The sequence below is a fragment of the Sorangiineae bacterium MSr11367 genome (genome assembly GCA_037157805.1).
Lineage (GTDB): Bacteria > Myxococcota_A > Polyangia > Polyangiales > Polyangiaceae > Pendulispora > Pendulispora rubella.
This window is the reverse complement of record CP089983.1, coordinates 8,905,930-8,963,600: the sequence shown is the minus strand read 5'-3', so window position 1 is coordinate 8,963,600 and position 57,671 is coordinate 8,905,930. Positions and strand designations below refer to the sequence as shown.

Below are 57,671 nucleotides of genomic sequence, written 5' to 3'. Positions count from 1 at the left end.
GTTACCCACGTGTAGTCGGCAGGGAAGGCTGCGCGGACCTTGCGGCGTGTGTTGTCGGGGTATTGCGCTTCGTCGTCGAGGAGTCCCTGGACCGACAATTTGGTCCCTCCGTGCGCGTGGCATCCGATGCAGTTCGTGGCACCGTTGCGCGCTTCGCGTTCGATGTACGGATTGCTGGCCCAGGTCCGAACGGTGGTCGCCTCGGGGGGAGGGGCCGGCCGGGCGCTGCGGAGCGCGCTCGCGAGGGTCGGAGCGGATTCCGCGTAGCTGCTGCCCGGATCCGGATCGTCCTCGTCGTAGGCGGTGGTGACCACCATCTTGTAGTGCGACCACGGCCCGCCGAGTGCGCGGATCGACTCCGGTCGATCGGCACCGAAGTCGAGATTCGGTTGCTCGGACCAGAACAGGGATATCCACACCCAATCACGGAGTTCTTTGGTGAGGATATGAAGCGCAGTGAGGCGCTTCCTCTCGGGGCGCGGTTGCCCCGACGACGCGGTCAGCGCCCGCATCGTGTAAATCGCATCGGGCCCCGGCGGCGCGATCGCGCGCGGCGCGGGCCACGTTCCGGCGGCCAACATCGATTGGATATCGGTGGCCGATGTGTCGTAGGCCGGGAAGGTCGGCCCGTCGGGCTCCCATCCGGCTTTGATCACCGCGGCATCCACCGGAAATTCGGATGTCATGCAGCGGGTGTGATTTTCGGTAGAAAGGGGCGGTTGCGTCAGCGGCATGGTCTTGCCCACGCAGCCGGCCAGGGTTCGATAATTGCGCAGCACATGGCTCACGAAGGCAGGGCTCATGAGCACCCGCGTGTTTCGCCCCAGCGAGCTGACCCCTTCCGCGTCGCTGAGCTCCGCGCGACGTGCCTTGTACACGTCGCGGTTCCACGTGCTCAGATTCTTCGGCCGTTCTTCGGCGTTCCAACGAAACACCGAATCCACTTCACACTGTCGAAAGTCGCGAACCTGGGCCGGATCTTCCACCTTCATTCCGACCCAGAGTTGATCGAACGCGGCCACCACGTCGTTCTTGCCGTACCACGTTTGAAAGCGCGGAAGGACGGCCGAGACGTCCGGATCGTCCGGATCGAGCTTGGGGGCGGCGATGGGCACGGGGCTCAGCACCTTCTCCACCACCCGCCAAGCGAACTCGCGCCGCGCCTTCATGGACGCCGTAAATTCGCTCGTTCGGGTGGACGCTTCGGGATCGCCCGGATACCGCTCGGCGATTCCAATCAACATCCGATCCTCCGGCGTCACCTCTTGGATCTGCTGGCCGACCTCGTGATCGGTGCTCGTGGCCCCGCACGCCGCGGCGGCGGAGGCCGCGAGTACCGTGCCAAGAACGGAGAACGACCCAAACGAGACGAGATGCCGGAGGGATCGGATCATACCGTCACTCGCCGCGCACGATGCGAGCGGCGAGGTCGCTCGCGAGGATCGATTCCGCGCCGGTGTTCGCGTCGCGCACGAGGAAGTAGAGCCATCCGTCGTTGCGGAAGTGGGGATAGAGCGCCCGAACGTTCGCGGGCATCTTGGTGATCTGGTAATGCGAGCCCGTCTTCAAATCGACGATCACGATGTCCGATGCATTGGCGTTGATGGAAAGATGCGTGTCGCCTTGGGCTGCATAGGAGTGCACGGCGATGAAGCGCTCGTCGAACGAGATCGCTGCCTTGCCGCCGAGCAAGTCGACCGTCGCCACCGCCCGCGTGTGGAATCCGTAATTCGGTGCCTCGGGCGTGGGGCGCACGGTTTCGATGACGCCGACCCGATAGCCAATTTGCTTCGTCCCGTCCGTCAACCGGCTCGCGTAGAGCCCACCGGTGGGGGAGAGCATGAGATCGCCCTCGTTCGGGTGGGCCACAGTCACGCCCGGCTTCGGGTCGTAGCTGCCGGTGCTGCCGAGCACCATCGGCACGAAGGTCGAGTTTGCGCTCGCACCGAACGGAGCTCCGATGTTGCCCGACCCCGGATCATTGGTGTGATCGGTGGGGCTATTGGCCACGACGTACTCCGAGCCGCCTTCCAGCGCTTGGCCGATGCTCTGATAGACGTTCGTCGATACTTTGTTGCAGCCCGCTTCGGCGAAGGTCACCTCGCCGAATTCGTCTTCGGACATTCCAACGAGGATGCTCTGCTTGCACGCCACGATGCCGCCGGTCGGGCCGGCGCCGGCATAGCTGAAACCATCATTGCCAGGGAAGAAGTACGGATCGTACGGCGCGCCGACGGGGATGTCGGGATTGATGAAGCCCTTCTCGACGGCGAACAAATCCATGATGCGGCGGCTGGCGCCGACATAGCGACCGTCGCTCGAGCTGCGCACCCAATACGATGTCTTGTTCGGGAGCTGTCGGACCACCTTGAGGGCTTGGGCCGCCGGGAGGTTGTTGCGCGCGTCGCTGATCGCCTCGTAGCGCGGATCCGAGAAACATCCCGAGCCGTCCTGCGTTCCTTGGCAGGAAAACATGGTGATTCCGGCGTTGATGTTCGCCTTCTTCCAGGACGGGCGCGGACTCCCGCCGTCGCGGGGCACCCCGGCGAGATCGTCGACGTAGTCGCGGAGCTCCTGCTCGTAGGTATCGTTCGGGACGGGGGCCGGCCCGCCGTCCTCGGCGTTCAGGGTCTGTGCGCTGGTCCGTGACGGACCGGGCTCGTCGCCCGACGCGGCGCAGGCCGCGAACAAGGCAACCGCACTGGTGGACATAAGAACTCGAGTCAAAGGATGACGAAGCAAAGTACGCATTGAATTCAACTACCTCGTTAGGAGAAAATGGGGATTGAGGAGCATGGCGGTAAACATCGCCTCCACGCGCGTTTTTCCGGCTGCCTGGGCGTAATCCGGACCGGCGAAGAAGTCCGCGAACGCCGTGTCTTCCTCGGGAAGCTCGTCGTCGACCACCGCGTGGAAGAGCGCGCGCGCCGCTTCTTTCTTCGCCGCAGCGTCCCCTTCGAACGTGCACGCTGCTGCGATTTTCGGCGCCACGTTGCGATGGAGTTTGGCCGCCGAAGCCGGAGCACCCGAGACACCGGGGAACGTGACATCGACGGTTCCTGGCGTATCGCAGACGCCGCCCATGCCTTTGGCAAAGCTGGCGATGACTTGGTGCCAGAGCACGAGCCCGAACGGATTGGGCTCGCCACCCTGGAACTTGCTCTGCGTTCCCGCCGTCACCCATTGCCCGAGGAACGCGCGGAGCTTTCCGACGTCGTCCCCCGCGAGCTTCTCGATGGTGAAGCTCTGTGTCGTGGGCGCTTGCGGATCGAAGAGGCGCGTCTGCAGCGACTTGTTCACCAGCGCCGTCCCGCGAATGTCGCCTACCGGGATACCGGCGGCCGCCTCGGAGGTACCGACGCTTTCATCCGCGCCAGCCCCCCGCTGACACCCTGCTGCCGCCATGCCACTGCAGGCGAGAACCGACAACCATACGAATTTCAGTCCAAGACGAAACATGATCGTGACTCCTCGTTCACTCGATGCTGTTTCGCTCGAGCCACTTGTAGAGAATGGTTTTCTCGCCAGCGTCCATGCCGCCGGGAGGCATCGTCCGCATACCCGGTTCGTCGGGATCGCCGGTGGTGATGTATTGCATGATCCTGCGGAAGCTCTTGTTCTTCGTGAGCTTGTTCCCGTTGGGATCTTCGTGGTCGAAGCCGTAGGTGCCGTCCGCGAGCTGCACCAATCCGGTCAGCTTCACCCGCAGGTGCGCCGCCTGATTGATCTCGGAATGGCAATTGACGCAACGGGTTTGGACGATGTGATTGACTTCGCAGGGAAGCTTCTCCGGTCCCTCGGTGCATTGCCCGCCTACGCAGTCGTAGCATTTGCCGCGCTCGGGGTCGGACGTGGAGAAGGTGCGGCTCGTAATGAGCTTGCGGATGATCGCCTTCACCTTCGCGCTCGAGCCCGTGCCCGGCTTCAAATCGGCCTTCACCTCGGCGAGCCACGAGCCGTCGTAGACCTGATTCGCACCGAGGAAGTACTCGGCCATGCGCCGCACGAGGCACGAACGAACCTCGGGCGCCCGCTTCATGAAGCCCCACATGTCCGAGAGCTTGTTCTCGGTGGGCCTCCAGCTGTCGTGGAGCGTGTTCGGCGCTTTGTTGACGCCGACGATCCAATTCCCGTCTTTGCGCCAATTATCGAGATATCCCTCGTAGGACGCACCGGCGAGCGACGTGTCGTCGTCGAAGAAGTAGGTCGGCTTCCCTTCGTAATTTCGCCCGAGCTTGCCGTTGTAGCGGAAGAGGCCCGCCGTCGGGTCGAGCTTGTAGTGGCAGGCTGCGCACTCGGGTGCCGAGCCGTGTTTCCCTTCGGAATGGCCGCCATCCGACGATGGCACGGCGAGTGGCGTGAGGTCGTCGCAGAAGTACGTCTTCCAGATGTAGGACGCGCGTCGGCGGTTGACGTTCGTCGACGAGTTCTTGGCGACTTCCCAGAAGCCGGACTGGGTGAAAGGCGTCTGGGGCGTGAGCGGTGCGATGCCGGTCACGTTCACCGAGAGGGTTGCGATGTCGCTCACGTTCGTCACCGTGGTAGGTAGCGACGCGGCCTGTGCCATGACCGCCTCGAGCCCATCTTTGAGCGCGTCCAGCTTGGTTACGAGCTGCGCGGCGGTAACCGTCGGGTCTTGGCAATCGCCATCTGCCAGGGGAGCGAACCACGTCTCCCGAACGGCTTGCGAGACGAGGCGATCGAACCCCGCACCGTCGAGATACGGGCTGACCCCGAACGCGTACCGGGCCTCGAACCCAATCGAACTACAGGCCTGGTCCTTCGCGCCCGAGGCCGCGCTCGCGCGCATTTGCGCGACGGCGTCCCGCACGCGCTTGAAGTTCGCCTCGCGCGGATCGATGGAGGGGTCCTCCCCGAACGGAGGAACGGCAGGCCGCATGGGCGAGATGAAAAATGGCTGCGCCGCCGAGTAGATATTGAAATAGTCGCCACCGGTAACCATGGCGCGCGCCCCGCTGATGGCCTGGGGCATGGCGTAGACCGAGGACGAATACACGCTGCGCGCCGGGTCTGCCGGAGAAGGCTCCTTCAGCTGCTCCGCCGGGCGACTCAGGTAATAAAGATTGAACGCGAGCATCGTGTCGCCGAAGCGTGGATCGGCCATGAACCGGTCGAGGATGGCGTCCTCGCTCAGGGCCATGAGCTCGTTCATGTCCTCGTCGGGCCCGATGCCCTCGCCATTGCGAAGGACCTCCGCGGCCTTCTTGATCCACGCCCGCTTGGTGAGCTGGCCCTCGGCGAGCCCTTGCTCCGCGGACGACGTGGTCACCTGTGACTCCGCGTCCGGCTGGCTGCTACAGGCCTGCGCCGAAGCCGCGATGCCGAGACACAAACACAACCCCAAAGACCCGCGCCGCGCGCGGGAAGCGAATAGACCAGTCATGATTTTCGTCCCTCTGGATCAACCGGGAATGGTTTGAATCGGCTTTCGAAGCGACGTGAGGATGGGCGCTTGGTTGCCGCCCACTCGGAACTGCAGCTGTCGGTCGATTGCGAAGATATCCATCACCGTATTGGCTACCGAAGAGAAGTTCAGATAATCCGTGGCTTGGAACGTTGCCGGCAGGTCGCTGCGGGCCTTCATGGTTGCAAAGTCGAACGGTTTGCCCATGACTTTGCGGAGTGCCATGTTGTTCGTCGTCCCCTCGCGGGCGAAGTGGGCGCCGGAGACGTTCAGAATATTTCCGGCGTCGTCGACGTCGGTGCAGTCGCTTTCGCCCAGGATGAGGCCACCGCGGATTCCATTGCCCGCGAGAATGACCGTATTCGACAGCGGGTTGTGATCGGTACCGGTATTTCCCACGTCGCCGCCGAAGAAGGCGGCCGAGACCATGGTTCGGGCGAACTCGGTGTGGATGCACACCGTGGTGACATCGAAGAACGACGGGCTTTGCGGATCGTTGGGGTTGACCCGCGTCGTTTTGAGAAGCTCGAACACCGTGGCGAGATTCTGCGTCACACCCGGCGCGGTCGTGCTGCTTCCCGAACCGAGGCTGCCGCCGATCAACTCCATTTGCGGCCCCGTGGCGCTGTCGGCCCCGTGAACGTCGAGGATGGGGTCCCGATTGTAGACGAGCGTCGCGGCCGATGTGACGCCGGAGCGGAAGTAGTCGAACACGATCGCGAGGCTCGCGAGCACGTCGACCGTCGATGGGTCGGCCGTTCCGGTTGCGCGCTGAAGTGCGGTCGACAGCGAGGGGGCGCTTCGCAGCGCCGCATGAAGCTTCTTCGACCCTTGGGAGAACATGCCCGACCCTTGGGCATTGGCCAGCTGGCGCTCCTGGATATGGCGAATGAGTGCCGAGTTCTCCTCGATCTTCGGTCCGTTGGCGAGGGCGCGACCGATGCCGTTCGCTTCCGTCCCCCGAAATTGGATGCTCTTGCTGAAGTTGGCTCCGGGCGTCGCTCCGTCCGGGAAGAACCCGAAGAGGACCGATTCGATCGGAAATCCCGATTGCTCTCCCACCATCGGCAGGAACGAATCGAAGCCTTCATTCGACTGATTGGTCGTCGCGTACCGTGCGTTTTGCCCGTGCCCGTCGGCGTCTTTGCTCATCAGAACGCCATTCACGACCGAGAAGTCGGGCCAATGCGCCATGAGCGGATTGACCAGCGATGTGCGGAGGGCCTTCGTGCCATTCGAGCCCTCCATCTCGATGCGCGCAGCATCGACCCCGACAGGGATGCTCCGCACGCTGTTCTTGTGGAGATAGTTGGCGTGACGCCCCTTGTCGGTCATGCGCAGCGAGCGCGCGTCGAACAAATAGCTTCCGTCGACGCCACCCGACATGAGGATGTGGAGGAAGAAGTGCCGGGGCGCGGCAGCTTGCGCGATGGCCAATTTCGAGAACGGGAGGGACGCTGCCACGGTGGAGAATGCCCCGAGCTGCAGGAGGCCACGCCGCGTCATTTGGCGCATGGATGTGCCCGCTGGCCCTTTGGAGCCAAAGTTACGCATTTCAGTCCTCTCTAAGTATTAAGTGAATCGAACGAATCAGAATTCCATAGCTATCAGTACAGCCCAATCATGTATCGCCCGCTCTAACAAGCAAGAAGAATCTAGATATCCGAAGACGCCAAAATGAAGTTGCGCAACATTCGTCTGCAGAGATGGTGCTTCCACCGCCCCAATATGAAGACGATCGTCGTTCGGAACTCGCGCAGACTTTCTTCCCTCTGGCTCGCAAAGATATCGCGAATGTCGTTCCGTTTCGGTGTGTGCGGCGGTGCGACTCGCGCCAACGGGCGGGACCGTTGTTCCCGGACGTCCTGCTGGTCGGTGCAAGAGCAGGAATAAACGGGCCCGATGTCCAATTGCGACACGCAACGCAATTGGACGACGTGGGGCTGCTCGCATGGCGCGTCACGAGATAGCCATGGGGCCGACGGCGGTCCCTCCCATCCAAATTTCATTGTGCGGGAGACACGAACACAGAAGTCGGGCAATGGCGATTGTTCCCCCTCGGCAATGGCTCGACCGCCATGGCGCGCACGAACGCCAAGCCGCTCGGCACCGGAGAACAAATGTCATTCGTCGACAAATACTCGCCATACCGTCTCGTCGTGGACCGCGAGCGGGTGGCCTGCGTCTTTGTCGAATTTGTCGAGCCAGAAATGAAATCTGTCCGTCAGGCGAACTTCATAGTCCGTTGTGTCTCTGGCCGGTTGAGGCCGAGCGCGTCGGCGAGCCTCGTGATGATCACGGCGCGGTTATCGCGAACCTTCGACAAAAGGCGCCGGTTGGCAACGGACAGCCGTCCACAAGCCTCGGCGAATGATGCAAGTCAGCAGCACGCGCAGACCTGCACCCCCGCCGAAAGGCACTCCTACTTCAGAGCTGGGAAGGTAACGGACGCACTGCGGGCACTAGGCCCCTCAGTGGATATGGTCTGCACGGTGCCCGTCGCGCCGAGCTTCGCCGCTGCTGCGTTGTAATCGCCATTCGCCGCGGCAAGAGCCGCCTTGCATTCCTCCTTTGTCTTTCCGGTCGCCTTTCGGAGATCGTCGACGAGTTTTGCATCAGCCATGATATGCCTCCTTCGAAATCTGGGATTGCCGGACCGTCATGCGCGACCCCCTCGTGCATAGGCAGCAACGCTATTTAATGTTTAACGCCGAGCAGGTGACCGAGCCCGAGGGTGTGCACGGCTTCGTTGAGGTCCACCCCGCGGGTCGTCGCTACGGACTCGGGCTCCCGGAGCACCACCAGCGCCGCGTTGTAGTCACCGTTGGCGGCGGTGAGAGCTTTCTCGCATTCCTCCGGTGTCTTTCCGGTAGTCTTCTGGAGATCGTCAACGAGCCTTGAATCAGCCATGGTGTGCCTCCTTCAAAACGTGAGAATGCCGCATGTGGAGCTTCCCCTGGTGCAGGCGAAATCATAACTCGCCGCCGAAACCTCCGCGTGAGGCATGGTGCCACGCGTGCGATGGCGAATCGCTGCAAACTGGACAGCAACGGCACGGGCGTGCGCGGGCGCACGTCCAGCCATAGCTGTTACGACACGCTGGCGAACTGACCGGAAAGAGCGGAGAGCGCGGAGAGACGTGGTATGAACCGACCATGGCCACATGGGCGGGTGCCATCGTCGAGACGTGCGGGCAACGCGATTTTGCGTCCATCACCGCGAAATACGGCGTCACCGTGACGGGAGACGTGACACCGCGGCTGCTCATCGAGGGTGACTTGAGGATCACACGCGGCCTCGGTCCTCCGATTTTTGCCGAGGCGCTTTCACGCGATCTTCAGGGGACGGTCATCGCATTTTTCGTCCAGACGGGGGCCAGCGTCGCGCAGATCGAGCATTGGGAGAAGGGTGAGCTCGTACGCAAGTTGGAGCACTGGGAGGCCGAAGACCGGGCAGGCTGGGGCACCCAAACGGGAACGCCGCAGGTTTGGGAGGCCTCGTACTTCTTCGACGATGGAGAGGGCACCGCGGACGACGCAAGGTGGCCGTCGAACTTGCGCGATGAGCTCACGGACGACGAGATGGCGCGCTACGAGCATGCGCGCGCGATGAAAGATGCGTCCAGCATCCTGGACCTGCTCTCCGACGGCTCGCCCCGGTCGATTCGCCGTCTGTGCCTGCACTTCGGCGTCGACCCCGATACGCCTGGCGCCCGTTACACGCCCCCGCCGAGTTGGAGGCTGCGGATTGTCGTGGCCGCCGTGGCGGCTCTTTTCGTGGGCGCGATTCTGGCCGCGGCGCTCTCCCGCTGATCACGCGGCGCGTTGGGCCGCTCTCGAGCCGGCGCGCCGCGGCATTCGATCAGGACCGCAAACGCGAAGAATCCCGCGCGTCGGGGGACGGGCGGGCTGAATCGGGGCTGCACAGAAAGGGGCGCCGGCGTGGGCGGGCGGTTAGCGCTCCTTCACTTCGGCTGGTAGAGCGCCAAGCGGAACTCGAGTCCCCAGACTGCAAGATGGCATAGTTGAGGGGGATGCATCTCGGACGCGTAGGGTTCATGCCCATGTGTAGATGCGGATATCGGTCCAATCGGCCCACGGGGGATTGTTGCGATATCTTCGAGTGGCCGTTTGTGGGTCGGACATCTGAATCAGGGCCACTTTGCGATATCGCGAGTCGCTCGAAGGTTCTGGTATGCGACGAAAGTCATAGAGCGGAATCGCTCGTCATACCATCTATGCCATAAATCTCGATTCGAGCGACGTTGTAGCCGCTCGCACGTGAGCGCGTGCAAACGCTCCAGCAGATCACCCTGAAGGGCGAAGGCGAGGCCGAGGGAGAATGGCGCGCGACGAAAGTCGTGCGCCGCGTAATCGTGAGCGATTGGGCGAGCTGATCAATGAAACGGCTCGGAAGAGAGCAAGCCGTCGACCATCCGACGCATCGTTGGTGCGGCGTAACCGGCGGGCATCAGGCCGGGCGCGGCCACGGCAATGCGGTATGCGCCCTCGATGGCCGAGAGCAGCACCGCCGCGATGGCGCCTGCGTTCTTCGTGGTGCGCCCGCTCTCTTTCAAGCACGTGCGCACCCGATCGCTTGTTCGCTCGAACATCATCGAGAGTGCGCGCTCATAAAGCTTACGTACGTCTGGCTGGCGAATGGCTTCGGCGCCGAACACGACCCAGGAGGCCATGGCCTTTGGATCCGCATCGTGGCCCACGGCGACGTACGCATCGATGAGCGCCATCAGCTGCTCGCGCGGAGCATTGCCAGCTGCCTCGATTCGAGCCGTCGCACGGGCCTCCAGCTGCGCCGCGAGCGTTTGGAACGCCTCCACCAGAATCGCCTCCTTGTTCTCGAAATGGTAGTGCACCAACCCCGGCGCGAGCCTCGCCTCCCGAGCGATCTTCGCGATGGTGGCGCTGGCATAACCTTCGCGCCCCATCACAGTCAGTAAAGCGTCGACGATTTGCGCGCGCCGTTCACGGGTGTTCGGAGGTCTTCCCACGTTCGAGGAATATAGCCGGCCTGCACGAGGGATGCTGTTGTCACGCCGCGGCCCGCCAGGTAGGCGGCGCTTTTGTCCGCGTAAACCCGCGATGCAGGACCGTCAACCCGAGGACGACATTCGGCGCCCCGAGCCTTGACGCAGCAACAGTCCCTTTCTATTGTTTGGTCATGCGACCAATAAATGTCGCCTGCTCGGCGGATGGCATTTTTTGCCTGCTCAACGGTGCGAAATGCCTGTGAACCGCTCGAAACTGAGCAACGGCGACCTCCGAGAGTTCTCAGGGATCGATCACATATCTGCCGTGGCCAACGCGGCGATCTCCGCGGGCATCGGCGCTCTCATTTACTTCTACGTTCCCGCAACGATGGTCCACTACCACTACGTGCTCGGGGTCGTCCTGGCGGCCGTTGCGGCGTCCGCCGCCACCCGCTACAGGCTTCGAATATCCAGCGACGGGATCGAGTGGTCCGTCTTCCTGGCGTGGATTCTGCCGATCGAGCGCCGTCGATACCTGCTGGATGCAAAAATCGACATCTATTGGAGCCTCGAGGCAACCAAGCCGGAGGGTGTTTGTGTCCGTCCGGTTCGGATCGGGGCGGACGAGGAGGAATCGTCCTGCTTCGGACAGTCATTCAGTCAGCCGGCGATCGCATCACTCTACGAGTGCGCCAACGACGCGATCCAGCAGGTACGGAACCTGTTGCCACCAGCCCCCTTCGAGGTGCGTTGCCCGCTGCTCGCGGAGAATGCGACCAAGCTCGATGTGCGTGGCGCAAAGCGCAATTGGCAGGGGCGACTTCTCGAGGCGAAAGTCGTCAGCGATCTCGCGATTGGAAAGCTCCTGCTGCCTTCCGGAACGCTCCTGCTGTTCAATGGTGAGGAATACCTTGACCCGCGACGGCAAGATCTGCTCGTTGCGGCGGTGGCAAAGAGGTCGCTTCGCCTTCCTATCGGGATCTCTGTATCGTCGAATACTCGAATCACATTCACACCTTTGGGAAAAATCAACTCCGTGCACGGCGCACTCGGCGCCATCGTCCTCGACGGCTTTCCAATCGATGGGAACGAGACGATAGGCCTGGATGCGGACGGACGCGTCAGCTCCTTTACCCTGGGGGCCGCCACGCAGTTGGGTGGTTTGACCCTCGTCGCGGGAACTGAATTTTCGACTTGGTCGAAAGTCTTCGACCGAAGAACGACCTGGTGTTGCACGATCAGAGGCGCATTGCCGTTACCGGACCTTGTTCTTGGCCCAGGGGATTCGGTCGTTTTCGACAAAGCCAGCAAGCTGCTCGTTCAGATTTGGCCCAAAGGTGAACGTGTCCTCGGCAGCGAACGGCTTTCGGCTGGGCTGGTCGCGGTTCATGCCGACGGCCGGATCGACAGGAAACGAGCTCGAAAGACAGGCATTCTGCGGTGATGATTCGGGCTGCCGATCAAATGTGGTCACTCTGCTTTTTCGGAGCGCGCGGTCGCCACGAACTCGGCGAACGATGCGACGCGGCCGTGCAGCGGCACCACGCGCTCGATATCGAGATTTCTCGATGCAACGGCATCGAGCAGGCGTGAGGCGAATGGATTGGTGCGGGCCGGCCCTTGGGAAGGGCGCGGTGAATAGTCGTCCACCTCGACGAGCAAGCGTTGAATTTCCGGCGTAACCGGTAGTTCGCAGCTGCCCTCGTCTGCATCATGGCGACTGGGTTGGAGGACTCGCACCGTTGACCGTCGGTGACCCAGGGGCTTGCGGTGCCCCCGCCGAGAGGCAACGGCGTCAAAACTTGGTACCAATCAGAGAGAAAGTCGGCCGACTCGAACTCGACGCTCATCCGTCTTTGGCGCGGCGGAGGCTTTCATCGCGTTCCTTCTGTTTTTCATCCCAGATTTGGCGCAAGTCCGCTTGGTTGCGAATGATCCGTGCGTCGAGCGTAAAGGCCCATCGTTCGCCGGGGTCGGCGGGAACGGCCTGCAAGGCGCCGACGAACGGTCGATGATCGCCCACGGTCACCGTCATTTTGCGCTCGAGCCGTCGCGTACTCGCGGGCCCGGTCGGTTCGGTGAGGAGCAAGTCCAAGTCGACGTCGATGTCGTTGCGGGGGGTGATGGTCGCGGTGACGACGAGCTTCGTTCCAGGAATGCGATCCGTGCCCATCGAGAGGCTGGCCCGATGTCCATCGACCGCCATGATGTGCGGGGTGGAGACGAGGGTGATGCGCGGGTCCTCGAGCCGAGTGGCCAGCGTGCTTCCATCGTCCGGGCCGGGTTGCAAACCGGGGAAATCACGGTTCACGCGGAAGACCGCGATCTCGACGAAGACTTGTTTCTTCTGGTCCTCTCGTGCTACCGACCCGCTGCCCGTCAAAGCCGCGGCTTTCGCAGGTGTCTGCGGTGAATTCGTGCCAGCGCTGCAGGACGCAAGTCCACAGCATGCGAGCAGGATGAGTGCCGAGAGGAAGCGGGTGATGTTCACACCCCGATGAACTGAGGTCATAGCCGATCCTCCAAGCACGGCACGTGCCGTGTGCGAATGGCGCCAATATTTGCGATTCATCGAGAAACGGCTGCACCGCGACCCACTGCGCCTGACAGATTGTCGTCGGGCGATACGCCATTGGTCAACGTGGCATTTTGCGCTTTGTCGAGAAGAGGAAGAGAACCGTCACGACGCCATGGTTGCGTCAGTGGCGGAGAAGTGCCTCGTTCGAATAGCCGCCTTCGCGGCGGTCGCCGTCGACCAACATCCAGTCGAAGAGCTCTCCTTCGTCGAAGGTGACACGCTTTCCGGCTCGTAGGTCGTTCTGGTACGCGCTGTCATTTGCCAGCATGCCCGTGATCTGCCCGTTTTGCACGGCAACGACGGCCACCCACATGAACTCGGAGCCACCGCCTTGCTTGGGGAAACCACGCTTGACGAGGAGCTTCCGCGTCGGTGGGAGCTCGCGGAGGAATCGCTCCCTCACATCGGGCCACTCGCGGACGGCGCGCTCGTGAGCTCGTTTCAATGCATCGTCTCCGGACGATGGAACGACCGGTGCTGGAGCGGGAGGTATCTCCAAGAACTCGTCCAGCATCTGGTAGTACCACTCCCCGAGCTCACCCGTGAACGACGCGGGCGGGCGGATCGTGATCAAGGGCTCCATCGCTCCACGCCCTTTCCCATCGAAGGAGAGTCCGACTCTGGTCTTGCCGCCCGCCGCGCGGCCCCCGCCGAACGCGTCGACCATATCGTGTTGTGTAATCGATATCTCGGAGGGAATGACGATCTCCGCTAACGTATGTCCCGATTCGTGCTGCTGCTTGAAAGCTCCGAACAACACGCGGTGCGCAACGGCGTTCATGACGACGTCGATGGAGTCCAAGTTCGGCGGGACGGAGCGCATCTCGAGGTTCGGTAGTCCAAAACGTTTCATCCCGCACGTGGTCACCCACATGGCGCCATCATCCGAGTCCGACATCGGGCAAACGATATGCTTGGCGATGGCCGCGCGTCCGCCCGCGGGCAGTGGCTCCTCGATGTCTCGAATCGGGAGCAGCCGGGGCCCTTGAGGATCAAGAATGACGCCGTCGAGAGCGGCGGCCAGCCCCTTGGCCATCGCCAACGAGCCAAAGACGCCCAGCGGCGGATACCAGAATGGAGTGTTGCTCTTCACATGACCACCCGATTCGACTTCTTCGTCGAGGCCTACCGCGTCCTTGCCCGCATGGTCAGCGCCGTGCCCAAGGAGAACGTGCAAACCCTCGCGACCTACGCTCCGACGGCTGCCCGGTCCGACCGGGCGGAGGCGGCCACGAAGATCGTTCGAACGTAGGCTCGTCGTCATGGCGACCAATGGACGCCAATCCTGCCCAATGATGGTCCCAATCACGCGGGTTTCTTCGAGGGGTCCACGATCGACGTGATGCGTCAAAATAAGGCTAAGGTAACCGGTGTCAATAACGCTTGCCAATGTACCGATACTTCGTTAGCCATAACAGATGGGGCAGGCTGTCAAATGGCCAACTGTATGACGATCTCACGCTCGTTGACCGGAGAGTAGTTCGATGCAAGACGCCGACGCGATTCGGAATATCGGTGCTCGCGAAAAAACGGGCGCACAAGTGTCTCCCGCCGGAATCGGCCAACAGCTCGGAGCCTTTGCTCTCACCGTTGGGCGTTACCGCTGGACGATCTGTTTCATCCTCTTCCTCGCCGCCACGATCAATTACGTGGACCGGCAGGTCATCGGGGTGCTCAAGCCCGACCTGACGAAGCTCTATGGCTGGAGCGAAAAGGACTATGGCAACATCGTCTTTTGGTTCCAGGTGGCGTACGCCATGGGCATGCTGTCCATGGGCTGGCTCATGGACAAGGTCGGCACGAAGATCGGCTTCGCCATCGCCGCCACGATATGGGGACTCGCCGCCACGGGGCACGTCCTCGCCACGTCGGTGGTCGGCTTCAAGATGGCCCGGTTCGGCCTTGGAATCGGCGAGGCGGGCATGTTTCCCGCCGCGGTGAAGGTGATTGCGCATTGGTTCCCCAAACGAGAGAGGGCCTTTGCCATGGGCCTTTTCAATTCGGGCACCAACGTGGGCGCCATCGTCACCCCATTGATGCTCCCGATGATCGTGCCTGCGTTCGGCATCGGGGCGTCGTTCGTGGTGACGGGTATCTTGGCGCTGCTATGGGCCGGATTGTGGCTGGCCAAATACCATCCGCCCGAGGAGCACCCGAAGATCAGCGAAACGGAAATGGCGTGGATCAAGAGCGATCCTGTGCCGAACTACCCGAAGATTCCGTGGGTGCGCCTGCTGCCGTGGCGACAAACTTGGGCCTTTGCCATTGGCAAATTTCTCATCGACCCGATCTGGTGGCTCTACCTGTTCTGGGTGCCCAGTTTGCTGAATCAGAAGTACGGCCTCACCTTGAACAAGATCGGCCTTCCGCTGGTCACCATCTACCTCATCTCCGACGTCGGTAGCATCTTCGGAGGCTGGCTCTCGTCGACCTTCATTCGTCGCGGATGGACCATCAACCGATCGCGGAAGGTCGCCATGATCCTCTGCGCGTGCCTGGTGCCGCCCATCGTCTTTGCCGCCAATGTGGGGTCGACGTGGACCGCCGTCTTGCTCATCGGCTTGGCCACCGCCGGTCACCAAGGATTTTCGGCCAATCTATTTACGCTTACCTCCGACTTGTTCCCGACCAAGGCTGTCGGATCGGTGGTCGGATTCGGTGGCATGGGCGGAGCGATCGGCGGCATCTTCATTGCGCAATTGGCTGGCACCGTGCTTCAGGCCATGGGGCCCAGTGGCTATTATGTCCTGCTTCTCCTGCCGCCCATGGCGTACACGCTGGCCATTGTCAGCATCCACCTGTTGTCTCCGCGCCTGGAGCCCATTCGGAGCGAGGAATTGCCGTCGGGCAGCTGAATGGGAATCGCAGCCGGCATCGCGTGCGGGCGATGCCGGCTCGGCGCCTTTACGAGGCGTCTCGAAGGACGGCGGCGGCGCGAACCAAATCGGGCGTGTCGAAGCCTTCGGTGAAACGACCGTGCACCGCCGAGAGCAGCGCAAACGCCTCGGCGCGGCGGTCCCGGCGAATCCATAGTTCGGCGAGGGTCGTCGCCGATCGGAGCTCCCAGGCCAGGGCGCGCTGCCGCCGCGCGATCTCGAGCGAGGTTTTCAGGACGGCTTCGGCCTCGGAATCCCGCGCGGCATCGCCCCGCGCGAGAATCCGCGAGGCACGGATGCGGAGCAGCTCGGGGGTGGACCATCCTGCGCGGCCCTCGTCCGCGCGCGCGAGCACGGTTTCGCTTGCGAACGACGCATCCATCGTCGCCATGATTTCCAGAAGGTGCGCCCCCACGTTGGGCTCGGGGAGCGGATTCACCTTTCCCTGCAAGATGGCCTGATAGCTTTCCGCGTAGGTCTGCCACATGACCATCGAGTGCTCGAGAGAGCAGGTGAGAAGCGACGCCGTGTACTCCTCGGCCGTAGCGCGGTCGCCCGTCCAGAACGCAATGGGAATGGCGCCAATGGCGAGGGAAAAGCACAATGGGATGGCTTGACCGAGCGACCGCGATAGCTCGACCGACTCGAGAACACGCTCGCGCGCGTGGTCGGGAAAGCCTTGAAGCCAGAGAACGAGGGCGAGCATCTTCCGCGCCCCGGCTCGCACATCGTGTTGGACCCCGCGATGGCGAACCTTGCACGTCGGACTGCTCGCATGCGCGAGCAAACGCTCCACGTGGCTGCGTGCCGCTGCCTGGTCACCCGAGTAGTGAAACACGAGAGCGGCCATTCTGCGATAGGTGAGCGAGACCCCCGGATCTTCGAGCTTCGAGGCCAGGGTGGCGAATCTCTCCAGTGTCGCGAGAGACTCCCAATAGTCACCGTTGTGCGTGAGGCAAACGTGCAATCCCCAGAGTGCGCGCAGTTGTTCATCGACGAGCCCTGCGCGCTGCGCGGCCTCGAGCGACGCGCGAAAGGCAATGGCCACGGTTTCCATGCGGCCGCTCGTATGAAATGTCGTGTGCCCGAGCACGTCCCATAGGCGAACCGAAATGGCGGGATCGATGAAAACGGTGGCGTTGGTGAGCCTCTCGAACGTGCTCTCCAGGCGTTGCCCATATTCGTCGAGCAGCGAGAGGGAAATCCAAAGCAGCGAAGAATCGGCCATCAGCTTCGCGCTGATCGCCAGATCGCCGGTCTCGGAGGTCGCCCATTGGAGCGCGCCGCGAAGGTCATCGATCAGGTGTCGATGCCGATCGGCCCAAACCTTGGGGTCCGAGCCCTCCCATTCGAGCTCCGCGGCGTGAAGCGCGGAGAGGACGTACTCCGCATGGCGGGTCGCAGCCCCCTCCCATTGACCATCGCCCACGGCCGCCAGCTTTTCGGTGGCAAACGCGCGGGTCGTATCGAGCAATCGATAAAGCGGCACTTCGGCGCCGATGTCGGCGGTGACCAACGATTTGGCAAAGAGATTGGAGAGGTACGTCAGCGCACGCGAGCGCGCCGCTTCTTGGTCTTGCCCAACGGCCATTCCTGCCACGGCGACGGCCCCGTCGGCGGTGAAGGCGCCGCGAAAGACGGAGAGCTTCTGCAGCATGGCGCGCTCCTCGAGCGGCAGCAGGTGGTAGCTCCAGTCCAGGGTGGCCGCGAGCGTCTTGTGACGCGGAAGGGCCGTTCGCCGGCCCTGGACCAGCACGTCGAAGCGGTCGTCCAGGCGGGCGGCGATCTCGCGCAGGCCGAGCTCACCGACCCTGGCCGCCGCAAACTCGATGGCGAGCGGCATCCCATCGAGCCGGCGGCAGATCGCCGCGACGATGGGCGCGTCGGCATCCTGCAGCTCGAACCGGCCGGCGCCTGCCCGCGCCCGCTGAACGAAGAGGTCCACCGCGGGGTACGCGAGCGCGTCGGCCGCGGTCAACCCGTCCGCGTGCGTGGTCGTGGGCGGTGGAGCCAGGGGCCGAAGCCGGTGCGCCCATTCTCCGGTTGCGCGCAGGACTTCGCGGCTGGTGGCGAGGATGCGGAGCTCCGGAAGGTGCGAGAGCAAGGCCTCCGCGAGCCGCGAGACGGATTCCACGACGTGCTCGCACGTGTCCAACACGAGGAGCACTTGCTTTCCACGCAAATGGGAACGCAGGCCGGCGAGGGGATCGCTCGCGAGCACGCCGATACCGAGCGCCGAGGCGATGGTGCTGGCCATGAACTTCGCGTCGGAAAGCGCCGAGAAGTCGACGAAGCAGATTCCATGCGAAAAACGCGGCAGACACCGTTGCGCCACCGCGATGGCCACCGTCGTTTTGCCGATGCCGCCCGGTCCGGTGATGGTGACCAGGCGCTGCTCGGCCAACGAGTCCGCGAGCAGCGTGATCGTTTCACTGCGCCCGACGGTGGTGGCGATCAGTGCGGGCAGGTTGTGGGCGGCACCCTCGTTGAGGGCAGGCTCCGCGCGCGATCGGTCCCATCGCGAGACCGGCATCGTAAAGCGGTAACCTCGCGAGACCGTCTCGATGGCCCGGGGGCCCTCGCCTCGGGCCAGCGCCTTGCGAAGGATGCCGATTTGAACGCGCAGATTCGTCTCATCGACGACGACGTCCGGCCAGACGCGCGCCATGAGTTCGTCGGCGGTCACGACGGTGCCGGCATGCTCGAGCAACACGCCGAGGATGTCGAATGCGCGGGCTCCGAGGCGAACCGGCTCGTCCGCCAAGAGCAAGGTGCGCGGCGTGGGATCGAACCGAAAGGCACCAAATGCGTAGCCGGCGCGGCCCGACTTCCTTTGCTCCGACGCCAAGCTGGTTTCCACCGTCGACCTCACCCCTGGGTTTGGAGTCTACCGGGATGTGCTTCAGGCGCCAATCGTTCTGCGGCTGCGTCCATGCATGCAATGCAGTCGGAATTGTTTACTTAATCGCGGATTGGACAACGGACACGAGCGATGGGGGGCAGGGTTCGCTACATGAAGCCATCTCGACCAGTGTCCCGCGCAGACGCGCCTTCGCGAACAGCCGACCGTTCAGCGATTTCGGAATAGCCATTATGCAGGCGCGCATACGCCGCGGCCCGCTGTACCCTTGCTCCTCGCAGAGGAGCGAATCCCGTGTCGTTCGCGCATCCATATCGTCCAGAGCGGGCTCTCGCGCGCCTCCATCAGGTGATCCAGGGCAAGTACCGCATTCGCCGGCTGCTCGGGATCGGAGGTTCTTCCGCCGTGTATGCGGCCACGCATCGCAACGGGCACGAGGTGGCCATCAAGTTTCTCCTCCCGCACCTCATCGGCGACGCGGACATGTACCAGCTCTTTCGTCGCGAGGCCTACGTGGCGAACCGTGTCGGACATCCCGGCACGGTTCCGGTGCTCGACGACGACGTCGACGAGCACGGGAGTCCTTTTTTGATCATGCCCCTGCTCGAAGGGGAGACCTTGCGCGCCCGATGCAAGCGCGCGGGCAACCTGCCGCTGGCCGAAGCGTGTCTGTTCGTGGCCGACACGTTGGACGTGCTCGCCAGCGCGCACGCCAAAGGCATCGTGCACCGCGATATCAAGCCGGAGAACCTCTTTCTCACGCGCGCGGGTGATGTGCGCGTCATGGACTTCGGCATCGCGCGGCGCGGAGATGCCAACGCGACGTTCACCTTGGCGGGACGCATCGTTGGAACGCCCGCCTTCATGCCGCCCGAGCAAGCCATGGGCGACAAGTCGAACCTCGGTCCGCACAGCGATTGCTGGGCGGTGGGCGCCACGCTCTTTTACTTCTTGTCCGGGGAAACGGTCCACGTGGCCGACACGGCGGGCGCCTCGCTGGTGGCGGCGGCCACGCGGCATGCACGGCCGCTCGCCTCGGTGGCGCGGGACGTACCGTCCGAGGTGCAAAGCGTGGTGGATCGGGCGCTCGCGTTCGAGCCCGCGCGCAGATGGGCTTCGGCGCGTGACATGCGTGACGCGCTCGTCGCGGCGATGGAAACCGTTTCGGGCGAGAGCATCGCGGACACGCGCGCACGGGTGCGCGCCTACGTCGTGGCGGATCTGGCCGGGGCGGAGGACGATCCCCACGACGAGGAAACCCAGCTACCTCGATTGCGTCGCAGCGACGATGCGGAATCCAACTTGGGTGAGCCGGAAGGGCGCATCGTTTACTGCGGTGATGGGGTTGCGGTCGCGCAGTTCGGTGCTCTGTGCATCTCCATTTGGCTCGGTGGATGGCTCGGCGGGAGTTTCACGGTGGAGCAGCCGTTTCTCGCGGACGTCCTGCGCGATCGGACGGTTCGCATCGGATGGCTCTGCGTCTTGGGCGCGAATGTCAAACCGGACGAGGAGTCGCTGCGGCGGGCATCGGCGGATCTCGAGGCATATGGGGACCAGGTCCAGTGCGCCGCCGTCGTCATCCTCGGCGATGGTTTTCAATCCGAAATGAACCGAAGCACGTTTTCGGGCATGGCCGTCATTCTTTCGAATCGCATGCCGGCGGCCACGTTTTCGTCGATACCCGCCGCACTGCAGTGGTTGGCGCGCCATATGGCCCTTGGCTCCGTGGAGAAGGCCGAGCGCTTCATCGACGATGCGAGCCAACAGCTCCAGCGCACCCGCATCTTGGACGCGCGATCCATCGATTTGTCGCTGCCGGGCGGGCGCGTCTTTCACGCCGTCGAAGGCTTTGCCACCGGCCAATTGGGACGGGTGTATATCTCCATTTGGGAGCGCGGCTCGTCGGATATCGTCGTCGATCCTTACATGGGAATCGAAGAGGCGATGCAGCGTGAACCGGACGGCATCGTGCTTCTCTGCATCGTCGGGTCGGGGGTCGAGTCCTCGGAGAGCTCGACCCGCCGGGCGGTGGCCTCGCTGGCCTTGCACGGCGAGGGCATCCGATGCGTGGCCCTCGTTCACGACGGCGAAGGGGCCGCGAGCGATTTCTCGGAGCGAATCAAGTCGGGCGTGTCGCTCATCGTTTCGAACAAACTCCCCATCGAGCGATTTCTCAGCATCTCCGCAGCCATCGCATGGATGACCCAGCAGGTCCCCATCGGGGCCATCGAGGAGACCGTCGAGCGGATCGAGCAACTCCGGCGTGACGTGGCCAGCGCTCGCGCGAGGTGACGTCGCGTTCACCGCCAGCGCGCGTTCGCCTGCTGGGCGAGCGCGCGCTCCTCGGCCGTCGCGTGGTCTCGGTCCCATGCGAGAACGCGCGGGGTCATCAGTCGATGCCAGAGCGGCGGGATCATGGCGACCACGAGCGTGGTGAGGTATCCGCCGATCATCATCGGCGCATTCGGGTAAGGGCGAAGGTCATGGTACGGGACCTCGCCTTGCGCATGGTGATGCGAATGGCGCGTCAGGTTGAACATCGTCCACGAACTGATTCGGCGGTTGGTGTTCCACGAATGGCGTGGCTGCACGGGCGTGCTGGGATCCCGCACGAGGCCGTAGTGCTCCATGTAGTTCACGATCTCGAGCAGCGCCTTACCCCACAAGGCGCATGCGACGAAGTAGGCCGCGGCCACGGCGCCACCCATGCTCCACGCGATGGCGACGAGCACGACGCTCATCGCATGGCCGCGTAAAAAGGCGTTGTGCCACGAAACGTGCGCCAACCCCTTTTTCGAGAGGCGCTCGGTCTCGATGTTCCAGGCGCTTCGGTTGCCTTGGAGGGTCGAGGCCAACACATGGAAGTACACGTTCCGACCGCGCGGCGCCGTCGCCGGATCCTCGAGGGTCGAGACGTAGCGGTGGTGGCCGTACACGTGCTCGATGGCGAAGCTCGTGTCGAAACTGAAGGCGAGCAACCCGCGCCCCACGAGCATCGACAGGGAATCCCACGTGCGGTGCGTGAGCTCGTGCGCCGGGATGGTGCCGACCATGCCGATCATGAGCCCCGTTGCGACGGCCCCGGCAACATGATGCCCCAGGCTCGTCGCCGCACGCGCCGCGAGAACGTCGTAGCCCGTCCAGGCGGAGACCCAGCGCCCGAAGCCCAGAGGATCGCCCGAACACACGCTCCACACCGAAGAGAACACGATGAGCGCGAGCAGCGGGAGTGCCAGCCAGAGCTGCGCGGTCAAAATGCTCGGATGGCGAAACGTCGGCGTCGATGTGTCGTCGCCGCTCACGGCATCGCCCACGAGGTAAAACGCGAGCACGGCGGCGAGACCCGCGCTCACGAGCCAACCGCCGGCGAGCAGCACGGCCACCGCGAACAGCCCGACGGCGTGGAAGAGGAAGTATTTGAGGTAGTGGAATACATCGAGCACGCCCGGGGGTGAGGCGTCGGCGCGCGTGGTGAAGCGATCGAAATGGACGTGCTCCTGCGAAATGCCATTGGCCATGAGCACGGTGACGGCGGCATCGACCATGGCTGGCGGCCCACATAGGTAGGCGTGTGCATTGGGCGGGAGCAGGGCAGGGAGCTCGTCCACCACGCGCCCTCGCTTTCCCGTCCAGCTCGCGTTGGAGGAAGCCTCCGAGAGCACGGGCACGAAGCGGAAGCTGCCCCGCCACGTCGCCTGGAGCGCCTCGATCTGGTCGAGTGCATACAAATCGCGCTCTTCGCGCGCCCCGAACAACAAGGTGACCGGTCGCGTGTCACCCACGGATGCAGCCTGCTGCAACATGGCGAGGATGGGAGGCAGGCCGCTTCCACCGGCGATCAGCACGAGCGGTGCGTCGCCGTCGCGCAGCCAGAAGTCCCCGGCGGGGCCACGGAGCCGCACGGACAGCCCGCGCACATCGTGATCGTGGACGAAGGACGAGAGCTGGCCGCCCGGCACTTTGCGAATGTAGAAACCGACGACGCCGCTGCCGTCCGCCGGGGTCGCGAAGGAATAGGAGCGCACGACGCCCGGCAGCTGCTCGAACGCCAGCTCCGTGAATTGCCCCGCACGGTAATCGAGCGGCTCGTCCAGCTGCACGGCGAGGCGGGTGATGTCGTGGGTCACCGCGTGCCGTGCGACCACGCGCCCTGCCACGGTCCGCCTCGCCGCGTGCTTCGCCAGCTCCACGTCGATCCGCACGTGGGTCTTCGGCACGCTCTGGCAGGCAAGGATGTACCCCTGCGCGAGTTCCTGCGCCGAGAGCAGGTACCCCGTCTCGGTCAGCTCCTTCACCTCGCCTTCGACGAGCCTGCATTTGCAGGTGGCGCAACCCCCGACGCGGCAGCTGTTCGGGAAATCGATCCCGCTCCGAAGCGCCGCCTGGAGGACGGTCTCCTTCGGGCGAAGTGTGATGAGCTGATCGTTGATCCGGGCCGTTTTCGGTGTGGCCGTCGCTCCGCTCGCCATCGTCCCTTCCTCCCTCGACGATGGAAGATAGTTCGGGCCGCAGGTCATTTCTTGACAGCCACGGGTCATTTCTTGACAGTGTCGGGGACCCCCATGGTCCCCAGCCCCGAGCTCGCGCGGTTCTCGATGCCGGTGGCCTACCTCCGTCAGGTCGCTGCGCAAGTCGAAGCACTGGGCCTCGATGTCGGCGTCTGGCTGATGCGCTCGGGCCTCACGGCGGCCGCGCTCGACGATCTCGAGCTCGAGGACCTCCCGTTCGACCTGTTTCGGAGGCTCATCGTCGATGCCATCGCGCTGAGCGAGGAGCCCGCGCTCGGTCTCCTGGTGGGCCAGCGTCTCCAGGTGCAGACCCACGGGGTCCTCGGCTACGCGGCCCAGAGCAGCGGCTCGCTCCGACAAGCCCTCGGACTCTTCGAGTCGTTCACGCGCACGCGGATCTCGCTCGTCGACATCGAGGCCGACGGGCGTCGCGACGAGACGCGCGTGCGACTGGTCGAGCGGCGCGACCTCGGCGATGTGCGGCGCCCCGTGCTGGAAGCCGTGAATATGGCGGCAAAGAACATCCTCGACGCGATCTCCATGGGCACGGCCGCGATTCATCTCGTCTCATTTCCGTTCGAGGCCCCGTCGTACGCGAGCTTCGCCGAACGACTCTTTGGGTGCCGCACCCGCTACGGCGGTGCCTGGGCCGGCTTCACCATCCCGAATCGCGTGCTCGACGTGCCCCTGCGGGCCGCCGATCCACTCGCGTTTCGTGAGGCGGTGCGGACCTGCGAGCGGGAGCTCGAACGCCTCGCGACGACGGAGACCTTCGCGGGCCGCGTTCGACGCGTGCTTCTCGAGCACCAGAACGGATTTCCGTCGCTGGAGGTCACCGCCCGCATTCTTCACGTGACGCCCCGAACGATGCACCGGCGTCTGCTCGACGAAGGCACCAGCTTTCGCGAAATCCTCGAGGATTTACGCCATCAACTCGCCAAAGAGCATATGAAGGCCGGCCGCTTCACACTGCAGGAAATTGCTTACAGACTGGGCTATACCGACTTTGCCAACTTCCGCCGAGCCTTCAAGCGCTGGGAGGGCGTGGCGCCGACGGTCTATTGCACATCACTCCGAACGCGAAAGCGTGGATAACGAGCGCCTCCGTTCGGATCATCGCGTCATCTTGGACCGCCACCCATTCGAGGGATCGCTCATCCAATGAGATGTCCACGAGACTCGAGTGGCCCGGCTTTCCACGAGTTGGGAACTCTCCGTACGATTCGAGATGGCGGAAAGATTCATGCATCGACGAGCACTGTGCTTGGTGTCGTGCGCAACGCTGCTTGCCGCGCTCTCTGGTTGTACGACGAGTGCCGAGGGGCTGGTCACGGAGGAGGAGCAGGAACGTCGTCCGGCCGTGCTCCTCGAGGGCGATCAGGCCGAGGCGAGCCCTCAGAGCGGATACCGCGTTCCTGCCGAGTACGAGCCCGTTCGCGCCGTGCTCATCACGTGGCGAGATTACACCGACATGTTGGGCCCGATCGCCGTCGCGAGCGCGGAGGCAGGGGCGCAAGTGCTGGCGGTGAAAGGGCCGCCCTCGATTCCGGGGGTTCCCGCGCAGCAGTACCAATCGCTCGACTACAACACCAACAGCGCTTGGGTGCGCGACTATGGGCCCGTGGGCATCAACGAGGGGACGCAGTCGCTCAGCATCGTGGACACCCAGTACGGTGTGCGTGCCCGCAACGTTGCGGACGATGCCATTCCGTGCAAGCTCGCCGCGACGCTGCATAGCCCCTGTTACCGCACGAACCTCGTCTTCGACGGCGGCAACTACATGAGCGATGGCCGGGGCAATGTCTTTTTGACCCGAATGATTTACACATGGAATTCGGGCAAGACGCGCGAAGCCGTCGACGAAATGCTCAGGACGTACCTCGGCGCGCGGACGATTCATATTTTCGATTACGCCGCAGGGCCCGACGGCCGGCCCGCCGATCAAACCGGTCACATCGATATGTTTGCCAAGTTGGTTGGCGAGTGCAAGGTCATCGTTGCGGAGACGTCGGACGAGCCATTCCAGTCCGCGACGGAGAAGGCGGCAGATTATTTCCGCGGGCTCGAATGCGGCGCAGGGCGCTATCAAGTCACTCGCGTCAAGGGGTGGGTGAGCCAAGGGACTTGGTATACGTATACGAACTCGCTCATCGTCAATCGTTCCGTCATCGTGCCGTTTTTCAACGACCCCGCGGAAAATGCCGCCGCCCAGCGCGCCTACGAGTCCGCGATGCCGGGCTATCGCGTGGTCGGCGTCAACAGCGAGTCGAGCATCGGCGACGGCGGCGCCGTCCACTGCCTGGCGCGCGAGCTTCCGCGAATCGTGCGGCGCTGACACCGCTCGAATCCGTTCAGGTCCCTTGGATGAGGCGGTCGGCCAAGGTTGGATTGAAGATTCCCGCCGGTGTGCTGGGTGCAATGCCACACTCGCCGTCGGAGTTGCCGGGCACCTTGAGCCAGAGGAGCGCGTCGGCGCCGCCGCCGAATTGCGATACGGCTCCTAGCTTGCGTCCAGGCGGATTGCACCACTCGCCATTGGAGCCGTTGCCATTGCGGCTGGTGTCGACCACGAATGATTTCGTGTAGCCGTATTGGCTGGAGAGAGAGCCATTGACGCTTCCACCGTAAGCGTTCGATTGGCTCGTCGTCTGATAGTTCGATACATTGATGGCGAACCCGCGGATGTTTCCGATTCCCGCCGCATGGAGGCGCGTGGCCATGGTGGGCGCGGCGATCCATGCTGCGTGGCCTGCATCGAGGTAGACGCGGGCGGAGGGCGCCTTGTCGCGAAACATCTCCGTGGCGTAGCGAAGCAAGTCGGTTCGGATCGTTCGTTCCGTGTCGTTCGGCAAGCAATCGAGCTGCGCGAGGGCGTCGGGCTCGAGGACCACCATGGCGGGTCTGTCGCCAACCCCCGCGGCAAAGGTCGCGATCCACGTTCGGTAGGCGCCCACGCTGCCGGCACCGCCGCTCGAATGGCCACCGCAGTCCCGGCCGGGAATATCGTAGGCCACGAGGATGGGCCATTGATTGTGCGATGCCGCGGCGCCAACGTAGCTCGAGACGGCCGCACCGATGTCTCCGCTCCAATTTCCGAACCACCGCGCCATGGGTTTGGTCGAGATGTTCGCACGGATGCTCGCGGCACGGGAATCCGAGCCATGGGCGTCCACCCAGATGGCCGGATTGGAATTTGGATCGACGTAAAACCCCGAGGGAGCCGCCGGCGCCTCCACGGCATTCGGATGCAGGAGGTTCGCCTCCTCGGCGTTCTTCGGTTCGGCGTTTTCGGCGCCCGACCCGCCGCAACCCACGGTCGACAGAAAAATAGAGGCGGCAGCCATCCTTCTCGATTTCATGGTCCGTTCCCTCCGCGGGTTGGGTTGCCGTGTTTCATGGAATACCGAGCATAAGTGGGTGCCATTCCCGCGTAAACTGGTTCTCGAAACGGGTATCGATTTACGCATTGCGCTCCTTCGTTTTGCCCATTTCGAATGAGTAGAGTTGCATAGGAATGCGGCGGAGAAACGGAACGCGGAGGCGCATTTCAGTGATGGGCGAACATTGCTCGCGTAGAGCGAATGGTGCTTGCGTCGATTTCGCGAGACAAACGGACTATCGCTGTGTAAGCCATGACCTACGACTGAGCGCCTGCTCCCGGGTTGCGTCGTTTTGGACGCGCGGGGAAGTTTGGAGGCGAATGGTTCACGGCGTTCCGGGATCCATCGAAGGATCCGCCCACCGCGGACGTCGGTCTTTGACTCGATGATCCAGCAAACAACGGGAGGTTTCCCCGATGCACCATTCGTTGAAGAAATTCGTTCCCATGGGTTTGTGCCTCATTGGTTCGGTGACAATGATGGGTTGCGCAACCGCAACCGACGAATCCAATGCCCCCGAAAGCGAGATCGCGGAAAGCGAGAGCCCCATCATCGGCGGCGCCATCGACCAGGGCGATCCGGGGGTCGTGTTGGTGCGTTTCGGCCGTGGAAGCTATTGCACGGGCGAAGTCGTGTCACCGCACGTCGTGACGACGGCCGCGCACTGCGTGAAAGGTAAGAGCGGTTGGACCGTCGATACGACCTACGACGGCAGGGGCACGCGCCGTACCGTAAAAGAGGCGTACTATCATCCGAGCTATTCGGGAACGCTCGGTAAATACGATGTAGGTGTTCTGATCCTCAACGACGCCCTTTCCGTAACGCCCATTCCGCTGAATCGCCGAGCGTTGCAAAATTCGGATATCGGCAAGAACGTCCGCATCATCGGCTACGGCGACTCGACCCTGGACGGCAATGGCTACGGCAAGCGCCGTCAGGCCACCGTGAAGATCGTTTCGTTCGCAAGCACCTCCGTGACCATCGGCAACGTCCGCACCGACGGCAAAGTTCAATGTTACGGAGACTCCGGCGGGCCTGCGCTTCTCTCGATCGATGGCGTCGAGCGCATCATCGGCTTCGACTCGGGGAACCACTCCGACGTATGCGACCAAGATGACCTCAACACGCGTGCCGACACCACGGTGGGCTTCATCGATCCGTACATCGAGAAGTATCACTGACGTAGTTCTGCGGGCCAGGGACGACTGCACGGGCACGGGCACGGGCACGGGTACGGGCACGGGCACGGTGTACTAATTTTGTAGTGAGGGTGAAGTCTCTCAGACCCAAGCACGTACCGCCGAAAGGTGGTTCGTTCGCCTAAAGGATGCCCGCTGCGGCTCGTAAAGAACGCACAGGGGTCGAGCTCAACCTGTGCGTTGCTTCGTGCGCGCGGCGGGAGGCGAGCTTTTGTCCTTTGGGAGAGATGGCATGGGAAAGACAACGCATTCTAGGGTGGGAACGTGGACGTTGATGTTCGTGGGGCTCGGCGCGCTCGGTGGATGTGCCTCGATTGGAAAAATGCTTGGCGTGGGCCAGCCGGATGCCCTGAAGGGTGACATCCCATTCCGCGTCACCAATCCCCCGACACCGGTCGGCCGGAATTTCGCCAAGCCGGTCAAGTACAGCGTTTGCGGATTCGTGGTCACCACGCCCGACGGGGAGATTCACAACAATTGGTTTGGCGGCATGGCAGCGCCCCCGCCACAACCCGGTGAATCGAAAGACTACAAGATCAAAGCCGGCGTCTATCGAATCCAGGCGCACGCCTGCACCGGGGATCCCAAACATCTGCACGCCGACTCCAAGGGACAGATCGATATCGAGGTCAAACACGCCATGGAAGTCGTCATCGTGGCCCCGACCGGCGAGCCACGGGCCGAGCCAACGGCGGGGTTCGACGTGCGCGTGCTGAAGACGGGCGCGTGGAAAGAGGAACAGACCCTCTATTGCAGCACCGACAAATGGGGCAAAGAGGTTTGCACCGAGTAGGAGCTCGTGGGGGACTCCCCCCGAGCTCCTCGTGGCGCTATCGGCACCCTCTAGCACTGCGGAAGTTGATTGCACCGCTTGAAGCACGCATCGTGATCGCTCGGCGCCCCGTTGGTGCAGCCGTCGAAGCAGCGGTTGCGGTCTTCTTCGCACGCGGTTTTTCGCGCAGGGGGTGTCGTGTGGCCCATCGGTACTTTGCTTTCTTCCTGAAACCATTCATCGGGTAGGGATGATTTGCAGGCACTCGTTGCGAGGGTAAGAAGGAGCACGACCTGTGCTGCGAAATGCGTGCGAGGCCTGGTGCGACTCAATTCGGTTTCGTGGTTCGCGGTCATACCGAGTCCTTACGGGACCACTGCTCGTTCCTTTAATATGGAGAATCGTCATGTCGAATTTGCAAGCTACGCCCGCACAGGGAAGTGTCGGACTCGGTTTTCTGGCGGGACTTTTCGGCGGGTGCCTGGGCGCGGGTCTCGTTTATGCCCTGGCCAAAGGGCCCGATACGAAAAAAGGCGCGCTCTATGGCTTGATCGCCCAGGTGTGCATCGGCTTCATCTTCGGGTTCACCTTTACGTCGAAGCTATTGAAATAGCGGCGGGGCCTTGCCGCGCTATTTCCCCTCGGCGGGGAATCCGATGCGGCGCTGCTGCCAATCGTCCCACAGATCGAAGGCCTTCAGTTCGTCGACCGTTTTCGTCTTCACGAGAATCTGGTCCACTTCGGCTCGGGTTAGCTGGCCAGGTAGTGCGTCGCGCGTGTCGGCAAGCCACCAGGTCAACACGGCCGCGATGGCGGCGTTGCGTTTGGCTTCCTTGGCGTCGACATAGTCGAATACGTCGGAGGACGAATGAAACACGGGCAAGTACGGCTTGTCGTCCTGGATGGCGACCAGATTGGAAACTCCGCTCAGCATGAATGGCAAGCTGTCGGTAATGAAGACACTGTCCACGATATGTGAATCGGCCGTGAATTCGGGAAAGACCGACAGTGCCTTGAGCACCGGTGCGCGCAGTTCGGGGCGGCCGTTCAGCACGAAACCGGAGGTCCGCCCGGAGCCCACGTCGAACGTGATGGAGGCCACGTGCTTGGCCATCTCGGCCTTGTGGCGGGCGACGTAGCCCGAAGAGCCCCACATGAGTTGCTCTTCGCCCGTAAAAAGAACAAAGCGGACGGTGCGCCGGGGGACGAGCTTCAGTTCGTGAAATGCACGCGCCACGTCGAGCACCAACGCGGAATTGACCCCATTGTCTTCCGCGCCGGTGCCGAGCGCCCAGCTGTCGAGATGGGCTCCGAGAATGACGACTTCGTCGGGCGCTCCGGAGCCGCGCACCTCGGCGATGACGTTCTCGGATTCGAAGGCAGGACCAATGTGATTGGTCACTTTGACGCGCAATCGAACTTGCGATCGCTGGAGCAAGCGAGAAAGACGCGCCCCCTGTTCGCGGGATACGAGGACCGCCGCGGGGGTGAGCGGTTTCGAACCGAACCCCATTCGATGCTCGTAGAAAAGCCCGCGCGGTTCGGCGGACTGAATGATCAATCCCGCAACGCGCGCCCGCGTGGCGGCCTCCATGAGCGGGTGCGTACGAACGTACTCGGAAAAGAGGTCTTCCACCGTTTTGGCCTCTTTGGTGCGCAGGAGCAGAAACGCGCCGGCCGCTTTGGGACCGAGCTTCGCCAGTGCCTCCGGCGTCCCGTCCTCAACGTCGAGCAAGGGCGCTTCGACCGACGGCAGCGAGACGGTTCCCGGGGACGCGACCGCCTCGATGGAGAAGCTATCCGGCGCCGTTTCGACCACCTCCGCTCGCTCCGGCAGCCACAAGAAAGGCGCACGGAATTTCTCCGTTCGAACGGTATCGATCCCCATGGCTCGGAACTTTTGCGTCGCCCACTTCACCGCCCGCTCGGCGGCGGGACTTCCCGTGATGCGTCCGCCAATGTTGTCGCACAATTCGCTCAAGTCGCTCATCATCGGCGTCTCGCCGTCGAAGCGCCGTTTGAGCACCACCCGCGGATCGCGTTCATCGACGGGCTGGGCCGACGCGACGACGGGGGCAGATGCCGGTGCACTCTCCCCGACGGCGGCCGTCGCCTCGACAGGGGGTGGCCCTTTGGGCGGCGACGATTGTGCACACGCGCCGAAGATGCTTATCGCCAGGACAGGAACCACGAGATCGACGGGAACGATTCGCATGAGGACCTCACCACGAGGCAGCGACGAAGCTGCGTATTGAACCAACATGCATGGTCCCGCGCGCGCCTTCGTCTACCTCTATCTTGGCAAGATCACCCAATACGATCGTACGGTCGATACGATGCCGTGCTCGTCGGATTGATGCGATTACGCGTTCCGGAATACCAACTTGTCCTTCGACACGGAGGAATCGAATCGAACCGCCAAGACGCCAAGGTCGCCAAGGTTTGAGAGGATCGTGAAGCGGCTGCTCCGCTGTCGCTTGCATCCATCCAACCTTGGCGCTCTTGGCGGTTCGACTCGAGCCCCGACGGAGCATATAGCAAACTCTTCAATGAAATCGCAAAAGTCCTTTGGCATTTCGCGGGGTTGCGTGAAGACCCCCAACGTATGGTTGACGGATGGCGATGCACTACAATATGTTGCGTTCATGTTCGGTGCCCCGAGAGAACCTCGGGGCTGAAAAGGGAACCCGGTGCAACTCCGGGGCTGCCCCGCAGCGGTAAACGAGAACGATCTCCACGACATGCACTGACCCCCGGGTTGGGAAGCCGTGGACAGTAGGGAAGCGGTCACGGCCGCAACGCTCGAAGCCCGAAGACCTGCCGACCGTGCGGTTCCCAAAGGAAAAATGGGTACCGGTTTGACCTGGAAACCTCGAGGGGAGGTCCGAAGGTCCGGATAGACGGTTTGCACCGGCTATTGGGTCCTCGTCTGCCCTCGAGTCGATGAGCGGTCAGGTACCGCTCGCGAACGAGATCGAGGAGGCGACCGATGCTGAGTGAAGCGACCCCGAAGAGCAACGGCCCGGCGCCGTTGCGAGCGAACCGTCCGAGCGCTGCGGCCGAGTACCCGCAGACATCGATGCGCGTGAAAAAGCGCAACGGCGCGAGTGAGCCGGTGGAGATCGACAAGATCGTTCGCGCGGTGAACCGGTCTTGCGCGGGGCTCGTGGAGGTCGACGCGCTTCGCGTGGCCACCAAGACGATCAGCGGACTTTACGACGGGGCCACCACGCGCGAGCTCGATCAGCTCTCGATTCAAACGGCGGCGGGGCTCATCGTCGAGGAGCCGCAATACGCGAAGCTCGCCGGCCGGCTGCTGGCCACGTACATCGAAAAAGAAGTTCGCAACCAGGAGATCCACGCCTTCTCGCAGTCCGTCGCCACCGGACACCGCCTCGGGCTGGTCAACGATCGGCTGCAGGCGTTCGTCGCCGCCAATGCGCGCAAGCTCAATGATGCCATTGCGCCGGAGCGCGATCGCGAGTTCGAGTACTTCGGACTGCGCACGCTCTACGATCGCTACCTCATCAAGCACCCGCAGACGCGGCTGGTGATCGAGACGCCGCAGCAATTTTTTATGCGTATTTCCTGCGCGCTGTCGGAGACGGTGCACGAGGCGCTCGACCTTTACCGACTTCTCTCGACGCTCGAGTACCTCCCCAGCTCGCCCACCCTGTTCAATGCGGGCACCCGTCACGAGCAGCTCTCCAGCTGCTTCCTCCTGGACTCGCCGCAAGATGGGCTCGAGGACATCTACCAGCGCTACACCGACGTGGCGATGCTCTCGAAGTTCTCGGGCGGCATCGGCTTGGCCTACCATCGCGTGCGCTCCCGCGGTTCGCTCATCGCCAGCACCAATGGGCATTCGAACGGCATCGTCCCCTGGCTGAAGACCCTCGATGCCTCGGTGGCGGCCGTGAACCAGGGCGGCAAGCGCAAGGGCGCATGCTGCGTCTACCTCGAGCCGTGGCATGCCGACGTGGAGTCCTTTCTCGAGCTGCGCGACAACACCGGCGATGAGGCCAGCCGCACGCACAACCTGAACCTCGCCAACTGGGTGCCGGATCTCTTCATGCGCCGCGTGGAGGCCGACGGCACGTGGAGCCTCTTCGATCCGAAGTCGGTTCCCGAATTGCCCGATCTCTACGGCGAGGCGTTCGAGCGCCGCTACGAGGAGGCGGAGGCCCGAGGCTTGGCCGCGAAGACCGTCAAGGCGCGCGAGCTCTACGCGCGGATGATGCGCACGCTCGCGCAGACCGGCAATGGCTGGATGACCTTCAAGGACAAGTCCAACCGCGCGTGCAACCAGACCGCGCTGCCGGGGCGGGTCGTGCACCTCTCCAACCTTTGCACCGAGATCCTCGAGGTGACGAGCTCCGGTGAATCGGCCGTTTGCAACCTCGGATCGATCAACCTCGGGCGCCACACCGTGACGGGGCCCGATGGTGCGGTGTCGTTCGATTTCGACAAACTTGCCCAGACCGTGCGGAGTGCCGTCCGGCAGCTCGATCGGGTCATCGACCTCAATTTTTATCCCATTCCGTCGACGCAGGCGTCGAACCTGCGCTGGCGACCGGTGGGGCTCGGCCTCATGGGGCTGCAAGACGTGTTCTTCCAGATGCGCGTGCCCTTCGACGGCCCGGTAGCGCGGGAGCTCTCGCGGCGCATCTCCGAAGAGATCTACTTCCACGCCCTGACGACCTCCGTGGACCTGGCCGAGGAGAAGGGCCGCCACCCGGCCTTCGGCGAGACGCGGGCTGCCCGGAACGAGCTGCAGTTCGAGGCGTGGGGGGTCGTGCCCGAGGACACGCAGCGCTGGGCGGACCTGCGCGCGCGCATCGCCACGCACGGCTTGCGCAATTCGCTCCTCTGCGCGATTGCGCCCACGGCGACCATTGCCTCCATCGCCGGCTGCTACGAGTGCATCGAGCCGCAGGTGTCGAACCTCTTCAAGCGCGAGACGCTCTCCGGCGACTTCCTCCAGGTGAATCGCTACCTGGTCGCCGAGCTGCAGGCGCTCGGCCTTTGGAACGAGCGCACGCGCTCGCGGTTGAAGCTCGCTGAAGGCTCCGTGCAGTCCCTCACGGAGCTGCCCGAGGACGTGCGGGCGATCTACCGCACCGCCTGGGAGATCCCCATGCGCTCGCTCATCGACATGGCGGCCGACCGGGGTGCGTTCATCGATCAGAGCCAGTCGCTCAACCTCTTCATCGAGAACCCGAACATCGGGCAGCTGTCGTCGATGTACTTCTACGCGTGGAAGAAGGGGCTGAAGACCACGTATTACCTGCGCTCGCGGCCGGCGACCCGCATCGCCAAGGCCACGGTGGAGACGGAGCCGGAGCCCTCGGAGAACCACGAAGGCAATCCGCGCGGCCAGGCCGGATGGACCCCGCCGCCGCCGGCGACCCGCAGCGCCGACACGGCCGCCGTCGTGTGCTCGCTCGAGAACCCCGAGTCGTGCGAGGCCTGCCAATGAGCGCCGTCAGCCGCCCCGCGCGCCTGCTCGATCCCGGTCTGTGCCTGACGCTTCGGCCGATGGCGTACCCCCGGTTCTTCGAGATGTACCGGTCGGGCATCAAGAACACGTGGACGGTCGAAGAGGTCGACTTTTCGACGGACACCGCGGACTTGAACAAGAAGATGACCGACGCCGAGCGCCATCTGATCAAGCGCCTCGTCGCGTTCTTCGCCACCGGCGACTCCATCGTGGCGAACAACCTGGTGCTGAATCTGTACAAGCACATCAACGCGCCCGAGGCTCGGATGTACTTGTCGAGGCAGCTCTACGAAGAGGCATTGCACGTTCAGTTCTATCTGACCTTGCTCGACACGTACGTGCCCGATCCGGACGACCGGCACCGCGCCTTCGCCGCGGTGGAGAACATTCCGTCGATTCAGAAGAAGGCCGCATTCTGCATGCGATGGCTCGACTCGATCCAAGGCCTGGATCGGCTCGAGACGCGCGAGCAGCGCAAGCAATTCCTTTTGAATCTGATCTGCTTTGCCGCGTGCATCGAGGGGCTGTTCTTCTTCGGGGCCTTTGCGTACGTGTACTTCCTGCGCTCGCGCGGGTTGCTGCATGGCCTGGCCGCGGGGACGAACTGGGTATTCCGCGACGAGAGCGCGCACATGGCGTTCGCCTTCGAGGTCGTCGAAACGGTTCGCCGTGAAGAGCCCGGGCTCTTCGACGCCGATCTCTCGGCCTCCGTCTACGAGATGCTCGAGGAGGCGATCGTGTGCGAGACGCAGTTCGCCGAAGATCTCCTGGGCGCCGGCGTGGTGGGCATGTCCGTCCGCGACGTGCGGCAATACCTGGAGTTCTGCGCGGACCAGCGCCTCGCCACGCTCGGTCTTGCGCGGCGCTACCAGGCCAAGAACCCATTTTCATTCATGGATCTCCAGGACGTCCAAGAGGTCACGAACTTCTTCGAACGACGCGTGTCGGCTTACCAGGTCGGGGTGAGCGGCGACGTGGTGCTCGACGCGGCCTTTTGAACGGCGGCCGGGCTCCCACGTCCGTTTAGGCCACGGAGTAAGGTGCGAGGTGGCGTTCGTTCTCGTCGACGACGAGCTTTCGGCCGATGGGCGGGAAGGCGCGTTGCGGGCAGGCCGTGCGCTCGCACACTTTGCATCCGGCCCCGATGGGCGTGGGGGCGCTCGGATCGTCGAGGGCGAGTCCCTTGGAGTATACGAGGCGTTCGGCGTGGCGGACGTCGCATCCGAGGGCGATGGCGAAGGTCTTCTCCGGGGCGGCGTATCCGCCGCTTCCGTGTGAGACCGTTCGCGCGATCCAGAGGTACGTACGGCCGTCGGGCATCTGCGCGAGCTGCCGGAGGATGCGGCCCGGCTGCGCGAAGGCCTCGTACACGTTCCATAGCGGGCATGTGCCGCCGACGCGTGAAAAGTGGAAGTTGGTCGCCGACTGGCGCTTGGAAATGTTGCCGGCGCGATCGACGCGAATGAAGAAGAAGGGAACGCCCCGCGCGTTCGCCCGCTGCAGCGTGCTCAATCGGTGGCAGGTGACCTCGAACCCGACCCCGAAACGCTGCCGGAGCAGGTCGATGTCGTAGCGCAGGCTCTCCGCGGCCTCGAGGACGAGACCGTAGGGCATGATCAGCGCACCGGCGAAGTAGTTGCCAAGCCCGATGCGCGCCAGCGAGCGCGCTTCGTCACTCGAGAAGCTGGTCTCGTCGACCAGGCCCTGGATGCTGCCGCCGAACTCGAGAAATGCGAGCTGCGTGGCCATCTGAAAGGCGCGCTGGCCGGGGGAGAGGTGGCCGGCGAGCAGCAGGCGGCGCGTGCGTGGCTCGTACCGGCGTTGCGGGGAAGGGACGTCGGGGGCCTCTTCGATGTGCACGCGGTGGCGCTCGGTGAGGCGCGCGGCGAGTCCCGTGGCGACGTCCCCGATGCGCAGCCTCGCCTCGACGAAGAGCTGTTCGGCTGCGGTATCGAGCTCCTCGACGTGGTTGTGGCGCGCGGCGAAGAAGTCGCGAACCTCTTCGAAGGGCATGCGCGGAAGCGATGACACCACGTGGTGCGCATCGCCGAGTCGGTCCGCCATGGCGTCGGCCCGATCGACGGTCTCCCGGAGCCTTCGGTGCATCGTCACCAGCGCACGGCCGAGCGCGGGCATGCTGCTCGCGAGTTGGCGCAGCTCCGCGGAGGCGATGGACGCTTCGGGAACGGCCGAGGAGAGGGCTTCTCGCATGTCGGCGATGAGCCTCGCCTCCTCTTCCTCGGAGAAGACTTGCACGTCGACGCCGAACACCGCGCTCACCTTCACCAAGACGGGGACGGTGAGGGGGCGCTCGTCGTTCTCGAGTTGGTTGTAGTAGCTCGCCGACAGCCCAATCGCGCGCGCGGCCGCGCTCTGGCTCATTCCACGCTCCTCGCGAAGGCGGCGGAGTCGGACGCCCATGAACGACTTCGACATCCAGAAGGTCTATCGCAAATTTCGCAAATTCGCAAAATACATACGCAAAACTACGCAATTTTTGGCATGCCACTCATGTTCGTGATGCGTATTTTGCAAATATAGGAGCTGCGCAAACCATGAAGACCTCCGGCGAACGCTTTCGAGCTGCGATCCTCGACGAGACAGTCCTGCAAGTGGTTGGCGCCATCAACGCCCTCCACGCGCTCTTGGCCCAGCGTGCGGGCTTCAAGGCCATCTACCTGTCCGGCGGAGGCCTCGCCTCCGGCTCGTTGGGGGTGCCCGATCTGGGCATCTCCACCTTGGACGATCTGCTGATCGACGTGCGGCGGATCACGGACGTCTGCGAGCTTCCTCTTCTCGTCGACGTCGATACGGGCTTCGGCCCCAGCGCGTTCAACGTCGCCCGAACCACCCGCGCCGTCATCAAGGCGGGGGCGGCCGGGATGCACATCGAGGATCAAGTGGGGGCCAAGCGCTGCGGGCACCGCCCCAACAAGGAGATCGTCTCACGCGAGGAGATGGCCGACCGCCTCAAGGCGGCCGTCGATGCACGCACCGACGCGAGCTTCGTCATCATGGCGCGCACGGACGCCCTCGCCGTCGAGGGCGAAGAGAAGGCCATCGAGCGCGCCATCGCGTGCGTGGAGGCGGGCGCGGACATGGTCTTTCCCGAGGCGATGACCCGCCTCGATCTCTACCGCCGCTTCGTCGATGCGGTGAAGGTTCCCGTCCTCGCGAACCTGACCGAGTTCGGCGTGACGCCGCTGTTCACGACGTCCGAGCTCGCGTCGGCCGGCGTGTCCGCGGCGCTGTACCCGCTGTCCGCCTTTCGCGCCATGAACAAGGCCGCCGATCGCGTTTACCGGGCCATCCGCAACGACGGAACGCAGAAGCAGGTCATCGATTCGATGCAAACCCGCGCCGAGCTGTACGAGATCATTGGTTATCCATCGTTCGAGCAGAAGCTCGACACGCTCTTCGGAAAGGGAAAGCGGTCATGAGTGCGGAGCTCAAACCGAAAAAGTCCGTGGCCCTCTCCGGTGTCGAGGCCGGAACCACCGCGCTCTGCACCGTGGGCCATCGCGGCAACGATCTGCACTACCGCGGATACGATATTTTGGATATCGCCAAACATTGTGAGTTCGAAGAGGTTGCGCACCTCTTGATCCACGGCACCCTGCCAAACGGCGCCGAGCTCCATTCCTACAAGACGAAGCTCCACGCACTGCGCGGACTCCCCGCGGCGGTGAAGGCCGCGCTCGAGCAGCTTCCCTCGTCGGCGCATCCGATGGACGTGCTTCGCACCGGCGTTTCGGTGCTCGGTTGCAACGAGCCCGAGAAGGACGATCACAACGCGCCGGGCGCGCGGGACATCGCGGACCGTTTGCTTGCCTCGCTCGGGTCGATCCTCCTCTATTGGCACCACTACGCCCACAACGGCCGCCGCATCGACGTCGAGACGGACGACGACTCCATCGGTGGACACGTTTTGCACCTGCTGCACGGGAAAAAGGCGCCCGTCGAGTGGACGCGTGCCATGCACACGAGCCTCATTCTTTATGCGGAGCACGAATTCAACGCCTCCACGTTCGCCTGCCGGGTCGTCGCGGGGACGGGGTCGGACATGTATTCGGCCATCGGCGGCGGGATTGGTGCGCTGCGAGGGCCGAAGCACGGCGGGGCCAACGAGGTCGCGTTCGAAATCCAGAAGCGGTATGGCTCCGCCGACGAGGCCGAGGCCGACATCCGCCGCAGGGTTGCGAACAAGGAAGTGGTCATCGGCTTCGGCCACCCTGTCTACACGGTGGCCGATCCGCGCAATCAGGTCATCAAAGAGATCGCGCGGGCGCTGTCCAAGGCCGCGCGCTCGATGCGCATGTTCGAAATCGCCGAGCGCGTCGAGTCGGTGATGGCCGAGACGAAGCGGATGTTCCCCAACCTCGATTGGTTCAGCGCGGTGAGCTACCACCAGATGGGCATCCCCACATCGATGTTCACGCCACTCTTCGTGATCGCGCGCACCACGGGCTGGTGCGCGCACGTCGTCGAGCAGCGCCAGGACAACAAGATCATTCGGCCGAGCGCGCGTTACGTGGGCCCGGAGAACCGCGCCTTCGTCGCCATCGAGAACCGCCCCTGACCGAGGAATTCCATGAACCTTCATGCGTCCAGCCACCGACCGCCCTTCGATTCCGTGATGGTCGACATCGTCGACTACGTCTTCCGCGGGGAGGCTCCCAGTGCGCTCGCCTACGAAACGGCGCGGCATTGCCTGCTCGACACGCTGGGCTGCGGCCTCGAGGCGCTCGAGTACCCCGCATGCACCAAGCTGCTCGGCCCCATCGTGCCAGGTGCGGCGGTGGCCGGTGGGGCGAGGGTGCCCGGTACGTCGTTTCAGCTCGATCCCGTGCAGGCGGCCTTCAACCTCGGTGTGATGGTGCGCTGGCTCGACTTCAACGACACGTGGTTGGCGGCGGAATGGGGGCACCCGTCGGACAACCTGGGCGGGATCCTGGCGACCGCGGATTGGCTGTCACGAACGGCCGTAGCGGAGGGTAGGGCGCCGCTCACCATGCGCGATGTTCTCACGGCGATGATTCAGGCCCACGAGATCCAGGGCTGCTTGGCGCTGGAAAACTCGTTCAACCGGGTGGGGCTCGATCATGTCGTGTTGGTGAAGGTCGCGACGACCGCCGTCGTGTCGCGGCTGCTCGGCCTCTCGAAGGAAGAGAGCCTGAATGCCGTGTCGCTGGCTTGGGTCGATGGCCAGAGCCTGCGAACCTACCGCCATGCGCCGAATACGGGCTCGCGCAAATCGTGGGCTGCCGGCGACGCGACCTCGCGCGCTGTGCGGCTCGCGCTCCTCGCGCGCACCGGTGAGATGGGGTACCCGTCGGCCCTGACGGCGAAGACCTGGGGATTCTACGACGTGTCGTTCCGAGGGACGCCATTCGAGTTCCAGCGCCCCTACGGCTCGTACGTCATGGAGAACGTGCTGTTCAAGGTCTCCTTCCCGGCGGAATTTCACGCCCAAACTGCGGTGGAAGCCGCGATGGCCCTTCATGCGGAACTCGTTCGCCTGGGCAAGGGCGCGGCGGACATCGAGCGTGTCTCCGTGCGCACACACGAGGCATGCATCCGGATCATCGACAAAAAGGGCCCGCTCGCGAATCCGGCGGATCGCGATCATTGCCTGCAATACATGGTTGCGCTGCCGCTCCTCTTCGGACGCCTTACGGCCGCCGATTACGAGGATGGTATCGCGGCCGATCCCCGCATCGATGCGTTGCGGGAGAAGATCCGCTGCGTGGAGGATCCCGCGTTCACCCGCGATTACCACGACCCCGACAAGCGATCGATCGCCAACGGGGTCACGGTGACGTTGAAGGACGGGAGCACGCTGCCGGAAGTCGTCGTCGAATACCCCATTGGGCACAAGCGCCGTCGGGCGGAAGGCATCCCGCTGCTCGAGCAGAAGTTCCGGAGAAACCTCGCGCGGCGTTTCGGAGAAGTCCAACAGCGTGAGATTCTCGCGATGTCCCTCGATCCGAAGAAGCTCGAAGCCACTCCGGTCCACGAATACGTGGATGGGTACGTCCAGCCGGTTCAATGAAGTAGGTCGATCGGATCGAAAGCGCCAGTCCAATTACCGTGTATGGAGCACGCTCGACGCCCCCCCAAGCGTGGATTGTGTACATGCAGACTGCGCTTTTGTGGCGGCGACGCACCTCTCGGTAACCCGTATCGAACGCGCCACTCGACGAGACAAGTGCGTCAGTTCTTTTAAATGATTTGCTGTGAGTTCGAGAGAAGATAATACCCGTCTCGCCCGGGGGGGTGGCCGCGATGCGGTCGTAAAGGAATATGGACTTCGATGTGATGGTTTCGCACGGCGAGGCGATGCGGTTTCATCTGCCCGAGATCGTTCGACTGGTTCCGCTCATGCGCCATACCGATTTCGAACGGCTCGAAAAGGCATCGGACGAATGGGCTCGTTCGCGACTGGGGTTCGCGCTGCGGGAGGATGGGGCTATGGCCTTTTTTCTGGCATGCCGCTACGCGATGTGGACGTGTTTGTGCTTTCCCCTGGGCGACGCCCAACGTGTCCGCGACTTGTGCGATGCAAGTCAGTACTTTTTCGTGATCGATGACGATTTCAGCGATGCATCCCGACCCAAGGGCCGGGAGGGCGAGCCAGCGATCTTTTGCGAGTTGATGGCCGTACTCCGCGGCGAGTCCGTGGCAAAGGATCGCGAGTACATCCAAGTATTGCGCGAGGTGTGGTCGCGCCTTCGCACCAGAATGCCGCTGGCGCAACAGACGCGCTACATCGAAGCCGTGCGCGATTTCTTGCGTGGATTCGCCGTCGAGGTCGAGGCTCGCCGAAGTGGAACGTGTTTCAATTACGTCGATTACATGGGGCTTCGCCGCGACAGCGTCTCGGGTAAACCTTATTTTATCCTGGCCGAATATGCGATGGACATCGACCTCAGCGAAGAATTTGCCGCGTATCCGGAATTGGACGCCCTCAATCGAACGGCGCTCGACCAACTCATTTTGGTCAATGACCTCTTTTCGTTTCGCAAGGAATACTTCGCCGGCGATTCGATGAATGCCATTTCCGTGCTCCGTCGCAGCGGAGGGCTCGACTTGCAGGGCGCAGTCTCCGTGGTCTGCGACACGGTCAACGATTTGACGCGCCAATTCGTCCACGACCGCGATCGGCTTCTCTCCAGCGACCTTGGGCGCCGACCGCACGTGCGCGCGTACGCCACCGCGATCGGGCAGATCATGGCGGGAAATCTCCATTGGTCTTTCCTGACGCCAAGGTATCACGGTGCCGGCTACACGTGGAATCACGTCACGACGGGGACCGTGTTGCTCGACCGCGAGCGAACGACCTTCTTGGCATCCTCGAGTGGGGAATGACGGATACCGTGGTTCCCAGGGCTCCGGGCGGGATTCCCGTTTTCGGACATGCCCTCTCGTTGGCTTTGCGGCCGCTGCAGTTCGTACAGTCGCTCCGTGCCCATGGCGACATGGTGAAGGTGGCCTTGGGGCCCATTCCCGTTTGGGTGGTCAACTCCCCAGCGCTCATTCACCGTATTCTCGTCACCGACGCCAGCCATTTCTGCAAAGGGCGTCTCTTCGACAAGGCGCGCGAGGTCGTTGGCAATGGTCTTGCGCTGAGCGATGGCCCCTTTCACCTCGCGCAGCGCCGTCTGGTGCAGCCCGCGTTCCACCGTGAGCGCCTGGCGAGCTACGTGGACATCATGCGTGAGCAAACGATGGCCATGACCGACGGGTGGCGGCCCGGTCGAACCATGGCTATCGACGAGCAATTCAACGAGCTCGCCCTGGCCATCGTCAGCCGTGCCCTGTTTCGTTCGGAGGTAGGTCGCGAGGCCGTCGAACGCGTGCTGCGCGCGTTGCCTGTCGCCACGGAAGGGATGGTGGCCCGCACGTTGCTGCCGGTCGACCTGCTCGAGCGGCTTCCAACGCGCAGAAATCGACGCTTCCAGGAGGCCGTGGTCGAACTTCGCTCCGTCATCGATGGTGTCGTTTCGGCGTACCGTGTCGCGAAGCTGGATCACGATGATGTCTTATCCATGCTTCTCGCGGCGCGCGACGCGCAAACGGGGCAGGCGATGTCGCCCGAGCAGATCCGCGCCGAGGTCATGACCATCATGTTGGCCGGCACGGAGACGGCCGGTTCCACGTTGGGTTGGCTGTTCTACGAGCTGGCCCGGAATCCCTCGATCGGGTCGGCCGTTGGCTCGGAGATCGAGGGTGTTCTCGAGGGACGCCCCATCACCGCGAACGACCTACCGCGCCTCCCGTACACCCGCCGTGTTCTGAACGAGACGCTGCGGTTGCATGCCCCCAATTGGATCCTGATGAGGCGCGTCGCTCACACCGTGGACCTGGGCGGCGTGCGGCTCGCCCCGGGGGCCGAGGTCATGTTTAGCATCTATGCATTGCATCGCGATCCCGCGCTGTACGCCGAGCCGTCGCGATTCGACCCGGATCGGTGGCTGCCGGAGCGGAATGCACCGCGAGATGCTTATATTCCTTTCGGCGGGGGCAATCGCCGATGCATCGGTGACCAATTCGCCTTGATGGAAATAACGACGGCCGTCGCGACCATCGTGGGTCGGTGGAGGTTGCGCTTGAAGCCGGGTTGCCATGTTCGCGAAAGGGCTCTGGCCGCACTTCGCCCGGACAAGTTGCCCATGATCGCCGAACGCCGCGCTTGAGTGGACGGCCTCCCCGTCCTTGATTCTTTTACCTGTGGACCGAATATGGTTCTTCGATTGGCCGAACACGAGTTCAATGAGCTTTTGCAGTACGACGTTGCGCGGGAGGGCTCCGTCGCCGTGCGGCTTCGCGACGGCCTTTGGGAACCTGCGGCGAACTTTCTCTCGCGTCCGAGCAAAGAGTTTCGCGCGCGCCTGGTCGACTTCGGCTGGGAATGGATCGGTGCCCAAGGCCGAGCCCCGGAACCGCTGCGCGCCGCGCTGGAGGCGTTGCACGCGGGGTCGCTTATCATCGACGACATCGAAGACGACGCCCCCGATCGCCGCGGTCAGCCGGCCCTTCATGTCGCCTACGGCGTTCCCATGGCGCTCAATTGTGGCAATTGGCTGTATTTCGCAGCATTGCGCATGCTGCGTCGCCTGCCGTTGGCGGTGGAGGCCGAGATCGACCTGCAGCACCGGTTCCTCGATACGTTGGCCATGTGCCACGCCGGCCAGGCGTTGGATATCTCGGTTCGTCTGAGCGAAATTCCAAAGAACGATATTCTTCCATTGGTGACCACCACCACACGGTGGAAAACCGGCGCGTTGATGGCACTGGCGGCATCCGCGGCCGCCGTCGCCTTGCGCGCGTCGAAGGAAAGGGTCATCGTCCTTCACGACTTCGGATTGGCGTTCGGCACGACGTTGCAGATGCTCGACGATTTGGCGACCCTCACGAAGCGCACCCATCGCGCAACCCGGTACGAAGATCTGCAGCTCGATCGCGTGACGTGGCCGTGGGCGTGGCTGGCCGAGACCGTCGACGCCGAAACCTTCGATGGCTTGAGAGCACGTGCGGCGCGCGTCGCCGCCGGCCAGGACGATCCCGCCGAGTTGGCGGAGACGCTCTCGACGTTGGTCGCCACGACGGGCCGCGCGGCAGCTCGAGAGCGGCTTGCGGCGGAGCGCGAGAAGCTCCGTGCGCTCGGAGAGGGCGCGTCCGCCGTCGTTGCCGCCTTCGAGGTGGAGATCGAACGGCTACTGGCTTGCTACGATTGACGATCCGCTGACGCCACAAAGCGATATCGATGTCCGCGTTGGTTCGAGGCCATACGCTTTGCTGGCAATGTACAACTCGAGTGCAATCCGAGAAAAGGAGGCCACGGGCGGTTGCCACGCTAGAGGCCTGATGCAGTGCACTGAGTCAATGATGCGATGCTAGACTGTGCCCGTGGCGTCGCGCGGGGGCGGTCCTAAAGCTGTGGTCTCGAACGTGAGTACGCCTGGGGTGCCCGGGGAGCCGGAGCATGGGATCATGAGCGATCCCGCGATGCTGCGCACCGAGTCGCTCATGATTCGGACCGATGCGCACCTCCCTCGCAGGGCCACGCCCCCCGCGTTCCTGCAACCGGGCCATGTGGTGGACGGCAGGTACCACGTCGAGAAGCTCTTGGGTATCGGAGGTACCGCTCGGGTCTGGCTCGCGCACGATACGGTCGAAGCGCGGCGGGTCGCCCTCAAGGAAATCGAAGCGCTCCCGAGCTTTCGCCTCGACGGTGTCGAGGAGAGCACGCTCATGGTTCGTCGCGAATTCTTTGCGATGAAGCGGCTGCGGCACCCGTGCACGCCCAAAGTCTACGACTGCGGCGTTCTCCCATCGGGCAATCGCTACATCACCATGGAAAGCTTCGATGGGGTCGACGTCAACGCCCGCGTGCGTGAGCGGCCGTTCCAGTCCAACGAAGCGTTCGACTTGCTGATGCGCATTGCGCAGACATTGGCATTCATCCATGCGCGGCTCTTCGTGCACTGCGATATCAAGGCCGACAACATTCGCCTGCTGCCGACGGGCGACATCAAATTGATGGACTTCGGCCTGATGCACCAACTCGGAACGCCGACCGGGGGACGCCTTTGGGGAACGGCGGCGTACATCGCGCCGGAATGGCTGGTCGGAAGCTCCATCGATGGCCGGGCCGATCTGTATTCGCTCGGGGTGCTCGGGTTCTTCGCGGTGACCGGGCAATACCCCTTTCATGGGATGACGGTGACGGAGATCCTGCGCGCGCACCGGGACCAAGAGCCGCCCGCGCCGTCGTCGATCGTGCCGTCGGTCGATCCACACCTGGAACGCATCGTCTTGCGTTTGCTGTCCAAAGATCCCGCGCAGCGATACCTCACCGCGAACGCCTTGATGGTCGCCCTCGCCGAGTCCAACGGTGCGGTGTCGCTCGAAGAGACGCTGGGCTCCCGCGCCAGCTATCTCCATGTGCCGACGGTCGTCGGGCGCAAGCGCGAATCGGCGCGCTTGGTCGACGCATTGCACGCCGCGGAACGGGGGGATGCGCGCGCCGTGTTCATTGCCGCCCCCGCGGGCACGGGCAAGTCGCGCCTTTTGTCCGAGCTGGAGCTCCACGCCAAGCTTTCGGATTGGACCGTCGCCTTCGGACAATGCCACGCCGAGGGCCTCGCGCCGCTGACCCCGTTGAAGCACGCCCTGCGACTCCTTTTGCCGATCACGCCTGCGGAGATGCTCGAGTGTGTCCGCGAGCCGCTCGCCCCACTGCTCTGCACCGAATACACGAACACCGAGAACTTCGCGCGCGCGCCGACGGAGGCGAAGCTGATCGTGTTCGAAGCGCTTTCCCTATGGCTCACCGAGCTGGCCAAGGTGCGGCGCTTCGTCCTTTCCTTCGAGGACCTGCACTGGGCCGACGATGCCACGATCGAGCACTTGAACGTCATCGTGAATGCACTGCACGGAACGCGCGGCTTCTTGTGTGCAACCTTTCGCTCCGACGAGCTCACGCTCTCGCCGCTCTATCACACAGTTTTTACGGGTGCGGCCGACATCTTGAACCTTGGTCCGCTGTCGCACGGGCACTTGCGCGAGTTGGTTTCGCTGGCCTTGCCCGGCTTCGAGGTGCCCCGCGCGTTCATCGACAATCTGTATGCCACCACCCGCGGCAATGTCTTCTTTGCCACCGAATGCCTGCGCGCATTGGTCGAGCAAGGTGCGCTGAGCCGGCCCAGTGGCCAATGGCATGCCCATGCGGATCTGGGGACCATCGCGTTACCGAGCAGCATCGGGGAAGTGATTCGCCTGCGCCTCTCGACCCTGTCGCAGGACCAACTCGAGTTCCTGCGCCGAACCGCGCCGGCGGGGCGTGTGCTCGATATGACGCTTTTGCGTGCCACGGTGGAGTTGAGCGACGAGAAGCTCTTTCTATCCTTGGAGGAGGCGGTGGAGCGTCAGTTCCTGCAGTACGCGGACGGGACGTACCACTTTACGCACGATACGGTCCACGAGACGATTTACGCCGCCACACCGGCGATCGAACAGCGCACGCACCACGGCCGGATTGCCGAATACCTCGATCGCACCGTGGGAAGCACCCCGGAGGGGGCCCGGGCGGTGGGGTACCATTTCGCGCGTTCGCTCGAGCCCGCGCGATCCATTGCTCCTCTGCTGTTTGCCTCGCAGCATCTTCTGGCCAACAGTGGCATGCTCGAGGGATATCGCATCCTCAAAGAGGCCGAGGTGCTCCTCGAAAAGCACCGCCAATATCCCAATAGGACCGAGCTCCAAGTGGTCACCTTGGGAAAGCTCATCGAATTCAGTTACCTTTGCAACACGCCTGAAACGTTCGTGTTCGCCGCAAAGCTTTTTCGCTACTGGGACAGCATGCTCGATCTCCGTGCCGCGCACGAGCGTGTGCACCAGCTGATGCTCTCGGATCCGAAACAGGTGCTTCGCGAAATTCGAGTCCATGCCAATATGAGCGCAGAGGAAGCTTTTCTCAAGCGCGCCGAATATCGAATCTTGCAATGTCTGGCGCTGGCCGTCATGGGCCGCACGACCGAATTTCAAACGGAGCTCGCGCGGGTCGACGAGGAGAACGCCAAGGACTCGCCCTTCCGCGCGGCGGCGCACATCACCAAAGGCGGGGTGACCGTTCATACCGGACATTTCGTCGGCATCGTCGAGGAAATGACCGAGCACTTGACCGTGCTTCGCACATTTCGCAAAGAGAATACCGGTGCGCAGGCGAGGCTCTATTGGGCCCTGTCGGCGGGCAGCTACATCTTGAATCTCATCCTGGCGCTCATGGGCAGAGAACTCGACCCGCGCGCCACGGCGGACGTGATCGAGATTTCCGATGAATTCGGTATTCCGGAAGGGCGCCTTCACCACCACTTTTCGCTGCTGGTGCGCGCATCGTTCATCGGGGAAGCTTCTCAATTCGAGCAGTACCATGCCAAGATGAGCGACTGGATTCGCCGCCTGGGCAATCCGTCGCTTCCCGAGCGCAACCTCACCATCTACGCGCCCGTATACTACTTGGAGCGGTGCGAAACCGAATCGGCCGCTGCCATCATCGAGCGGGGCGCACAAATCAGCGAAAAGGTCATGCCAGGCGACGACTGGCTCAAACTTTACGTCGCGGTCTACCGCGGTTGTCTCTTGGTGCTCCGCAAAGAGTACGATGCCGCGCGCGCCGCGCTTTCGAAGGCCATTTCGGCGGCGCGTGCACGCGATTTTCGCATGGAGACCTTCGCGCTGGTCTACCTTTCGCGATTGGAGCAGGTGCTGGGGCATGGCGATGCCGCACGCGAAGCCGCCCAGCTTGCGCTGGCCCGCGCCACCGGTCCGGTTCACGCGAATACGTTCGACGAGATCCTGGCTCGGCGGGCGCTCGGTGCCGCGCTTCCCGGTGCAGCTGGCGATCACCAGATCGAGATGACCCGTGAATTGGCCAGTGAATCGGGCAACGTTCTCCAACACGGTATTGCTTTGCTGTTGCTCGCCGAGCGTCGCGCTTCGGGCCATCGCGGGGGAGCGTATGCGCTACTGACCTTGGCTCAGAAGCATCTGAGGGCGGCCGGCGCAACCGCATGGCTCGAGAGAGCATCGCGCCTTCACGACTCGTGGCGTTGACGGGAACCCAGTGGCGGAGCACGCGATGGTTGGATATCCTCGATCCGTGACAGACCAAGAGCTCGAAACGGATTACCTCGTGATCGGCGCGGGCGCGGGGGCGATGGCGTTCACCGACGCATTGCTCGCGCATTCGGATGCGACGGTCACCATCGTCGATCGTCGGCACGCCCCCGGGGGCCATTGGCTGCATGCCTACCCGTTCGTGCGCCTTCACCAGCCGTCCGCATTCTACGGTGTCCATTCGGTGCCGCTCGGCGAAGACGCGCTCGACGTGATGGGGACGAATGCGGGCTATTACGAGCTATCCGGCGCGGACGAGCTGAGGGCCTATTTCGCGCGGGTGATGCAGCGCCACTTTCTTCCCACCGGGCGCGTTCGATACTTCCCCATGAGCGAATACGTCGGGGAGCATCGCTTCGTCTCGAAGCTGACGGGAACGTCGTGGCACGCGCGCGTCCGGAAAAAGCTGGTCGACACCACGTACGTCGAGGGGAGCATTCCCGCGACCAGCCCGCCGCCGTTTGAGGTGGCCGAGGGCGTACGCTGCGTGCCCGCCGGCGAAATCGCCTACCTCGGCGATCGCCCCGAGCGATTCGTCGTCGTCGGTGCCGGCAAGACCGCGCTGGATTCCTGCGTCTGGCTCCTCGAGCAGGGCGTGGATCCTTCCGCGATCCGCTGGATCAAGCCGCGCGATTCGTGGTGGGCCAATCGCCGTTTTCGGCAGCCGCACACGATGCTTCCGGAGTTTTACCGCGGCATCTCGCTCCAGCTCGAGGTCATGGCGCGAGCATCTTCGGTGGAGGAGCTCCTGACGGATCTCGAGGCGGAGGGATACTTCCTTCGCATCGATCCGCAGATCGTTCCGACGATGTGGCGTGGTGCTTCGCTTGGCGAGGCCGAGGTCGGGTTGCTGCGCAAGATCACGGATATCGTCCGCATGGGGCATGTGCGCAGGATCGAGCGCGACGAGATCGTTCTGGACCAAGGGCGTATCAGGACGAGCGCTCAGACGGTGCACATCCACTGCGCCGCCAGGGGGCTGCGGCGCCTGCCGCCCCGTCCGATTTTCGAGCCGGGGCGCGTCACCGTTCAACCCTTTTTACTCGGCTTCGTGTGTTACCAATTCGCCATGCTGGCCGTGGTGGAGGCCACCATCGCCAATGACGAAGAGAAGAACCGCCTTTGTCCGGCCATTTCCTATTGGAATGTCAATCGCGACTATCTGTCGGCGTTCCTCGCGACCTTGACGCACGACCGCGCGCGCAAGGCCTACCCAACGGTCGCCAATTGGGCCAAGTCCACACGACTCAACCCCATGGCGGGCCTCGCGCAATACCGAGAGGATCCGAGAGTGATCGAAGCGGCCGAGCGCATCGCGCGCGTCGATCGAACGGTGGCCGCCAACTTGAAGAGGCTCATCGATTCCGACCAAGGTTGATGGAATCGGGTATACCTGCCGCCGAAATCCGTCCCTCCTGTTAATTGGCTCGAATTGAATGAATTTCATGACGCATTGGCGCGTCTGTGGCAGGTTTTATAGCTGAGCTTCCTTGACGGATTCGGGAGTGCCATATGTTTTCTTTGGAAATAATATCCGCCTTCCAAATATCGAAATCGCACTTCTACGTATCTTACGGGTAGCGGCAAGCGATTGCCTTGCAGAGAGTCCGCAGGGGCCGTCCGCCGTCTTCAATCCGTGGAGGTTACGCGACAATGGCAAAGAAAGTGCTTATTCACGCGCTCGGGGCAGCGTGTACGACGTTGGTGGTCGGCTGCAGCTCCGGGGCCGAAACGATGAATGACGAGGCGCCTTCTTCGGGGACTGCGGCAAGCTTGGCAGCTGGCCCCATCGACCCTGGCGCAAAGGCGAGGAGTCCGGAAACGAATTTGAACGCGTATCCAAAGCTGCCCCGCACGGCGAAACGAAGTGCGGAGGCGAGCGCGGTGGCGCATTCCGATGCTTCGGCCGCGGTCGACGTGGTGAAGGTCGAGACCTTGGCCGATGGCTCCACGAGCTTCACTATTTTCGATCCCGCGCCCGGGGTTGCCCCCGAGGCGCTGGCCGAGTCGCTGCGCCAGAGCAGCGGCAAGGACAGCGTGCGCGTCCTCCGGCACGAGTCGGCTCCCGCGGCGACGTTGGCGCCCAATGATTGCCAGTACGGGCAGGCCCACTCGATCACGTGTCCAATCTCCTATTGGACCAACAATGGCTGGGGGCATCCCCAGGTGGGATTCAACGATCATTCGGGCTCCGGCTGGCCGACGGACAACGCCGTTTACAAGTGGAACCAGGTGCAGGGGCTCGACAGTCTGTACAAGTGGAATGCCTGCCCATCGGGGGGCGGGACCCATTGCGTCAACGTCTACTCGGGCAACTACGGCGACACGGGTTGGGTCGGACTAACCCACTTCGTCTCCGGCCCGGGGGCATTCGCCGATGGGGGCACCAAGGTCGAACTCAACGACTACTACGCTCCCAACACCTTCACGCGAAACTGTGTGGTCACCCACGAACTGGGGCACGCGCTCGGCCTTGGCCACAATGACTGGAGCGGCGACGTCATGTACTACGTCGCCAACCGAAGAGAGGATATCGGCGGCGAGAACCGCGCACTCCTCGAATCGATCCACTCCGTCTATCGCTGACGAATTTTATCTTATCTTATGAAGTTCTTTGGGTGTGGATTCATCCATTTCGATGGATCCGCACCCAACCTCGTTGTGAGCAAAGTCTGCTCATGATGCGCAGCCGCGGCGCAAAATGATGTTGTACGATCGGAGCGACGCCGGCGCTCATCTCGATTGCGTGGGACTGTGCGTGTGATAGGGAGTAGAAATGCGCAACGCTCTAGCAGGGTGGCTTTTTTCTTCGTGCGTGTTCGCGGGCGCCGTCGTCGGCTGCAGTGGCGAGGGCGAGCAACCGACGGCCGTCGAAACGGCCTTGTCGCAGGGGCAAAGCCAGCCAGCCAGCCAGCTGGCGGCCGCTCCGGCGTACGTCGTGCTCGACGTGCCCTACGTCGAGCAGAAACCGGAATTGCCTCGGGGATGTGAAGTCACGTCGCTCGCCATGCTGTTGAACTACCTGGACGTCGACGCCAACAAGATGACGCTGGCGTCCGAGATCGAGAAAGTTCCCTACTGGGTATCGAACGGCGTTCACGGCAATCCTTACGACGGATTCGTCGGGGATATGTACGACAGCAGCAAGGACGGATTCGGCGCGTACCACGGGCCGGTCAAGCGTCTCGCCGACACGTATCTACCGAATCGGATTCGCGACCTTACGGGAAATACCTTCGATTCGCTCCTCACCGATTACGTCGGAAAAGGGCGCCCCGTGTGGGTCATTACCAACGCAAGGTTCGTGAAGCTCGCGGACTCGCAATTCGAGACGTGGCACACGACATCGGGAGACATTCGAATCACCTGGCACGAGCACTCCGTGGTCATCACGGGGTTCGATACCAACTACGTCTACATCAACGATCCGCTCGGCGGCAAAAGCAAGCGTCTGGGCAGGCAGGGATTTCGCGAGGCGTGGGAGCAAATGGGCAAGCAGGCCATCTCGTACGACTCGTCCAATGACTGCTTCGTCCGGAGCGACGGCCGGTTGCATTGCAACAACGTGGGTGGCTCCTCGATGTACGCATCGACGACCAGTTCGAGCAGCGTCGTCGATCACCTTCGCACCACCTACAGCTGGTTCGACTGCTGGGGAACGGGCGAACGGCACGCCGGCGGCAACACGACCTGGTACCACACGCAGGGCGACGACAACGCCAAATGGGGCTGGATTCCGGCCGTCAATCTGAATACCACCTCCGCCTTCGACGCCGATCCGAGCGCGCAAGGCCTTCAACGGTGCCAGCCGTAAGGCGATCGCGAACGCGCGAGAACCCTAAAGCCGGTGGCGGTCATCCCGAGGAGCGTGAAGAACCACGCTCCAAGTGCCACGTAGACGAAGACTCGAGGGATCGCAATCAGGTACGGCGCGTCGATGGCCTGTGCGAGCCGCGTGGTGCATACGGTGTACATGCCGAGCGGGAAGACGGCCCCCCAATAGAGCGGGTCGTACTGGATGGGGAACTTCCGAACGACGTGCCGCCAGAGGCCCAGGATGACGAGCATCGGAATCCACCACGAGGCGGTCGCCCACCAGAAGATCGTGAAGCCTCGGACGAAGGGGAGTACCTGCTCGAGGACGGGCGAGTACGGGGCGGCGGCGACGAGCATCGTGCCCCCGAGGGTCGCGATGGCGGCAGCACCCATGTTGATCCAGTACGGCGGCGCGAGGTCGTTGGGGCTCAGCGTAAAGAACGTGTACTGATAGAAAATGAGCGAGATGATCCAGATGTAGAGCATCGAGCCGCCGAGCCACATCGCGAGCGAGAGCAGGAGCGCCTGCGGCGCGTACGTTAGCCGCGGCGCGAGCTGCGCACCGAGCACACGGACCGAGTGTGACGCGACGACGATGAGGAGCCAGCCGCCGTGGATGCCTTCGGCGAGTGCGGGCTTCTCCGACTTCACCGTGAGGACGGTGATGATGGTGTAGGTGAGCACGACCCACAGCATGATGCCGGCGAACCAAAGCCGGACTGCGATGGAGAAGAGGCCGGCGACGACCAAGGATTGCGAGCCGAGAACGCACGTGGCGGCCACCATGGTAAAGAACCCCACGGAACGGCCGTGGTGGAGGACATCCGCGACGACACGATCGCGATGCCAGACGACGCGCGCGATCGTCAGCGCCCAGAGCGTGACGTAGAAAATGACGTTCAACGGGTAGAGGGCGGCCGCGACGATGCGCAGGCCTAGGAGGTGCGCGGCGATCGATACGATGCCCGTCGCCATGACGAGTGCGAAGTACGCCGGGTGCATCTGCGCGAGGGCGGACGCGGGTTTGGTGTCGGCGCTCATACTGTCCTGGGACACCCCGAATCCGTCCGGGACACCTTCGGCGTGTCGATTGGGGCTGATTTTCGAGTGAGTTCGATGGCACTGAGGGTGCAATCGACCTCGTTCATGAACACGGCTTTTGCGATGGATAGCGTGGGCGACATCTTCGAGGAGCAGGAAGCAGCAACGCCGCTGGCGGATCGCTTCGCGGCGTTGCGCGGGCTCCTGAGCATATCGACGGAGTTGGCCGTCCCGTGGCGTTATTACCAGGAAAAGATGGCCTCCCGGCTCGAATTCATGACGCAGGGACGATGGGGCAATAACGCGACATTCGACGCCGCCCTCGAGGGTGCCATGAAACGATCTGGTCTAATCGGTAGGCCAACACTGATGTTGACGTGTCATCTTGCGGAATACCGATTTTGGCATGGAATACGAATCTTTAACTCGAGGACAGGTCTCTTCTTTTTCGACGAGACCATCGGACAGGGCCTTTTGGGGACCAAGGACAACCTTTCCGGCAGCCCGACCGACCTTCTGCGCTTCTAGGCAAAGAGCTCTGCGATCGTATGGACCGCGTGCTCCGCTTCCGCGTGGTCCGGCTGCGCCGTGTCGTCGGCGAATCCGTAGTAGTCGTCGTCGCCAATGACTTGAAAGACGAGCCCGTCACGCCTTGGTACGAAGGATACACCTCGATACAAAAGACGATAATGAATGTCGGGTTGCGGCGCCGTGCGAGCCACTTGTCCGCGCACGGGCGTCAACGACGGATCGTCGAAGAGTGCGCGAGCGCCATACCCGGTCGCGTGGATGAGGGTCTGCTCGCGAATTTTCGCAAAATCGTTTGGCGTATGAAATTCAGCGATTTCGACCCGGCCGCCCGCCGAACGGAAATCTTGCATGAGCATCTGAGAATACCCATGAATATTGAACATCAGCTGAGCTTTACGTCGTAGATGGTGCGGACCCAAGGTATGGGTGCCCGGAGGGAAATCGACGCCCGCCGGGGTGAGGTCGCTCAGCAATTCGTGCTGCAACTCGGCAAATGCGGGCCTCCCGTCGGCTTCAACGCGCCGGCGTCTCGGCCCCGGATCATCCGAGACGAAATAGCTATCGATGAATTCGACCGGCGTACCAGGGAGTCCCAATGATTTGTGATGGATTCCCCACGATGTGCGTGCCATCTGCTCCCACGATTGCTTGAATTCGGCCGTTGCATGTTCTTCGAAGCAGATTCGCGAATCGGGTGTCCAGAGCCCCGAGGCGAAGGAGGATGGCACGTGCGGCGGCAATTCCTTTGCATAAATCGTGACCTTTGCCCCCGCCCGTTGCAGCAGCAGCGCCGAGGTCAGACCCAACGCGCCGCAGCCCACCACGGCGATTTCCCGCTCGCCGCTCGACATGGCCTTGTCGACGGCGATGGCGCTCGACCCCCACGACAACGACCAGCCGCTGCCGCCGTGCCCATAATTGTGGACCACGGTCTTCTGCCCGATTCGTTCGACGTCGAGCCGTGGGCCCTTGGCGCGAAAGGGACGCGTGCACACGCTGATCTGCGAAATTCGATCGACGCTGGCACGTATCGGCCTGAATCCGATCTCGGCAGGTCGCCGGGCGACGGGGCTCCCGCCGCACCCTGGAAGCGCACCTATGGCCATGACGGCGCCGGCACGTGCCAGCAGCTGACGGCGCCCGAACTTCGTTTGCAAGGATTCACTCATCGATGGTTGAACGCGGTAACGCGCGTACGCCATCGAGCGATTCCACGGAAGTTCGCATCTCGAGATGTGGAGGGGGCAGTCGGGATGATACGTTCGCCGGATGCGTGTGCTCGTCCTCGCCCTTGGCTTCACCTTGGCTAGTGCGTGCGCACGACCACCACAGGCACCCACGACGACCGTTCTCGCCGCAAAGCCTTCTCCTTCGAGAGGTACCCGGGACTCCTACGCAGGGAGCGAGGCCTTGCAGGAGTTGGTGCGGATTCCCTCCGGGACGCGGAACGTGGCGGGGGTGGACGCCGTTCAAGAGCGAATGGCCGCCGACCTGCGCAAGCTCGGATTCTCGGTGCAATTCCAAGCCAATGCGCAAGGCCCGTCGGGCAAGCTCATGGTGGCCACGCGGCGTGGTGACGACGCGCGATACATCACGTTCGTGACCCATGCCGATACGGTTTTCGAAGACGGGAGCTCGTTCGAAGTCACGAGCGATCCGAGCATCGCCAAAGGTCCCGGCGTCATCGATGCCAAGGGTGGAAGCGTCGTCGCGCTGCTCGGCCTCGAGCGATTTCTGCAGAAGAAGAGCAAAGCGCATTATTCGCTTCGGGTGGTTTCTTCCCCAAACGAGGAGACGGGGTCTTCGGGCTTCGTGGAGACCTTTCGCCAATTCGGCCAGGATAGCGTCATGGTTTTGGGCTTCGAGCCTGCACTCGACGACGGGTCGATCATCGAGAGCCGCCGCGGAGATCGCTGGTACCAGATTCGGGTGGAGGGCAAGGAGGCGCACGCCGGCAGGGCCCACGCCGATGGCGTGAACGCTTGCCACGAGCTTTCGGTCAAACTCGATCGCATCCAGCGTTTGACGAATTACGCCCAGGGCGTTACCGCCAGCATCGGGCGCATGGAGGGGGGGCAGGACAAGTTCAACATCGTGTGCGGCTGGGCGTCGGCGAAGGTGGACGTGCGATTCGCTACGCCGGAATCACGGGACGAAGTCCACGAGAAGATCGGCAGTATCCTTCGCGAATCCATCGTCCAGTCGGCATCGGGCCAAGCCGCCGCCACGTCGTTCACGCTCGCCGACGATTGCCCGCCGCTCGCCTCCAATGCTGCTTCGAAACGTTGGATCGAAACCTACTTGGGCGTGCTCGGGACCATCGAAACGACCCCCGCGGGTGCGAGGCGGTCCGATGGCGCGGCCGACGTGAATTACTTTGCGGCCAAGGGCACCGTCGTCCTGGATGGCCTCGGTCCGCGCGGCGGTAAAATGCATACGCGCGACGAATACATCTTTCTCCCGTCGCTCGAGAGCCGTGCGCACGCGTTGAGCGAGTTTCTCTTCAAGGCGGACGCGGCACAGCGCTTCTGAACCCGAGATAGCCTCAAAGCTCGATTTGGTAGCGAGCGGGATCGTTTCCGTGCACCCGGACGACGATGCGTTCCTCGGTGAGGCGCACGACGGCATGGGAGGCGCTGGGCCGCCCCGGGGCGTCGTCGTCGAGGTTTTCGATCAGACTCTGAATGGTGACGTAAGGAATCCCGCGGATGACGTCGAAGTGATTCCGGTGCAGATGCCCGTTGAAGATGGCGCGCACCTTCCGACTCTCCTCGAAGATGCTCCGCAGCTCCGCGCGCTCGGCCACCAGGGCCAGCTCGGGCCGCCCGGAGAACCAGCGGGAATCGTCCAGGTCCTGCTCGCTCGCGCTGTGATGCATGAAGACGATGGTGGGGAGGGACGCCCTTTGGAGATCGTCGCGCAGCCAATCGAGTTGCGCCTTCGGGATGCGAATATCCTGATCTGTTCGCTCGATGGTGTGAAGCACCACGAGGTGCCAGCCTCCGTGGTCGAGTGCGTAGTAGAGCGGCCCCTCGTGGCGCCAGGTCTCGACCAGATCTCCGCGCGTGAGATTCACCAGGTCGTGATTGCCGGCCACGTTGAGCAGCGGCGCCTGTGCCTTACGCAGGATCGATTGGCATTCGGCGTACCGCACCCGATCGGCCTCGCGACTCTCGTCTTCGATATCGTCGCCGAGGTTGACGATCAGGTCGGGCTGGATCTCGCGGTTCATCCGATCGACGAACGCTTCCGTGAGGGCCGCCGCGTGGTGGGTCAACTTCCGGAGCTTTCCTCGAAAGTGAGCCTCGGGGCCGAAATGCAGATCGGTCACGATCCCGAGCGTCAGAGTGGGCATGGGGGAGAGTTTAGACGTAGCGTGTGATACGAGAAATAGGATGAAAGCCGTGAGGTCATCATGCGTCCGATCTTGATCGGTGCCGGTCGCGGAAGCCGGCTCGCCCACATGACGGAAGAAGTCCCGAAGACGCTGGTGGAGGCGATGGGGCGCCCCATGCTCGACTGGATCCTGGAAGCCCTTGCCGAGGCCGGCTACCAGAAGCGAGATATCGTCTTCGTCTGCGGCTACCACGCCGACGTGATCCGCGCGCGCTACCCCGAGTTTACCTACGTGGAGAACCGGAACTGGGAATCCAACAATATTCTGCTGTCGCTATTGTGCGCGCGCCAGCACATGGCGGAGGGCTTTCTCTCCTCGTACACCGACATCATCTACCGGGGCTCGGTCGTGAAGAAGCTGGTCACCTCCCCACACGACAAGGTGCTCGCGTGCGATACCGATTGGCGGCGCCGCTACCGGGATCGGACCCAGCACCCCGAGACCGACGGCGAAAAGCTCCGCGCCGACGGTGACCGCATCCTCGAGCTCTCGCGCACCATCGAGCCGGAGGCCGCGCAGGGAGAGTTCATCGGCGTGACGAAGTTCTCGCGCGAGGGGGCAAGGGAGCTGCTCGCCGCGTTCGACGCGGCCGAGGCGCAATTCGCCGGTCAGGTAGGGCGCGTTTGGCGCGAAGGCCGAACGTTCGAGCGAGCTTACCTCATCGATCTCTTCCAAGCGATGATCGAAAATGGGAGCGCATTTCACCGAGTTGACACACACGGAGGGTATATGGAGCTCGACACACTCGAGGATCTGTCGTTTGCCACCAAGTGGTGGACGGAGTCACGATGAGCCAGCCCGTGCTGTTCCCGACGACGGTGGTCGGATCCATGCCGCGCCCCCTCTTCGTGAAGGAGCTCTTCGACGAGTTCCACGAAGGCAAGGTGAGTGACGCCGAACGCCAGCGTCTCCTCGACGAATCCGTGCCGCTGGCCATCGCCCTGCAGGAGACGGCGGGGGTCGACATCGTGAGCGACGGCGAGTGGCGTCGGTTTTCCTATGTCGGGGTCATCTCCGACGTGGCGAGCGGTTTCACCCGCGGGCTTTCCGGCGAGAAGCGCGATGGAAAATACTGGCACACGGTGACGGGGGAGGTGACGCCGGGCAACGCGGGCATCCTG

At 63.3% G+C, this 57,671-nt stretch carries 44 protein-coding genes, 1 pseudogene and 1 riboswitch (2 of these 46 only partly in view); of the genes and pseudogenes, 27 read left to right on the top strand and 18 right to left on the bottom strand.

Annotated features, from left to right (window positions below):
- The 5 genes in view from LVJ94_34240 to LVJ94_34220 are tightly spaced (at most 48 nt apart) and all read right to left on the bottom strand, a layout consistent with a single transcriptional unit that may run on beyond the window.
- Nucleotides 1-1,394 carry the 5' portion of a hypothetical protein gene (locus LVJ94_34240; GenBank protein ID WXB01965.1) on the bottom strand. It extends 118 nt beyond the left edge of the window, so 1,394 of the gene's 1,512 nt are visible here — the first part of the coding sequence; it begins with the start codon at nucleotides 1,392-1,394; the stop codon falls past the left edge of the window.
- 4 nt (nucleotides 1,395-1,398) lie between these two features.
- Nucleotides 1,399-2,712 carry a hypothetical protein gene (locus LVJ94_34235; GenBank protein WXB01964.1) on the bottom strand — a complete coding sequence of 438 codons (1,314 nt, stop codon included), beginning with the start codon at nucleotides 2,710-2,712 and terminating at the stop codon, nucleotides 1,399-1,401.
- A 48-nt stretch (nucleotides 2,713-2,760) separates the two neighbouring features.
- Nucleotides 2,761-3,459: a hypothetical protein gene (locus tag LVJ94_34230; protein ID WXB01963.1), complete on the bottom strand. Its 699-nt coding sequence runs from the start codon at nucleotides 3,457-3,459 to the stop codon at nucleotides 2,761-2,763.
- Between the two features lie 16 nt (nucleotides 3,460-3,475).
- Nucleotides 3,476-5,404 (bottom strand): hypothetical protein, encoded by a 1,929-nt coding sequence (locus LVJ94_34225; GenBank protein ID WXB01962.1) that lies wholly within the window; start codon nucleotides 5,402-5,404, stop codon nucleotides 3,476-3,478.
- 18 nt (nucleotides 5,405-5,422) lie between these two features.
- Nucleotides 5,423-6,940 carry a DUF1501 domain-containing protein gene (locus tag LVJ94_34220; GenBank protein ID WXB01961.1) on the bottom strand — a complete coding sequence of 506 codons (1,518 nt, stop codon included), beginning with the start codon at nucleotides 6,938-6,940 and terminating at the stop codon, nucleotides 5,423-5,425.
- A gap of 563 nt (nucleotides 6,941-7,503) precedes the next feature.
- Between LVJ94_34220 and LVJ94_34215 the strand changes: the two genes are divergently transcribed.
- The gene (locus LVJ94_34215; GenBank protein WXB01960.1) at nucleotides 7,504-7,956 is read left to right on the top strand and encodes a hypothetical protein; all 453 of its coding nucleotides are present in this window, start codon (nucleotides 7,504-7,506) and stop codon (nucleotides 7,954-7,956) included.
- Between the two features lie 166 nt (nucleotides 7,957-8,122).
- Here the strand turns inward: LVJ94_34215 and LVJ94_34210 are convergent, their stop codons facing one another.
- Nucleotides 8,123-8,335 carry a hypothetical protein gene (locus LVJ94_34210; protein WXB01959.1) on the bottom strand — a complete coding sequence of 71 codons (213 nt, stop codon included), beginning with the start codon at nucleotides 8,333-8,335 and terminating at the stop codon, nucleotides 8,123-8,125.
- A 245-nt stretch (nucleotides 8,336-8,580) separates the two neighbouring features.
- Between LVJ94_34210 and LVJ94_34205 the strand changes: the two genes are divergently transcribed.
- A complete protein-coding gene (locus LVJ94_34205; protein ID WXB01958.1) occupies nucleotides 8,581-9,237 on the top strand; it encodes a hypothetical protein in 657 nt (218 codons plus the stop codon).
- Nucleotides 9,238-9,821: 584 nt separating this feature from the next.
- Here the strand turns inward: LVJ94_34205 and LVJ94_34200 are convergent.
- A complete protein-coding gene (locus LVJ94_34200; GenBank protein WXB01957.1) occupies nucleotides 9,822-10,433 on the bottom strand; it encodes a TetR/AcrR family transcriptional regulator in 612 nt (203 codons plus the stop codon).
- Between the two features lie 304 nt (nucleotides 10,434-10,737).
- On the opposite strand from LVJ94_34200, the gene LVJ94_34195 reads away from it, so the two are divergent.
- Nucleotides 10,738-11,856, top strand: coding sequence for a hypothetical protein (locus LVJ94_34195; GenBank protein ID WXB01956.1), 1,119 nt, complete (start codon nucleotides 10,738-10,740; stop codon nucleotides 11,854-11,856).
- A gap of 26 nt (nucleotides 11,857-11,882) precedes the next feature.
- On the opposite strand, the gene LVJ94_34190 is transcribed toward LVJ94_34195, so the two are convergent.
- From LVJ94_34190 to LVJ94_34180, 3 genes are all read right to left on the bottom strand, one after another.
- Nucleotides 11,883-12,152: a hypothetical protein gene (locus tag LVJ94_34190; protein WXB01955.1), complete on the bottom strand. Its 270-nt coding sequence runs from the start codon at nucleotides 12,150-12,152 to the stop codon at nucleotides 11,883-11,885.
- 106 nt (nucleotides 12,153-12,258) lie between these two features.
- On the bottom strand, nucleotides 12,259-12,924 hold the full coding sequence (locus tag LVJ94_34185) for a hypothetical protein (protein ID WXB01954.1): 666 nt from the start codon (nucleotides 12,922-12,924) through the stop codon (nucleotides 12,259-12,261).
- 187 nt (nucleotides 12,925-13,111) lie between these two features.
- Complete coding sequence (locus tag LVJ94_34180) at nucleotides 13,112-14,083, bottom strand: DUF2314 domain-containing protein (GenBank protein WXB01953.1); 972 nt, start codon at nucleotides 14,081-14,083, stop codon at nucleotides 13,112-13,114.
- Between LVJ94_34180 and LVJ94_34175 the strand changes: the two genes are divergently transcribed.
- Nucleotides 14,084-14,242 (top strand): hypothetical protein, encoded by a 159-nt coding sequence (locus LVJ94_34175; protein WXB01952.1) that lies wholly within the window; start codon nucleotides 14,084-14,086, stop codon nucleotides 14,240-14,242.
- 232 nt (nucleotides 14,243-14,474) lie between these two features.
- Complete coding sequence (locus tag LVJ94_34170) at nucleotides 14,475-15,845, top strand: MFS transporter (GenBank protein WXB01951.1); 1,371 nt, start codon at nucleotides 14,475-14,477, stop codon at nucleotides 15,843-15,845.
- 49 nt (nucleotides 15,846-15,894) lie between these two features.
- Here the strand turns inward: LVJ94_34170 and LVJ94_34165 are convergent, their stop codons facing one another.
- Complete coding sequence (locus LVJ94_34165; GenBank protein WXB01950.1) at nucleotides 15,895-18,726, bottom strand: helix-turn-helix transcriptional regulator; 2,832 nt, start codon at nucleotides 18,724-18,726, stop codon at nucleotides 15,895-15,897.
- Nucleotides 18,727-19,020: 294 nt separating this feature from the next.
- Here LVJ94_34165 and LVJ94_34160 point away from each other — a divergent pair, with 294 nt between their 5' ends.
- Nucleotides 19,021-21,018 (top strand): serine/threonine protein kinase, encoded by a 1,998-nt coding sequence (locus LVJ94_34160; GenBank protein ID WXB01949.1) that lies wholly within the window; start codon nucleotides 19,021-19,023, stop codon nucleotides 21,016-21,018.
- 8 nt (nucleotides 21,019-21,026) lie between these two features.
- Here LVJ94_34160 and LVJ94_34155 read toward each other — a convergent pair whose 3' ends face one another.
- Nucleotides 21,027-23,195 carry a fatty acid desaturase gene (locus LVJ94_34155; GenBank protein WXB01948.1) on the bottom strand — a complete coding sequence of 723 codons (2,169 nt, stop codon included), beginning with the start codon at nucleotides 23,193-23,195 and terminating at the stop codon, nucleotides 21,027-21,029.
- A gap of 93 nt (nucleotides 23,196-23,288) precedes the next feature.
- Between LVJ94_34155 and LVJ94_34150 the strand changes: the two genes are divergently transcribed.
- Together LVJ94_34150 and LVJ94_34145 are read left to right on the top strand one after the other, a co-directional pair.
- Complete coding sequence (locus LVJ94_34150) at nucleotides 23,289-24,329, top strand: AraC family transcriptional regulator (GenBank protein ID WXB01947.1); 1,041 nt, start codon at nucleotides 23,289-23,291, stop codon at nucleotides 24,327-24,329.
- A 148-nt stretch (nucleotides 24,330-24,477) separates the two neighbouring features.
- Complete coding sequence (locus LVJ94_34145) at nucleotides 24,478-25,569, top strand: agmatine deiminase family protein (GenBank protein WXB01946.1); 1,092 nt, start codon at nucleotides 24,478-24,480, stop codon at nucleotides 25,567-25,569.
- A gap of 16 nt (nucleotides 25,570-25,585) precedes the next feature.
- On the opposite strand, the pseudogene LVJ94_34140 reads toward LVJ94_34145, so the two are convergent.
- Nucleotides 25,586-26,449: pseudogene (locus LVJ94_34140) on the bottom strand (glycoside hydrolase family 6 protein).
- Nucleotides 26,450-27,090: 641 nt separating this feature from the next.
- Here LVJ94_34140 and LVJ94_34135 point away from each other — a divergent pair.
- From LVJ94_34135 to LVJ94_34125, 3 genes are all read left to right on the top strand, one after another.
- The gene (locus LVJ94_34135) at nucleotides 27,091-27,795 is read left to right on the top strand and encodes a trypsin-like serine protease (protein ID WXB01945.1); all 705 of its coding nucleotides are present in this window, start codon (nucleotides 27,091-27,093) and stop codon (nucleotides 27,793-27,795) included.
- 250 nt (nucleotides 27,796-28,045) lie between these two features.
- Nucleotides 28,046-28,606 (top strand): hypothetical protein, encoded by a 561-nt coding sequence (locus tag LVJ94_34130; protein WXB01944.1) that lies wholly within the window; start codon nucleotides 28,046-28,048, stop codon nucleotides 28,604-28,606.
- Between the two features lie 385 nt (nucleotides 28,607-28,991).
- Nucleotides 28,992-29,198, top strand: coding sequence for a hypothetical protein (locus LVJ94_34125; protein WXB01943.1), 207 nt, complete (start codon nucleotides 28,992-28,994; stop codon nucleotides 29,196-29,198).
- A gap of 18 nt (nucleotides 29,199-29,216) precedes the next feature.
- On the opposite strand, the gene LVJ94_34120 is transcribed toward LVJ94_34125, so the two are convergent.
- Nucleotides 29,217-30,800: a M28 family peptidase gene (locus tag LVJ94_34120; protein ID WXB01942.1), complete on the bottom strand. Its 1,584-nt coding sequence runs from the start codon at nucleotides 30,798-30,800 to the stop codon at nucleotides 29,217-29,219.
- Between the two features lie 418 nt (nucleotides 30,801-31,218).
- A riboswitch (cobalamin riboswitch) is annotated at nucleotides 31,219-31,425 on the top strand.
- Nucleotides 31,426-31,574: 149 nt separating this feature from the next.
- On the opposite strand from LVJ94_34120, the gene LVJ94_34115 reads away from it, so the two are divergent.
- Both LVJ94_34115 and LVJ94_34110 read left to right on the top strand, forming a co-directional pair.
- Entirely contained in the window at nucleotides 31,575-34,064 is a 2,490-nt protein-coding gene (locus LVJ94_34115) for a ribonucleoside-diphosphate reductase subunit alpha (GenBank protein ID WXB01941.1), read from the top strand.
- Nucleotides 34,061-35,083, top strand: a complete 1,023-nt coding sequence (locus LVJ94_34110) for a ribonucleotide-diphosphate reductase subunit beta (protein ID WXB01940.1) — start codon at nucleotides 34,061-34,063, stop codon at nucleotides 35,081-35,083. The genes LVJ94_34115 and LVJ94_34110 overlap by 4 nt, the downstream gene beginning before the upstream one ends.
- 25 nt (nucleotides 35,084-35,108) lie before the next feature.
- Here the strand turns inward: LVJ94_34110 and LVJ94_34105 are convergent, their stop codons facing one another.
- A complete protein-coding gene (locus LVJ94_34105) occupies nucleotides 35,109-36,521 on the bottom strand; it encodes a short-chain fatty acyl-CoA regulator family protein (GenBank protein WXB01939.1) in 1,413 nt (470 codons plus the stop codon).
- A gap of 119 nt (nucleotides 36,522-36,640) precedes the next feature.
- Between LVJ94_34105 and prpB the strand changes: the two genes are divergently transcribed.
- The 10 genes from prpB (at nucleotide 36,641) to LVJ94_34055 (ending at nucleotide 51,579) form a co-directional block, all read left to right on the top strand.
- Entirely contained in the window at nucleotides 36,641-37,525 is an 885-nt protein-coding gene (prpB, locus tag LVJ94_34100) for a methylisocitrate lyase (protein ID WXB01938.1), read from the top strand.
- Complete coding sequence (gene prpC, locus LVJ94_34095) at nucleotides 37,522-38,664, top strand: 2-methylcitrate synthase (GenBank protein WXB01937.1); 1,143 nt, start codon at nucleotides 37,522-37,524, stop codon at nucleotides 38,662-38,664. Before prpB ends, prpC begins: the two co-directional genes overlap by 4 nt.
- Nucleotides 38,665-38,676: 12 nt before the next feature.
- Nucleotides 38,677-40,137 carry a bifunctional 2-methylcitrate dehydratase/aconitate hydratase gene (locus LVJ94_34090; GenBank protein WXB01936.1) on the top strand — a complete coding sequence of 487 codons (1,461 nt, stop codon included), beginning with the start codon at nucleotides 38,677-38,679 and terminating at the stop codon, nucleotides 40,135-40,137.
- A gap of 419 nt (nucleotides 40,138-40,556) precedes the next feature.
- On the top strand, nucleotides 40,557-41,453 hold the full coding sequence (locus LVJ94_34085; GenBank protein ID WXB01935.1) for a terpene synthase family protein: 897 nt from the start codon (nucleotides 40,557-40,559) through the stop codon (nucleotides 41,451-41,453).
- Nucleotides 41,450-42,781, top strand: coding sequence for a cytochrome P450 (locus LVJ94_34080; GenBank protein ID WXB01934.1), 1,332 nt, complete (start codon nucleotides 41,450-41,452; stop codon nucleotides 42,779-42,781). Before LVJ94_34085 ends, LVJ94_34080 begins: the two co-directional genes overlap by 4 nt.
- 45 nt (nucleotides 42,782-42,826) lie before the next feature.
- Entirely contained in the window at nucleotides 42,827-43,822 is a 996-nt protein-coding gene (locus tag LVJ94_34075) for a polyprenyl synthetase family protein (protein ID WXB01933.1), read from the top strand.
- A gap of 214 nt (nucleotides 43,823-44,036) precedes the next feature.
- Nucleotides 44,037-47,702, top strand: coding sequence for a protein kinase (locus LVJ94_34070; GenBank protein WXB01932.1), 3,666 nt, complete (start codon nucleotides 44,037-44,039; stop codon nucleotides 47,700-47,702).
- Between the two features lie 46 nt (nucleotides 47,703-47,748).
- Nucleotides 47,749-49,143, top strand: a complete 1,395-nt coding sequence (locus LVJ94_34065; GenBank protein ID WXB01931.1) for an NAD(P)-binding protein — start codon at nucleotides 47,749-47,751, stop codon at nucleotides 49,141-49,143.
- Between the two features lie 275 nt (nucleotides 49,144-49,418).
- Nucleotides 49,419-50,351, top strand: coding sequence for a matrixin family metalloprotease (locus tag LVJ94_34060; protein ID WXB01930.1), 933 nt, complete (start codon nucleotides 49,419-49,421; stop codon nucleotides 50,349-50,351).
- 190 nt (nucleotides 50,352-50,541) lie between these two features.
- On the top strand, nucleotides 50,542-51,579 hold the full coding sequence (locus tag LVJ94_34055; GenBank protein ID WXB01929.1) for a C39 family peptidase: 1,038 nt from the start codon (nucleotides 50,542-50,544) through the stop codon (nucleotides 51,577-51,579).
- Here the strand turns inward: LVJ94_34055 and LVJ94_34050 are convergent.
- Nucleotides 51,561-52,622, bottom strand: coding sequence for a tellurite resistance/C4-dicarboxylate transporter family protein (locus LVJ94_34050; GenBank protein WXB01928.1), 1,062 nt, complete (start codon nucleotides 52,620-52,622; stop codon nucleotides 51,561-51,563). The genes LVJ94_34055 and LVJ94_34050 overlap by 19 nt on opposite strands.
- 105 nt (nucleotides 52,623-52,727) lie before the next feature.
- Here LVJ94_34050 and LVJ94_34045 point away from each other — a divergent pair, with 105 nt between their 5' ends.
- Entirely contained in the window at nucleotides 52,728-53,150 is a 423-nt protein-coding gene (locus LVJ94_34045; GenBank protein ID WXB01927.1) for a hypothetical protein, read from the top strand.
- On the opposite strand, the gene LVJ94_34040 is transcribed toward LVJ94_34045, so the two are convergent.
- Nucleotides 53,147-54,310, bottom strand: coding sequence for an FAD-binding oxidoreductase (locus LVJ94_34040; protein ID WXB01926.1), 1,164 nt, complete (start codon nucleotides 54,308-54,310; stop codon nucleotides 53,147-53,149). The two genes, LVJ94_34045 and LVJ94_34040, sit on opposite strands and share 4 nt — an antisense overlap.
- A gap of 253 nt (nucleotides 54,311-54,563) precedes the next feature.
- Here LVJ94_34040 and LVJ94_34035 point away from each other — a divergent pair, with 253 nt between their 5' ends.
- Nucleotides 54,564-55,685, top strand: a complete 1,122-nt coding sequence (locus LVJ94_34035; protein ID WXB01925.1) for a M20/M25/M40 family metallo-hydrolase — start codon at nucleotides 54,564-54,566, stop codon at nucleotides 55,683-55,685.
- A gap of 13 nt (nucleotides 55,686-55,698) precedes the next feature.
- Here LVJ94_34035 and LVJ94_34030 read toward each other — a convergent pair whose 3' ends face one another.
- Complete coding sequence (locus LVJ94_34030; GenBank protein WXB01924.1) at nucleotides 55,699-56,508, bottom strand: metallophosphoesterase; 810 nt, start codon at nucleotides 56,506-56,508, stop codon at nucleotides 55,699-55,701.
- A 60-nt stretch (nucleotides 56,509-56,568) separates the two neighbouring features.
- On the opposite strand from LVJ94_34030, the gene LVJ94_34025 reads away from it, so the two are divergent.
- Complete coding sequence (locus tag LVJ94_34025; protein WXB01923.1) at nucleotides 56,569-57,342, top strand: phosphocholine cytidylyltransferase family protein; 774 nt, start codon at nucleotides 56,569-56,571, stop codon at nucleotides 57,340-57,342.
- On the top strand, nucleotides 57,339-57,671 hold the 5' portion of the coding sequence (locus LVJ94_34020) for a cobalamin-independent methionine synthase II family protein (protein ID WXB01922.1). The gene runs 741 nt beyond the window's last position; only the first 333 of its 1,074 coding nucleotides appear in the window; its start codon is at nucleotides 57,339-57,341; its stop codon lies off the right edge, out of view. The genes LVJ94_34025 and LVJ94_34020 overlap by 4 nt, the downstream gene beginning before the upstream one ends.

Coding starts and splice junctions, on each gene's coding strand:
- LVJ94_34235 (WXB01964.1), bottom strand. CDS start 2,712: ATGTCCACCAGTGCGGTTGCCTTGTTCGCGGCCTGCGCCGCGTCGGGC.
- LVJ94_34230 (WXB01963.1), bottom strand. CDS start 3,459: ATGTTTCGTCTTGGACTGAAATTCGTATGGTTGTCGGTTCTCGCCTGC.
- LVJ94_34225 (WXB01962.1), bottom strand. CDS start 5,404: ATGACTGGTCTATTCGCTTCCCGCGCGCGGCGCGGGTCTTTGGGGTTG.
- LVJ94_34220 (WXB01961.1), bottom strand. CDS start 6,940: ATGCGCCAAATGACGCGGCGTGGCCTCCTGCAGCTCGGGGCATTCTCC.
- LVJ94_34215 (WXB01960.1), top strand. CDS start 7,504: ATGGCGCGCACGAACGCCAAGCCGCTCGGCACCGGAGAACAAATGTCA.
- LVJ94_34210 (WXB01959.1), bottom strand. CDS start 8,335: ATGGCTGATTCAAGGCTCGTTGACGATCTCCAGAAGACTACCGGAAAG.
- LVJ94_34205 (WXB01958.1), top strand. CDS start 8,581: ATGGCCACATGGGCGGGTGCCATCGTCGAGACGTGCGGGCAACGCGAT.
- LVJ94_34185 (WXB01954.1), bottom strand. CDS start 12,924: ATGACCTCAGTTCATCGGGGTGTGAACATCACCCGCTTCCTCTCGGCA.
- LVJ94_34175 (WXB01952.1), top strand. CDS start 14,084: ATGACCACCCGATTCGACTTCTTCGTCGAGGCCTACCGCGTCCTTGCC.
- LVJ94_34170 (WXB01951.1), top strand. CDS start 14,475: ATGCAAGACGCCGACGCGATTCGGAATATCGGTGCTCGCGAAAAAACG.
- LVJ94_34155 (WXB01948.1), bottom strand. CDS start 23,195: ATGGCGAGCGGAGCGACGGCCACACCGAAAACGGCCCGGATCAACGAT.
- LVJ94_34150 (WXB01947.1), top strand. CDS start 23,289: ATGGTCCCCAGCCCCGAGCTCGCGCGGTTCTCGATGCCGGTGGCCTAC.
- LVJ94_34145 (WXB01946.1), top strand. CDS start 24,478: ATGCATCGACGAGCACTGTGCTTGGTGTCGTGCGCAACGCTGCTTGCC.
- LVJ94_34135 (WXB01945.1), top strand. CDS start 27,091: ATGATGGGTTGCGCAACCGCAACCGACGAATCCAATGCCCCCGAAAGC.
- LVJ94_34130 (WXB01944.1), top strand. CDS start 28,046: ATGGGAAAGACAACGCATTCTAGGGTGGGAACGTGGACGTTGATGTTC.
- LVJ94_34125 (WXB01943.1), top strand. CDS start 28,992: ATGTCGAATTTGCAAGCTACGCCCGCACAGGGAAGTGTCGGACTCGGT.
- LVJ94_34120 (WXB01942.1), bottom strand. CDS start 30,800: ATGCGAATCGTTCCCGTCGATCTCGTGGTTCCTGTCCTGGCGATAAGC.
- LVJ94_34115 (WXB01941.1), top strand. CDS start 31,575: ATGCTGAGTGAAGCGACCCCGAAGAGCAACGGCCCGGCGCCGTTGCGA.
- LVJ94_34110 (WXB01940.1), top strand. CDS start 34,061: ATGAGCGCCGTCAGCCGCCCCGCGCGCCTGCTCGATCCCGGTCTGTGC.
- LVJ94_34105 (WXB01939.1), bottom strand. CDS start 36,521: ATGTCGAAGTCGTTCATGGGCGTCCGACTCCGCCGCCTTCGCGAGGAG.
- prpB (WXB01938.1), top strand. CDS start 36,641: ATGAAGACCTCCGGCGAACGCTTTCGAGCTGCGATCCTCGACGAGACA.
- prpC (WXB01937.1), top strand. CDS start 37,522: ATGAGTGCGGAGCTCAAACCGAAAAAGTCCGTGGCCCTCTCCGGTGTC.
- LVJ94_34090 (WXB01936.1), top strand. CDS start 38,677: ATGAACCTTCATGCGTCCAGCCACCGACCGCCCTTCGATTCCGTGATG.
- LVJ94_34085 (WXB01935.1), top strand. CDS start 40,557: ATGGCCTTTTTTCTGGCATGCCGCTACGCGATGTGGACGTGTTTGTGC.
- LVJ94_34080 (WXB01934.1), top strand. CDS start 41,450: ATGACGGATACCGTGGTTCCCAGGGCTCCGGGCGGGATTCCCGTTTTC.
- LVJ94_34075 (WXB01933.1), top strand. CDS start 42,827: ATGGTTCTTCGATTGGCCGAACACGAGTTCAATGAGCTTTTGCAGTAC.
- LVJ94_34060 (WXB01930.1), top strand. CDS start 49,419: ATGGCAAAGAAAGTGCTTATTCACGCGCTCGGGGCAGCGTGTACGACG.
- LVJ94_34055 (WXB01929.1), top strand. CDS start 50,542: ATGCGCAACGCTCTAGCAGGGTGGCTTTTTTCTTCGTGCGTGTTCGCG.
- LVJ94_34050 (WXB01928.1), bottom strand. CDS start 52,622: ATGAGCGCCGACACCAAACCCGCGTCCGCCCTCGCGCAGATGCACCCG.
- LVJ94_34045 (WXB01927.1), top strand. CDS start 52,728: ATGAACACGGCTTTTGCGATGGATAGCGTGGGCGACATCTTCGAGGAG.
- LVJ94_34030 (WXB01924.1), bottom strand. CDS start 56,508: ATGCCCACTCTGACGCTCGGGATCGTGACCGATCTGCATTTCGGCCCC.
- LVJ94_34025 (WXB01923.1), top strand. CDS start 56,569: ATGCGTCCGATCTTGATCGGTGCCGGTCGCGGAAGCCGGCTCGCCCAC.